Below are 47,687 nucleotides of genomic sequence, written 5' to 3'. Positions count from 1 at the left end.
CCCAAGGAGGCAACGATCATCCCCTCAATCTAATAAAACAATTATCTCCTATCAGACTGGAGATGTAAAGAAGTAGGTCTAAGGGTTTATAGGTATCCCTTGAACAACCTAAATACATTATACAAGGTGGCGGTCATCGGCCCGGATGCTACCCCGCCAGAGTCAAACGCAATGGCTGTAAATATCTTCGGAACGAAAAATGACAATACGATAGCCGCCACATATCCCGGTATCAGGAACCAGAGTATCGATATCCCCGTCAGTACCCTGACCATGGCAAGCCCCAGAGATACGGCCACTCCTATGGACAGGCTGTATCCCATCGCCCGGCCGGATATGGCGCCCGATGTCAGTTCCTCTACCTGCTCCATCAGCACATAGACAGCAGGCTCAGCCTTGACAATAAAGTATCCGATCACCATTCCTATCGGGATGATGATCCATCGGTATGGCAGACCTGCTATAATCTGACCGAGATAATTGCCGGCGGGCATAAATCCTATATTGACTCCTGTGAGAAACAGGAAGAGCCCGATATACGTAAAGACGATTCCTATTGATATCTTCAGCAGCGTCTTTTTCTTAAGATGAAGAGAAATAATCTGAAAAAACACAAAAAACAGGACGATAGGCAGCAGGGAGACCAGCATCTCTTTCATGTAATGCGGAAGCCCGGACGAAAACAGGCGCCACATCTCCACGGAATTGTCGGCATCAGGAATCGAGGTCTGCGTGTATGAATTACCGGTCGGATTATATATCATGCCGAGAATAAGCACTGCCAGAATGGGCCCTACGGAGCAGAGCGCAACGAGGCCAAAGCTGTCATTTTCCGCATGCTTGTCACTACGTACCGCTGAAAAGCCGATACCAAGCGCCATAATGAACGGTACGGTCATCGGCCCCGTCGTAACCCCGCCGGAGTCAAACGCGACTGCCAGGAAGTCATCCGGCACAAAATATGCCAGTACGAATACCGCAGGATACAGCACGATGAGCATATATGACAGCGGAATCCCAAACAGCATCCTCAGCACCGCCACCACCAGGAAGATGCCGACGCCTGCTGCTACCGCCACGATAAGCGTATAGTTCGGTATGGACGGTACCTGCTCCGCAAGCACCTGGAGGTCCGGTTCAGACACCGTAATGATAAACCCAAGGATAAAGCAGAGCAATACCACGATCCCCACCTTCTTCGTCTGGGTCATCCTCGTACCAATGCGCTCCCCCATCGGTGTCATGGCCATCTCCGCACCGAGCGTAAAGAACATCATCCCTAATATCAGAAGCACGGCCCCAATAATAAAAGCCATCAGGATGCTGGTAGGAATCGGCGCAATCGTAAAGCACAAAAAAAGCACGATCCCGATAATCGGCAATACAGCTCCCAATGACTCTTTTAATTTTTCATATAACTTTGTTTGGTGTACCCGCAATGTGCACCCTCGCCTTTCGTATTAGATTTAGTAGGTTTTAATTATAACACAAATCCACATTCCTGAAAAGTAAAGACATTATTAAGAAGCGCTTAAGAAACTTTCCATTTCTTTTAGGAATCCATCATACTTTAGACATAATTACCATTTATACTAAGAGTCAGATAGTTGAACAACACACAACTATCTCCCCCCTCATAAAGTAACGCGCCAGGCTTTCTGGAGCCGCACTTTACTCTCATTCCTTTAGATAACTATAACAACAACGAAACCCGCGGGCCGCAAGGCCGGCGGGTTTTCGCCGTCCACATTAGTTCTATTTCTTCCTGCGTATGCTGAACGCCAGTGTAATCAGGGGAATGAACGCAAGCAGGATGAGGAGAATATTTTTCCGTTTAACATCATTTTAATATACCCGTACGGCCCCTGTCCCTCAGCCATACCAATCGGAATGTGTGCGGCAAAACCTGATATGAGGCAGAGCGTTCCGGCAAGAGAGCATAGAAGCGCTCCTCTGTTCCGGCCATATGAAACTGACCTGGAAGTAAGAAAATACAGGGCAAGCAGCCCCAGTACAGCCGCCACAAGGAATATCTTATGGATTCTCCATGATGTGGCTGCCTTGCCTCCCTGCATATGCATTTCACGCAATCTATAAGCTCAATCCACTGGCTCCAGTATTGTGCATAGGTTCTACGGCCTTTATCTGTGACCGTATAATATTTTTTTGGTGCGCTTCTCCCTTCCCTGTCCTGCCACGCGGAACAGATATAACCCCCGTCTTCCAGCCGGTAAAGCACAGGATACAGCGTCCCTTCTTTCAAACGGAAGAATCACCTCCTCTGTGCTCCAACTCCTGAAGTATCTCGTAGCCATATGCGTCTTTCTCAACAATCAGTTTTATTACCGTCATGTCAAGACTGATTTCTTTTTATTCCCGGCTATTTTTCACTTTTCCAGCTTATGTTCTCCCCATCGCTGACGGCAGTGACCGTACCTAGCTGATCTGTCCGGTATATCTGTATATCTGCATCCTCCAGCCTGCTTATCACTTCCGCGTGCGGATGTCCGTATCGGTTATGCGTTCCACAGCTTATGACTGCCCATGTCGGATCTGTATCTTCCAGAAAGGCTTCCGATGTCGCCGTACTGCTCCCATGATGCCCGCATTTGAGCACATCACACTCCAGGCTGCTGCCAAAAGATTCAACCATAGCTTCTTCGGAAGGTATCTCTGCATCTCCGCACATGACGAACGATTTTTGTCCATGTGTCAGCTTGATTCCTACCGATGACGCATTCATATCATTCTCCTTTACCTCCTTCGGGCATAATATCTCAAAGGAAGCCTCTCCTAGCTCAAAGGTCTGTCCGACTTCCGGGTAGATGACCCCGATATCCATGGCCTCGATATCGTCCTCCACCTCTTCGTACGTCTTCGTGTCATTTGTGATATCCGGCATGATGACCTGCCCGACCTCCACACGCTCCATCACGTCGTCTGCCCCGCCTATATGGTCTGCGTCGGGATGTGTAAGTATCAGATAATCCAGCCTTTCGATTCCCTGCTCTTCCAGATATGCGGCCACCTTGCTTCCCTGCCCGTTATTGCCGGCATCAATCACCATACTGTGGCCAGATTCCTGGATAATCGTACAGTCGCCCTGGCCTACGTCCAGAAAGGTAACTTTCATCTCCCCCGCCACATCTTGCACGTCCCTGCCAGAAGTTCCCGTACCTGCAGCCGGTTGAGACAGGAAGGATACTGCCTGGCATCCCGACAGCAGCAGGGCCAGGCAGAGTACCAGACCGATATTCCTTACATTCTTCAATCTCTTTCCCCGTATCTGAGTACCCATGATAATCGCCCCTTCTTTTCAAACTATTTCTCACAGATTATCACAAGCGCACTTTTTTTTCAACTTACTTGAATATCACTCTTTTAAAACTGCACCCACCTGTGCTATAATAGGAATGCAGCAGTGGCCGAGTGGTCGAAGGCGTCAGTTTCGAAAGCTGAAGAGCCGAAAGGCTCCGGGGGTTCGAATCCCTTCTGCTGCGTTTTTTATTGCCGGTTCTGCCAACGCTTTTGTACTTTCTCTCTGGCTGTTACGTCTTTTCATGTCAGCAGGCTGCCAAAAATCTTTGTATTCTTTTCTTTACGTTTTTATCCGTATAGGCAATGCTCCTTCTCGGGAACATCTGGTTCATCTCATCGGCGACCTTTATATAAGAAAAATCTTCTATATAATAAAGACTGAACATAATACGCATCTCACTCTTTTCGATAGCTTCTATAAATCTTTCAACTTCCAGCGTCCTATCCAGAAACTCTACTTCACGGCATTCTAATAACAGCACCAGTTCCATCATCTTCTCCTGCTTCGCGCGAAACATTGATGGAGGGTATCCGGATACCCTTACACTGCCGCGGCCTCCATATCCTCTTGCCCCTTTCCCCTCATCGTATGCCGCGGATGCTTTTTTCATCTCATGCATCAGGCTGCTTATTCTGCGGCGCAGATCTTTTACCTCTGCTTTCATGGCCGCATATTCATTCAGAAGGTTGTTGTCCAATATCAATCATCCCCTTGCTTTTCATATATCCTTCAACCGTATAGCTTTCATAGGCCTTATGTACGAACTGTCTGGCGGCTGCCGCGTCTGGACGGCGGGCGGACAGTGCCCTGAGCCGGTCCTCCTTATCCATCCTGCATACAGTTCTGGTTCTTCTTTGTCTGTTCAATTTATCATCTCCTTTTTTTTGATTTTCAATCTGCTTTCTATTGTTTACAATTGGGTAGTAGGGTCGGGTAGAACAGGAGGCATTTATGGATAGAACGAGAGCTCTTTTACTGGACTTGGGGATACGCTCTACGATAAGAGGTTTTCATTTCCTGTTGTATGCCTTAAAGCTCTGCTTGCAAAATGAAGACTATCTTCTATCTGTCTACAAAGACCTGTATGTTGATGTAGCTATAAGGTTCGGCACTACCAGGGACAATGTAGAGCACTGTATCCGTACTGCCGTTTCCAGCTGCTGGTATAAAGGCAACCGGAATCTGCTCAACAGAATCACTGGATACGAGCTTAAGCACAAACCGGCAAACGGGGAATTCATCGACATCCTCTACAACTATTTAACACGGGAAGGAAGGCCTGCTTAGCAGGCTCTTCCCCATTCCCGGTTCATTTTTTATTTTTAAAATCTTTATATATACTTCATCTTGGCATCACAATTCTGTCACATTTCAGCTTTATATTAGTAAGCAAACAAGCGGCAGCGCTTTTCATATAGATTTTCTTTTTCATAACTTTTCCTTCTGCCAGAGCTGAACGCTCTGGCTTTTTGATTCCGTTTTTCTGTGCACGTTTTGTGCTCACTTATAAAGTACACGTTTTGTGCTCAATTGTCAAGCACATTTTGTGAGCTTTTTATTTGCTTTCAAGCACGATTCGTGTATAATACAGTTATATCAAGAAAGGAAGTGGACCGATGGCTGATTTTGCGAATGTATTGCGTCAGTTAAGAAACGAAAGAGGGCTATCACAGCAGGAACTTGCCCGATTGCTCGGCATATCCAAGAGTGCTGTCAATATGTATGAACGGGGAGAACGCCAGCCTAATTTTGAGACTTTGGAATTAATCGCTGATTTTTTTAATGTAGACACCGATTACCTGCTCGGCAGAACCAATACGGCCCGTATTGCATACCCGGATACGGTTGCCGCACATTTTGACACAGATGACCTGACAGAGGAAGAAAAGAAAGACGTAGAAAATTATATCGAATTTATCAGAGCCAAAAGAAGCCGAACGTAAGAAAAGTCCTGTTTATGATACAGCAGGCAGCTTATACTGGTAACAGGAGTTGATCAAATGAACAGATACGAAGAATAGTTAGGCGAAGCTGCAGCCGAGGGGATATCGATAGATGAGAACTATCCTTTTAGCGGAAAGACTTGTGGCCTGTATGTAGATAATAATATTGCACTCTCGTCAAGCCTGAACACGACAGAAGAAAAAGCCTGCGTCCTCGCCGAGGAACTTGGGCATCATCACACGTCCGTCGGCAACATCGTGGACCTTACGTCGTCCGGCAACCGGAAGCAGGAGCGGCAGGCACGGGTATGGGCATACAATAAGCAGATTGGCCTTAAGGGGCTTATCCGTGCCTATGAGCACAGATGCGCCGACCGGCATGAGACCGCCCGGTATCTGGAGGTTACGGAAGAATTCCTGCAGGAGGCGCTGGATTACTACTGCGGCAAATATGGCATCGGGACAATTGCAGACGGCTATTATATAATGTTTATCCCTAACCTGATGGTCGGCAAGATTGATTTTTCGCTGTAGACGACCCTTTTTCAGATTCTAAATTAATAATCGCTTAAGAATTTTTCGCTTTCTTTTATATTTTAAACATAATTTGGACACAATTTTACTATATACTAAAAGTCAGATAGTTGAACAACACACAACTATCTCCCCCCTCATAAAGTAAACGCACCGGGGAATGCTATTTCCCTGGTGTCGTACTTTACTCTCATTCCTTTAAATAACTATAACAACAACGGAACCCGTTAACCGGAAGGCTAACGGGTTCCGCCTTTTCATCTGTTATATTTCCTCACATCGTTCCGTCGGGTAGATTACTCCTTCTTTCATGACAAAAGCACAGTCGAGCAAGGCGTACGGGTCTGTCATCAAATCTCTCTTCCAGGCGGCAATATCTGCATACTTGCCTGGCTGCAGCGTTCCAATCTTATCCTCAAGCTGCAGGATTTCCGAATTGACCTTCGTAGCCGCGTGCAGCGTTCGGAACGTCCCCATGCCGCTTTCCATCCATGCCTTGAACTCATATCCGCTGTCATAGTTCTGGTGGGTCCCCACCATATCTGTCCCATATCCGAGCTTGCATTTGCAGTTCCTGATAACCTCACGCCCAGCCTGAAGCGCATCTTTATAATATTCCAGCTTTATTCTGTATTCTTCCTGCTTGGTCTGTATGAGCACCGGGTCGTAGTGGACCGCCTCCTCATATGGGCAGAATGTAGGCACGACATAGACGTCATTATCGATGATAAGCTGTGCCGTATCCTCATCCATCAGAGAACAATGCTCCATGCCGTCTATGCCAAAGCCTACCAGCTTCTTCATATGGTCTACGCTGTAGACATGAGCTGTCACCGTCTTGCCCCACTCATGGGCCGTGTTCATGACCGCCTGCAGCTCCTCGTCGTTCATCTGCAGCTGTGATGGATTGTCGTAAGGGGTAAAGAACCCGCCGGTCGCCATAATCTTAATAAAGTCAGCACCGTACTTAATCTCCTCACGGACAGCATTGACGAAGAAGTCCTTGCCGGCACCAAGCGTAGGACGCAGGTTCTGCAGTATCATGGACAGCTCCGGATTCCCGGCAAAGCCCTGAGACAGGTCTCCATGGCTCCCTGCGCCACACAGGAATCTCGGAGCCGCCACGATACGAGAGCCGGTTATGTAGCCTTTTTCAATCGCCCTTTTTACGTCCAATACCCCAAAGCCGTTGGACGTGATGCCGCCCGTATGGCGGATTGTCGTGAATCCGCGGGACAATGTCTTCTGGGCAGTACGGACGATCGCGATAGTCTTGGCTTCTTCGGACGTGGTATATACCTCTTCCCGAATCGTATGCCAGTCGATATAATCCATATGCATATGTGCATCTATCATACCGGGGGTGACCGTCGCGTCGGACAGATCCACAACCTCCGCCGATTCCGGACATATGATGCCCGGGCCTACCTCCTCGATCTTATCGTTCTTAACAAGAATCTTATATCCTTCTTTGAACTCATCATCCAGCCCGTCATACAGCTTACCACAAATAATATATGTAAGTCTATCCATAGTCTTCTCCTCTCTTACAGATGGCTCCTAGGCCTCTTTCTTTTCCTTATTCTTGCCGCTTCTGTAGTCCATCACGTAGATTACAACTGATATGGCAATTGCAATCAGCATGTAATATGCACTGTCTACCGCTGTAAAATAACAGAAGAACAGGCAGACGGCGAGGGGGGCGAGAAAATACAGAAACTGCTTCTTCCCTTTCAGTATCGTCTGCGCTACAAGCCCGCCGAACAGTGCCGGGACAACGTAGTCAAATGCAGGCTGGATCACCGGCGAACTGAGAACCGGCGCGAGCGGGGCCGCTATCACTACCCCCAGGGCCACTATGACCACCGTAGTGATATATAGAAGCTCCGCAGGCAATGACCGCCATCGAATGGCACTCGTCGGTGTTAGGCTTGATGCCTAAGGAATTGATCGTACCGATTGTGGCAGGCATCCTCAGGTTCGTCACATTCCCCGTAATGTATGACATATAAAGCGCCCCAGGCCCCATGACAGACATATAGCCTATCGTCTCCGCAGGCCAGTACGGAGCCATAAAAAGTAGCACCGCTATGAACCCCGGCCAGAGCAGCTTAAAATCAGGCCATAAGCCATACACCGCGCTGACCGCTATGGGAAATGCCGTCATCGCCACGAATAAAAATAAGCCATGACTCCGGCAAGGCATCCGCTCCCTATGGACAGGACGAGCTTCATATCAACCTTTTCCGCTTGCTCATATATCATCGAAATCGGCTTGATTGCCAGCGATGACCAGAGCACGCAGGCACTTCCTCCGATTGTCATGACCCATGCCGCGGCAACCCATCCGTCTACGCTGTACCCGTTTATCTGGAGCGTCTCTCCCACGCATTCAAGTGCCGTTGAAGCGGCATAAGTCTCGTAATAAGCAGAGCCGATGATAGACAGCCGCAGCCATGGAAGCGGCGTGCTGAGCAGGCTGAAGTCCCAGTTCAAGCGCATGCTTCCACGCCCTTTTCATAAAGATAAGGCGCTGAAGTATGACAGCCAGCAGCAGGACGCCTACCCATAAGAACATCCAGACTGCATTACAGATCTCTGTGTAAAGCATATTCCTTCCTCCAATCACTCTAAAGAACACATTTTTAGAAACCGCGGTTTGTTATAGTTATAATAATAACAATATATTATTATGATTGTCAATATAATTATCTTATTTATTGATTATTATTGTTTTATTTATCTGATTATATTTTTGTATAATGCTTTATTTACAGTTTTATCAGTGTTATTTTATATGGTTTTGGAGTCTGCTTTTACAGACCATAGTTTGTATTATCCATTCGGTTCTCAGGCTAGATACCCCAATCCTTACTAATCATCTGCAGCTTTACCATGTGAGGGTAGATATTGCCTGTGTTCATCAGATTTCCCGGCTTTCCCTGTTCGGCCACGGAACCATCTGAAAGCACAACCACTTTGTCCGCGCCGCTTACGGTACGCATGCGGTGGGCGATGACAAGTACGGTCTTATCCTTTATCAGCCTTGATAAAGCAGCCTGTATCAGTGTTTCGTTCTCCACGTCAAGGCTTGCCGTTGCTTCATCAAGCAATATGATGGGCGCATTTTTGAGGAAAGCGCGGGCGATTGAAATACGCTGCCTTTCGCCGCCAGACAGTTCACAACCGTTTTCCCCGATCATACTGTTGTAGCCATCCGGGAGCTTCACCGCAAATTCTTCACAATTTGCCAGCTTTGCCGCCGCGATCACTTCTCCATCAGTCGCATCCTTTCTGCCTATTCTGATACCTGTTTTGCCGTAAAGGACACGTCTTTTAATACGGTTTCCCCGGTGTTGTAGGCAAACCCTACATGGTCGAACACGATATCATAACCGTTATTCGTTACCCTGCTGCTGCCTGACTGAATAGGCTGGTCAAGGATTTCATTCATGCGGTTTATGTTTGTTTTTGTGGATATCACCGCAGCAAGATTTTGCAATGCACCCTCAAGCGGAACATACAATCTTGAAGCAGCAAGTAAAAACAGAAAGAACAGCGGAATATCAATCTCCCCGCGAGCAAGCAGCGTAGAACCCACAAGCGCAACCGTTGCTATTCCAAACTTTAATATCAGTGTCGAGGATACAACAAAGAGGGCAGTCCCAAGCTCTGTTATAATGTTCCGTTTTTCCACGTAATCAATTTTTTTGTCAAGCCCTGTCAGATAGCTTTTTTCCGCATTATTCGCCTTTAAGTCCTGTATACTTTCGATACACTCCTGCACACCGATTTCCAGCTCGACATTTGCCGCTACGGATTTACGATTGAAATATCCCTGTATGCGGGACGAGAAAAACGTGATTGCAAATGCAATCGGCAATACCCAGACTGCTGCCAGAGCCATGCGCCAATCATACGCAAAAAGACAGATGGCAATCAGCGTCGTCGAAATAAGAGAGCCCGCCAAAGCGGGTACATAATGGGAAAATGCCTGTTCAAGAGTAGCACAATCGCCCATAATGGAATTTGTCAAATCAGCAAGGTCTTTTTTTCCGAAAAAGGACAAGGGGATTCTGCGGAGCTGCTCTGCTAAGGATATACGCCTTACCCCGCTTTCCACATAAGTCGCTAAATAGGTAGCGTTATATTGAAACCATGTCGCGATAAATATAAGGCATAAGCAGCCTGAAACACCAGCCGCATAGAAAGCAATACGGCTTCCATTTACGCCCCCCTTCATGGTATCGATGATAAAGTTATAGAGAAGCCCGACAGGGAGCATAAAGGATATGTCCTGCAAAACGCAGGCAATACAGCCTTTTATCAAATCAACAGCCCCTTGCCTTGATAACGCAAAGCGTCTTTGCAATGTCTGAATCATGCTTTTGCCTCCTTTTCATTTTTCCCAATTTTCCATTCTGCCGCTTCGGAATAATTTTTCCACATTCGTGCAAATATGCCTTTTCGCTCTATCAGCCCGCTATGTGTACCGCTTTCAACAATCTCACCGTCTTGCAGCACATAAATGCAATCTGCGTCTGTAATGGACGATAGCCTGTGTGCAATCATAATCACCGTTTTCCCCTTTGAAAGAGAAGATAGCGCCCGCTGTATGCGCACCTCGTTGTCGGGGTCGGCAAATGCGGTCGCTTCATCAATAATCAAGATAGGCGCGTTCTTCAAAATCGCCCGGGCAATCGCTATGCGCTGCTGTTCCCCGCCAGACAAGTACACGCCTTCCCCGCCGACAACCGTATCTATGCCATCCGGTAATTTTTCGATAATATCCTGGCACTGTGCGGCTTGCAGAGCATGGGCGATTTCTTCGCGTGTCGCGTCAGGCTTTGCCATACGCACGTTTTCCAAAACGGATGCCTTGATAAGGCGGCTGTTCTGGAATACAAAAGACACCTTATTCATCAATGTCGCTTTCGGAATGTCACGTATGTCGATATTCCCTATCAGTATACGGCCTTTTTGCGGGTCGAAAAATCTTGTGATGATATTTGCAAGAGTCGTTTTGCCGCCGCCGGACGCGCCTACCAGTGCTACTACCTGCCCCGGCCGGACCCGCAGTGACACATCATTTAGTGCGTTATTCCCACCGTCACGGCCCAGGCCGCCCTCTCTGCCTCCATCGGTGTTATCCACCTTGTAGCTGTAGCTAACGTGTTCCAATGTAACCCCGTTGTCATTCGGTACATTGTTCACCTGGCTTTCAGATAGCGGCTTTTCGTTCAGCACTTCATCAATCCTGTTGACAGCGTCGCCTACAATCATTGCGTCCCCGCTCATGAACATGATTTTAGTGAGGGTCGTACCGATAACAGGCGTAATCACAATATAAAAGATAAGGTTCAGCAGCAGTTCATTTGTTACGCCGTCTCTCGTAAAAATAATGCCTCCTGCAATCAGAAAAGCGAATACGCCGTTGATTGCCGTTGTATAGAACATCATAGGCAGACGAAGCCCCTTCGTGTAGGCGATTACCCATTTTTCGTAATTGTCAATCGCGCCTCTGAAGCGTTTGAAAGAATAGATCGTCTGCCCGAAAGTCTTTACTACGGGTACGCCCCTTATATATTCAACGGCTTCATTTGACATATCGGAAAGCGCGTTCTGGTACTGCTCCATTCTCTGTGCCATGTCTTTTCCCGTCATCTTCATCATTATCAGAAATCCAAGCACAACGGGAACAAGGCTTAAAAGACCCAACCGCCAATCGAAAGCAAGCAGTAAAAAGAGCAGTCCTATGGGCGTGGCAATCGCCCCCGCCTTGTCGGGCAGCCTGTGTGCAAGATACGTTTCCGTGGCGGTACTGGAACTGTTTACGGTTCGCCGCAGCTTTCCGCTTCCATACTTTTCCGTCACTCCAATCGGCAGGGCAGCGATATGCCGCATAAGCTCCTTCCGGATATTAGCAGCAACCCGGAACGCAGCTATGTGCGAACACATCAAAGCGGCTATATACACAACGATAGAAATAACCGCAAACAATACGGCGGACCAGCCGTAGCGTGTAACATCCCCCACCCGTGAGAAGTCCGGGGACACTTCCAGTATGTCGTGAATGATACGCCATATATACCAAAATGGCACAAGAGCCAGCAGTGCGCTCATCACGGACAGTACCCAGGAAAGATAGGTCAATATCCTATACCCTCCGGCATAGCCCATCAATCTTGATGGATTAGACTGTTTTTTCATCTAAAAGAACCTCCTTGATAATTTTTTATGATATGAGGACAGAATTGCCGTCTTCAGATATCCTGGTCTAGCTAGTGTCGTTTTTCATAGTTAGTATTAACTAACTCTTGTTTAAAAATTATAGGGCCTATTGCCCCATAATTTTCATCCACCCGGCGGTGTAAAAAGCTCTCATTTCTTTTAGATAATGCTTCGCTTCTTCCAGCGGCATTTCATGTATGATCAACTCAAAAAAAGTATTAAACATTCCTGTAATCAAGATATGCTCCAGCCGTTCATCTATGGGTGGTGCGGGTCTGCCCAATTTTTCAAGCACCGCTAGATAATCATGTGTCCCCTTTGTCTCTAATTCCACCATTTCATCAATCAGTTTAGAAAACCGTGTTCCCTCTGAACAGCAGAGAATGAGCTTACATTCATTCAGATGTTCATAGGCGTACAAGAGCATCTCTTGCATACACTCGCCGGATGCAGAAGTCAGATTGTCTGGCTGTTCCTCCGGTGGAATGTCTGCAAATTCTTTCTGCGCCCTGCAAAAGCAGTCCAATAGAAAATTATAGTGTTCGCCAACTAGCGCTTCAAACAAATCCTCCTTGCTGCCATAGTAGCCATAGAACGCACCTGTTGTCACACCCGCCGTTTTGACAATGTTCCGCAAGGAGGCGGACTTAAAGCCTTTTTCAAGAAATTCATGCATAGCGGCTGAGAGGATTAGGTGCAATGTCGTCTGTTCTGTTTCAATCATTTGCTCACCCCTCGTTTATAACACTGTTATATAATATAGCAAAATATGGAATCTGTCAAGAGCCCACAGCCGGTAGACAGCTTGAATGGGGAAGATGGTTATCTGTCCGGTCTCATGAACTCTATATACAGATCAAAATCCCTTGTTCCATAATACCCTAGCGAAAAGCCCCCGTTTTGTACGCACCAGTCCATGATGATCCCACGCTCGAGGAGCAGCACATGGTGCGCCAGCTCTTCTACGGCCATGTCTCTGCGTATCTCCCCCTTCTCCTGGCCCTCCGCTATTATCCTGCGTACGAGCCGGTTATAATAACGGTCGGGGTTGAGAAAGCAATCCTGCTTCTTTTTTATGAGCTGCGACTGGTACAGCGCGGCCAGAAGCTCTGCGGAGACATTGCCCTCTATAAAGTATGAGACATACTGGCTCAGCTGCTTCAGCTGTACGAGGCTGTCCAGGCCCTTGTCTATATTTTCATAAAATTTCTCATATTCCCGGTCAAAGAATGAATACAGCGAATGCAGAAGCTCGTCCTTGGCCTTAAAGTAATAATAAAAGCCGCCTTTCGATGTATTTGCCTTTTTTATAATGTCATTTATAGTAGTCTCTTCATATCCTTTTTCATAAAACAGTTCCCATGCAGCAGCCTTTATCTCTTCTTTCAGGCCTGTCTTTTCTTTGTCTCTGTTCATTGGTACTACCTCCGTAATCCAGCTCTGTCTAAGAGATTCTAGTCTCAATGAGTATTATATCAGACTTTGGGGGGATTTTCAGCAGAACAATTTGTAGTGCACGGCCTTCTTTCTTTTTTTCTGAACCTGTGATAAAATATATTTGATTGCCGCACTAATCTGAAGGAGGCTGTTCCATGGATTCTCTTGATTACCAGATTCTTGAAAAACTAAAGAGCAATGCAAGGCAGCGTGCCTCCGAAATCAGCCGTGAAGTCCATCTGTCTGTCTCCACGGTCATCGACCGCATCCATAAGATGGAGGCGGCTGGCATCATCAAATCATATACGATCATCACAGATGACGCCAAGGTGGGGAATGATGTGACCGTACTTATAGAAGTGAGTATGGAGCACCCGCAGTTCAATGACACATTTATCGAGAATGTAACGGGCAACCCGTATGTGATAGCATGTTATTACCTTACCGGTGAATTTGACTTTCTGCTGAAAGTCACCTGCAAGTCGTCTGAACATCTGGAAGAGATACACAAGTGGGTCAAAAGCCAGGCAGGTGTCCGCCAGACAAGAACCCACTATGTGCTGAGCACGATTAAGAATATACATTCCTCCCTGCCCGGGAAAGAGGATGCTGTTTAAAAGCAGGAATTATCCCGCTTTTCTTTCTTCTCCCTTTTCTGCAGCTGATGCTGCCACGTCAAGGGCTTCTAAGATTTCTCTTTCTACCTTCCGTCCTTAAGAAACCTGAATTTTTTCGGATATCCACTCATATATGTCTTCATATACGAGTTCACGGTCTGTCTCGTTCAGGATTTCATGCCTATCCCCTTCATAGAGCTTCATTGCCACATCCTGTATGCCTGCCTCCCGGAACTGTTCATATACCTTCTGCACCCCTTTGCCGAAGTCACCCACCGGATCATCCGCTCCTGAAACAATCAAGACCGGAAGGTCCTTTTTGATGTTTGCCGTGCGCTCCTTCTTTGTCAGAACTTTCATCCCCTCAAACATCTGGTAGTATGCACTGACGGTAAATACGAAGCTACAGAGCGAATCACCGGCATACTCGGCACATTTCTTCTCGTCTGAGGTTATCCAGTCCTTCGGTGTATTCCCAGGCTCAAACCGCTTGTTGTAGCTTCCGAAGCTGAGGTTGTCCACCAGGGGGCTTCGGTGTTTCCATCCCTTGAATGCAGCGATGATTCTGCACAGTGTCTGCCCCATAGTGAGCAGGGCATTCCCCTTCCATCCGGTTCCCATGATAACCGCACCGGAGAGCCCCTGGCTGTATACGGTCAGATACTGCCGCAACAGGAAAGACCCCATACTGTGGCCGAGCAGGATATATGGCACGTCCGGGTGCTTTTCCTGTGTAATCTCCCTCAGCTTATGGATGTCTCCGATGATATATTTATTTCCTTTGGCCGCATCAAAATAACCGTGTTCCTCTTCTTTATTGACGGACTGCCCGTGACCGAGATGATCGTGTCCTGTCACGTATATCCCGTGTTCCGTCAGATAATCGGCAAATCCGCTGTATCTTTCGATATATTCCACCATCCCGTGGCATATCTGAACGACAGCTTCTATCTCCTGATCCGGTATCCATTCTGCCGCGTGGATCTGGGTCAGGCCGTCGCGCGACGGATAATAAAAATCTTTTTTCATTCGTACATCTCCTGTTATACATAGATCGCGCCTTTTACGTTTATAGCAGGCGGATTGAATGGTTAGAAACGCTGGCATACGTCCTCCCGGAGCATTTTAATTATGGAATCTGATTATGGAAAAGACCGCTGTATCAGCGGTCATCCATCTTAATATAATCCCGGTGCGGCGCCAGAGGCTTGTATGCCGGCCGTATGATCTTATCTACATTCTTGAGCTCTTCCAGCCTGTGGGCGCTCCATCCTACGATACGGGCAGCGGCAAATATCGGTGTATAGAGTGATGCCGGAAGGTCCAGCATGCTGTACACCAGTCCGCTGTAGAAGTCTACGTTGGCATTGACGCCTTTGTATATCTTGCGTTTTTCTCCGATAACGTCCGGAGCCATATGTTCTACCATCTCATAGAGGGCATATTCTTCCTCAAAGCCCTTTTCCTTGGCCAGCTGTTTTACAAACTTCTTGAAGATATCAGCTCTTGGGTCGGATACAGAATAGATCGCATGTCCCATACCATATATCAGGCCCTTCTGGTCAAAGGCTTTCTTATCCAGGAGATCGCACAGATACTGTCTTACCGCGTCCTCATCCTTCCAGTCGGTAAGCTTCTGCTTCATATCCTCAAACATCTGGGTTACCTTAATGTTGGCTCCACCGTGTTTCGGCCCCTTCAGTGAAGCCATGGCGGCTACGATTGTAGAATATGTATCCGTACCGGAAGATGTAACGACATGGGTCGTAAAGGTGGAGTTGTTACCGCCGCCGTGGTCCATATGGAGCACGAGTGCCATATCCAGTATCTTGGCCTCCAGCTTCGTGTATTTCCTGTCTTCCCTGAGCATCATAAGTATGTTTTCCGCCGTGGACAGCTCAGGTGACGGAGCATAGATAAATAAGTCCTCTCCGAGCCGGTAGTTATATGCATGGTATCCATATACCATAAGCATAGGGAACTGGCTGATCAGGTTCAGGCACTGGCGGAGGACATTTGGTATAGATGTGTCGTCTGCCTTTGCATCATAGGAGTACAGGCTCAGGATAGATCTGGAGAGGCTGTTCATCATATCCCGGCTTGGAGCCTTCATGATGACATCTCTTACGAAGTTCGGCGGAAGCGTCCTCCTCTCGACAAGCGTCTCATGGTACGCCGCCAGCTGCTTATCTGTCGGAAGCTCTCCAAAAAGCAACAGATAGGATATCTCCTCAAATCCATAATGCTTCGCTTCCAGGAACCCTTTGACTAATTCTTTGATATTGTAACCTCTGTAATATAGGTTGCCTGCACAGGGTACTTCTTCGCCATCAACGATTTTCTTGGCACATACGTCGGATATATTTGTCAGACCGGCAAGTACACCTTTGCCATTTACATCGCGGAGGCCCCGTTTAACTTCGTATTTGGTATACAGTTCCTTCTCAATCGTATTGTTGTCCTCACATAGTTGTGCCAGCTGCTGTATCTCCGGCGTGATTTCAAATAATGCATGTTCCACATTTTTAGTCATAGTCATCATCCTTTCTGTCCTTATTCATATTGTCAATCCGCCCTGGGCGGACGAAATATCCCATCCTCAAGTCCTTACGGACATATCCGGCTATATATCAGAAGATCCGGCATGTACACCTTCCGAAACGGCGGCCGTCATGGGGTATAGGTAGTTGCTTAGCCGTGCGAACTCCTCCAGCGTGAGCGACTCCCCACGGACACCCGGACCTTTCCCAAGCTTCTCTATCGCATTGGTTATCTCTTCCTTTGGGATGTCCAGTGTGCCGGAATTGTTCAGCCCGTTTGCGAGCGTCTTGCGCCTCTGGTTAAAAGATGCTCTTATGATATCAAACAGCAGCCTCTCGTCTTTTACTTCGACAGGTGGTTTCTCGTGTCTTGTAAGCCGTATGACGGCAGATCCGACCTTCGGCCTTGGCATGAAGCAGTTCGGCGGTACATTTGCTACTATATATGGCTCTGCGTAATACTGCACGGCCAGCGACAGTGCTCCATAGTCTTTGCTTCCGGGCCCTGTCTGCATCCTGTCTGCCACTTCCTTTTGGACCATGACCGTTATGCTTTCCACCGGAACATTATGCTCAAATAACCCCATTATAATGGGCGTGGTTATATAATACGGCAGATTTGCCACCACTTTAACCAGCCGGCCGGCATGTTCCTCACCGGCCAGCTTCTTTATATCCAGCTTCAGCACATCTTCGTTGATGACCGTTACATTGCCATAGTCTTTCAGCGTGTCCGAAAGAATGGGTATGAGGTTCTTGTCAATCTCAACGGCGACAACTTTCCCGGCCGCCTCTGCCAGATACTGGGTCATGGTTCCGATTCCGGGACCTATCTCCAATACCATATCGTCCTTTGTGATGCCTGCGGCCAGGATAATCTTATCCAAGACATGGGTGTCTATCAAGAAGTTCTGGCCAAACTTTTTCTGAAATGAAAAATCATATTTCTGCAGTATTTCTATGGTATTCTGCGGGTTTCCCAGCGTCGGTCTCATCATATATTACTTAACTCCTGAATAATGTGTTAATTTTTATTATACAACAAAATTGTCTGAAATTCCATACAATTCTATTGCATTGGCTTCTGTCTGTCGTACGACCGTGTCGTAATCTACATTTTTAATGCGTGCAATTTCCTTTGCCACATAGCTGATATACAGAGAATTATTCCTTTTTCCTCTGTATGGCTCCGGTGCGAGATAAGGGCAGTCCGTCTCCAGGACAATAGATGTAAGGGGTGTTACTTCCACTACTTCTTTGAGCTTCTTAGCGTTCTTGAATGTAACGACACCGCCGACGCCGATGTAAAAGCCCATCTTGACATACTCCCGGGCCAGCTCCCTGGAATACGAGAAGCAGTGAATCACTCCTTTGAGCCCCTGTGCGTGCTCCTTCATAACCTCCAGCGTATCTGCCGCTGCATCTCTGCTGTGTATCACTACCGGCAGATTATGCCGGCGGGCCAGCTCAAGCTGGCGGATGAACCACTTCCTCTGCAAATCGTGGGATTCATTGTCCCAGTAGTAATCGAGGCCAATCTCCCCCACGGCTACTACTTTCCTGTTATCAAGCAGCTCTTCCATCTTGCTAAAAGCCTTCTCGTCCAAGCCGCCCACATGATCAGGATGAATCCCTACGGCTGCATACATGAACGGATATCTGCCTGCCAGCTCCACAACCGTCCGGCAGGAATCACACGAGGCGCTGATATTCACGATAGTACCGACACCGCCCGTCTGCATCGAATGCAACAGCTCCTCCCGGTCTGCGTCAAACTGCTCATCATCATAGTGCGCATGCGTATCAAAAATCATAAAACCCTCCATAAATCCGGAAACGCAAGTAGTTGGGGACGGAGGTTTTTTCGATTTCCTCCGTCCCTAACTCATTTTAACGTGTCCCTTTTTATTTTTGCCCTGTCCCTTATAAGAGTTCGGCTCTTAATTGTTCCGGCGTTTTCTTGGAAAGTAATACCGGCGGTATATCAAATACAGTTTTTGCCCCGGTCTCTCCATTCTTTGAGAGCCGGTATGCCGCTCTTGCATAGCATACGAGAACGCTGGCCGTAAACTCTGGGTTTGAATCTAGCTTAAGGGAATACTCGATAATATGCTTGCTTCCCTCTGTTCCGGTCTCGCCGCTGCGGATTACAAACCCTCCGTGGGGCATCTTACCGTGATTTTCTTTCAACTCTTCCTCTGTGATAAAGGTAACGGTTGTCTCATAATCGTCAAAATAGTTCGGCATCGTCTTGATGGCCTGTTCGATTGCTTTAAGGTCAGCACCGTCCTCCGGAACAACATAGCACTCTCGCAGATGCTTTTCCCTTGTAGTAAGCTGTGGCTCTTCTCCGCTTCTGACTCTTTCCACAGCTTTTTCCACAGGCACTGTGTACTGAATCCCATTTTTAACACCTTCTACACGGCGGATTGCGTCAGAATGTCCCTGGCTGACACCTTTTCCCCAGAATGTGTATGTACTTCCCTGCGCAAGTATAGATTCCGCATATAACCGGTTAAGTGAAAACATCCCCGGGTCCCATCCTACGGATATAATTCCCACTTTTCCACCGTCTTTTGCCGCTTTATCCACATTTTCAAAATATTCCGGAATTCTGGCATGCGTATCAAAACTGTCAATCGTATTGAAGTTCTCCACGATTTCAGGGCCCATGACCGGCAGGTCCGTAGCGGAGCCCCCGCAGAGCACCATGACATCAATATCCTCTTTCATAGCAGCCATGTCATCGATATGCATCACAGCTGCAGTTTCCGTAGCAATGCTGATATCGGCCGGGCTCCTCCGGGTGAATACGGCTTTAAGCTCCATATCGTCATTACGGGCTACCGCAAGTTCAACACCCTTTCCAATGTTACCATAACCGACAATACCAATTCTAATCTTATCCATATAATCATTCTCCTCTCAATTGGGGACGGAGGTTTTCTCATTTTCCCCCGTCCCTTTTTGAATTGGGGACGGGGTATTTCTCATTTTCCTCCGTCCCCAATTAAATTTAACGTGTCCCTTTAGCAGATTTCTGCGCCTGCGGGCATTTCTTTTTCTGGTGTCATGAGTGCCAGGCGGCCTTCTGCATCTTCTGCGCACAGCAGCATTCCTTCTGACAGGACTCCGGCAAGTTTGGCCGGTTTCAGATTCACCAGCACCATTACCTTCTTGCCGATCATTTCTTCTGTTTTATAGTGTGCTTTTATACCTGATACAATCTGTTTTACCTCGCTTCCGACTCTTACTTTGGAGCAGAGGAGCTTCTTGGACTTTGGTACTTCTTCACACTCGAGTATCTCGCCTACCTGGAACTGCATCTTCCCGAAATCTTCAAATGTTATCTCCGGCTTCGACTCGATGTCTATGACATCTTCCGGGACCTCTGTTACCGGCGGGTGCAGTTCCTCTACCCGTTTCAGCACTTCTTCAAGATCCTGCCTTGCAAAGAGTATCTCCGGCTTCTCAGTCACTTTACCGTCACCAAGCTGGCTGAGAACCTTCACGGACGTCTCGGGCATGAAAGGCTCAAGCAGCACCGCACCGGCCTTGATGCTTTCCAGCAGGTTGTAGAGTACCGTCTCGAGCCGGTCCTTTTTCCCTTCATCCTTTGCAAGTGCCCACGGCATCGTCTCATCTATATACTTATTGCAGCGCTTGAACAGGTTAAATATCTCCGTAATTGCGTCCGCAACCCGCAGTTCTTCCATCTTGGCTTCCACTGCCTTCGGCGTGCCTTCGGCGACCGCCTTCAAATCCAGATCCACTTCCCCTGTCACATTTTTGTCCGTTACCACGCCCCCAAAGTATTTGTTCGTCATAGAGATGGTCCGGTTCACCAGATTGCCCAGCGTATTGGCAAGGTCTGAATTCATACGCTCTACCATCAGCTCCCATGAAATCACTCCGTCATTTTCAAACGGCATCTCATGTAGCACAAAGTAACGCACCGCATCTACACCGAAGAAGTCTACCAGTTCATCCGCATACAGCACATTCCCTTTTGACTTGCTCATCTTGCCGTCTCCCTGCAGCAGCCACGGATGTCCGAATATCTGCTTTGGAAGAGGCAGATCCAGCGCCATAAGGAAAATCGGCCAGTATATCGTATGGAAACGGATAATGTCCTTGCCGATGAGGTGCAGGTCAGCCGGCCAGTCCCTTTTGAACTGTTCCGTATTTTCGCCCCCGCAATCATAGCCGATTCCGGTAATATAGTTGGTCAGTGCATCCAGCCATACGTACACTACATGGCCCGGATCAAAATCCACCGGGATCCCCCACTTGAATGAAGTCCTGGAGACACACAGGTCCTGAAGCCCAGGCAGCAGAAAATTGTTCATCATCTCATTTTTACGGGATACCGGCTGTATGAACTCCGGATGCGTATTGATATGCTCGATCAGACGGTCTGCATACTTGCTCATCTTGAAGAAATAAGCCTCTTCCTTTGCCGGCTGCACTTCTCGTCCGCAGTCAGGGCATTTTCCGTCCACGAGCTGAGATTCTGTAAAAAAGGATTCGCACGGCGTGCAGTACATCCCCTCATAATGCCCCTTATATATGTCTCCCTGGTCGTACAGCTTTTTAAATATCTTCTGCACCTGCTTCTCATGATACTCGTCGGTCGTACGGATGAATTTGTCATATGAAGTATTCATCAGATTCCAGATGCCCTGGATATCTGCTGCAACGCCATCCACAAACTCTTTCGGCGTAACGCCGGCTTCTTCTGCCTTAAGCTCTATCTTCTGGCCGTGCTCATCCGTGCCGGTCTGGAAGAACACATCATATCCCTGGCTCCTCTTATATCTGGCTATCGCATCGGCCAGCACGATTTCGTACGTATTCCCTATATGGGGCTTTCCTGATGTATAGGCAATGGCTGTCGTAATATAATACTTTTGTTTTTCCATCTCTTGTCCTCCTGCAGTTGAAATAAAAAAAGTCTTCCCTAATCCTTCAATCAGAGAAGACGAGTTCACCCGTGATACCACTTCTATTTATCTCTGCCTCACGGCAAAGACCTCAGCAAGTGCCTCCCGGCACTCTCCCGCAGTAAAGGGCGGACCCATTGCAGCCTAGCATGGAACACATGCAGACGTCATCCGCCACCATATGCCCCCTGTTCGGTACACCACTCAGAAGCCATCTTCCGTCAGTCTTCATTCATCCCTCTCAGCATCCCCATGCGGCCCTGCATTATCATCCACCCGCCGCCAAGGTTCAGGATATCTCTGTATAATGTCAAAAGACGTACTCTCTTCGTCATCGCGTTTATTCTTATAATTAATTATTTTATTTCAACTCTTTATTAATATGGTAAAAATCGTAACATAAGGAAATTCAATTGTCAAGCCGTGGAAGCTGCGGAACATTCATACGATGGCCTGTTCCTGCATATTTATAGGTAAAACATCCAAGGAGCCTCCATGCGTAAAAAAATATCGCTTTTCCTGACCGTCACGCTCCTCTTCGCGCTTGCCGCTCTGGCGTCCTGCTCCAGAGGCAGCGGCAGTGCAGACGCAAAATTTGAAGCTTACACGAACAGCTTGTTCTGCCAGGAAGTTTCCTCCAACACGATTTCTCTCCACTATACATTAGAAAATCCAACCGATTATGGAATAAAAGAGGCCCCTGTCTCCTTTGGCAGCTGCACTACTGACACAGCCTCCATCAGTGCCTCTGCGGAAAATGCCCTGGCGTCGCTCCACGCCCATAACCGTGCACAGCTTTCAGATAAAAATAAGCTGACCTACGACGTGCTGGATGATTATCTCGGTATTTCCCTTGAAGAGGCGGGATATGCATTGTATGATGAACCACTGGCCCCGCTAACAGGCACGCAGGCACAGCTCCCGGTACTTCTCTCAGAATATCAATTTAAGAATACGGAGGATATAGATACCTACCTGACGCTTATGACAAAGCTGCCGGAATATTTTGAATCTATCATAGCCTTCGAGCAGGCCAAATCTGACAAGGGGCTGTTCATGGCATCTTATTCCGCAGATGACATTATCGATGAATGCAATGCATTTGTCAGTATGGGAAACGACAACTACCTCTACTCCTCCTTCACCGAGCGTCTGGACGCCATGAAGCTTGACAAGGCGGAGTATGACGATTATGTAAAACGCAACAATGAAAATGTCAAGGACTACATTTTTCCTTCTTATAAAAAACTGGCAGAGGCTTTGCAGGCCCTGCGCACGACAGGCAAGAACGACAACGGCCTGTGCTACCTTCCGGACGGCCGTGATTACTATGAGCTGGTCGTAAAACGGGAAACCGGTTCAAGCCGTTCGGTCAAGGAACTGAAGGAACTCACTCAGACGCAGATACTGGAAGACCTGACCGCGATGCAGCAGATACTCACATCCTCATCAAAAGAGACATTTTCTAATGCGGCACCGGCGCTTTCAGATACAGATCCTGTCTCTATCCTGTCAAGCCTGAAATCCAAGCTGAAAGGGAGTTTTCCTGATCCGCCTGACGTCTCTACTGAGATCAAATATGTACAGAAGTCCATGGAAGAGTATCTAAGCCCTGCCTTCTTCATGGTTCCGGCCATCGACAGCACTACGGACAATGTCATCTACATCAACCAGGGGCATATGCCGGATGACCTGTCGCTGTTCACGACGCTTGCGCATGAAGGATATCCCGGCCACCTGTACCAGACCGTATACTTCCAGAACCTGAAGCCTGATCCGATACGCAATCTGCTGAATTTCGGGGGCTACACGGAAGGTTGGGCCACTTATACCGAGATGCTCAGCTATTATTATGCACCGATACCCAAAGAGCAGGCCGCGCTGCTGCAGCGTAATACTTCCGTGATATTGGGGCTGTACGCCCTGGCCGACATTGGAATCCACTACGATGGCTGGAAGCTGATGGATACGGTATCCTTCTTCCGGCAGTACGGCATCGAAGATGCCAATACGATAGAAAGCATATATGACCTGATTATATCGGACCCCGCAAACTACCTGAAGTACTACATCGGTTATGTTGAATTTATGGAACTGAAAAAAGAAGCCATCGACAAATGGGGCGATGCCTTCACCCAGGAAAATTTCCACAAGAAAGTGCTTACCGCTGGCCCGGCCTCTTTCGACATACTCCGTACATACATTTTCCAATAATATATCCCCAAAATCATTTTGCAAAAGTACCGGGCCAGAGTAAGGCCGCCGCATAATAACTGCGGCGGCTTTTTATTGCATGGGGACACCGTAAAACAAATTAGGGACAGGGGAAAACGAGATGGGGACGGAGGTTTTTTAAAAAACCTCCGTCCCCATCTCGTTTTCCCCTATACCATCATCCCTGCCAGTACCACGCTGGCTACGAGGCCGGCAAAGGTGGCGAACATGGCGCCTGACAGCGTATATCTGGTCTTTGTCACCTTGGCAGTCATAAAGTAGACGCTCATCGTGTAGAATATCGTCTCTGTGCACGACATGCTGATGGAGGCGATCAGGCCGATATAGGAATCTGTCCCGTATTCTTTGAACGCATCCAGCAGCAGGCCCGTGGCCGCGGAGGATGAGAACATCTTGACTACGGTGAGCGGCACGAGCTCTCCAGGAAAACCTATGTATTCGGTGGCTTTGCCGATAATCCCGGACATGAAGCCGAGAAAGCCCGATGCCCGCAGTATCCCCACCGCCACCATGAGTCCAATCAGGGTAGGCATAATCTTGATGACGGTATAGAAGCCGCTCTTCGCCCCCTTTACAAACGTATCATAGACATTTACTTTCATCAGCACCCCATAGCTCACGATGCCAAAGATTACGAGCGGCACGATGAAGTCTGATACATACATGAATAACCGCATAAACCATTTCCTTATAACAGATGCTTATTATCAATATATGCCCTACCGCGCAGCTTTATGGTTAATTTCCTCCATTGAAAGGCAGATAAAAAAAGAATATACTTATATACAGTAAGAGATTTACAACAGGACGGTGGTAAGATGGACAGCAAGAATGATTTCGGGCAGGGCAGCGTGGCGGGGAACATTATGCGGCTCGCTATCCCCATGACACTGGCTCAGCTCATCAATGTACTATACAATGTAGTAGACCGGATATATATCGGACATATCCCGCACACATCAACACAGGCCCTCACCGGTATCGGGCTCACGCTCCCGGTCATTACGATTATTACCGCATTCGCCAATCTGTTCGGCATGGGAGGGGCCCCGCTGTTCTCTATGGCGCGGGGACGCGGGGACACTGAACGCGCCCGGAAGATTATGGCCAACTCGTTCTCCATGCTTATCATCTCCGGGGTGCTTCTCGCCGTCCTCTGCTATCTGTTCAAACGGCCCCTCCTTTATCTTTTCGGAGCCAGCGATGTCACCTTCCCTTACGCCGATGCATACCTGACACTCTACCTGTGCGGCACGTTGTTCGTAATGACAAGCCTCGGGATGAACAATTTCATCAACGCGCAGGGGTTCGGCATCACCGGCATGCTGACGGTTTCGATCGGCGCAGTACTGAATCTGATACTGGATCCAATTTTCATCTTCGTCTTCCATATGGGTGTGAGGGGTGCGGCATCGGCCACCGTTCTCTCCCAGTTCGTCTCCGCCGTCTGGGTCTTCCGCTTTCTCACCGGCCGGAAAGCGATACTGCGTATAGCAGGAACATATATGCGGCCGGAAGCAGCACTTGCAAAAGAAATCACAGGACTTGGGCTGTCAGGCTTTGTGATGGCTGTCACGAACGGATCCGTTCAGATCATGTGCAACGCAACACTACAGCGCTATGGGGGCGACCTCTATGTCGGCATCATGACGGTGATCAATTCCGTGCGGGAAATCGTCACCATGCCCGTCAACGGCCTGACAAGCGGTGCGCAGCCGGTTATGAGCTTTAATTACGGTGCGGAAAAATATGACCGTGTCCGCTCGGCTATCAGCTTTTCCACGATATGGGCCATCGTATTCTCCACAGCCGCATGGGCCATGATATTCTTTTTCCCCAACTTCTTCCTGCACCTGTTCAGCAGCGAATCTGAATTGATACAGGATGGGGTACCCGCAATGCGCATCTATTTCTTCGGCATCTTCATGATGGCGCTGCAGTTTGCGGGACAGTCGGTATTCGTGGCGCTCGGCAAATCCAGACAGGCGGTATTCTTCTCCCTGTTCCGAAAAGTCGTCATTGTCATTCCACTGACACTGTGGCTGACTGCCATATGCGGCTTAGGTACAGACGGCGTATTTCTGGCTGAACCCGTGTCCAACTTCATCGGAGGGACCGCCTGTTTTGTAACCATGATGCTGACCATCTGGCCTGCACTTCGCAGGCACCCAGAGTAATCTGACGGCCGCTGCCATCCAGGGTTCCCTTCCAGCCCCGAACACGCCCCGGCACTTTGTACATACCGACATAGCTATCAGAATACATCAGAAGGCAGGCTCCGCACACGTAAGCCTGCCTTCTTAACAATATTGTGCTATCTTAAATTACCCCATCTGCAAAAGCTTCGCCTTCAGCTCACTTTCCAGACGCATCATCTCCTGCTCCGCCTCCCGGCGTTTCTGGCGGCCGTTCTGCTGAATCTGCATCACTTCATCGAGGGTGGAGATGAGCGATTCGTTCGTCATCTTAAGCGTCTCCATATCCACGATGCCACGCTCCGATTCCTTCGCCGTCTCCACGGTAGCCATCTTAAGCTTCTGGGCATTCTTTCTCAACAGTTCGTTCGTCATATCCGTCACTTCCCGTTGCGCCGCCGCAGCCTGCGCGGAATGCTCCACGCCGAGGGCAAGCACCATCTGGCTCTTCCAGAGCGGTACCGTATTCACGATAGTGGACTGGATCTTCTCCACCATCAGCGTATCATTGCCCTGCACGAGACGGATCTGCGGCGCCGTCTGGATAGAAATCGTCCTCGTCAGCTCCAGATCATGTATCTTCTTCTCGAACCGGTTGCACATAGAGTCCAGATCCTTCGCTGCCTGGGCATCCTCGGGAAGGCCGCTCCTCTGGGCCTTCTCCATCAATTCGGGAAGCCTGCCGTCCCGTATATCCCGCAGCTTCTTCTTCCCCGCCAGAATATACATGGAAAGCTCTTTAAAATACGTAAGATTCACGTCATACATCTTATCCAGGATGGCAACATCTTTCAACAGCTGCACCTGATGATTTTCCAGCACCTTGCATATCTGGTTCACATTGTCCTCTGCCTTGTCATACTTCGCTTTCATCGCCGTGATCTTATTGGACGTCTTCTTAAATATATTGCCAAAGAATCCCTTATCCTCTTCCTCATCGAAGCTTTTGAGTTCCTTCACCACACCGGAAAGCAGTCCGCCTACTTCGCCCAGGTCCTTCGTCTTCACATTTTCGAGGGCATTTTCCGAGAAATCTGCCATCTTCTTCTGGGTCCCCACGCCGTACTGGAGGATTACGGAAGAGTTCGTCAGATCGATCTGATCTGCAAATGTATCCACTGCTTTCCTCTCTTCTTCCGTCAGGATGCTTTCGTCAAATATCTGTGCCTCTTCCTGCCTGGCAGGAGGGGCGCTCCGCTGCTCTTCCTGGAATGGGTCCAATGTCAAAGTGGGTGTCGTCTGAAACTGTTCAAATTCTTTCTCCATATTAATATCCTCCGCCCGGCTGTGCCGGTCTCATATATTCTCTCGCCTAAAAGTCGTCTTTCGTAAGTCCCTCCTGCGCCAGCATCGTCTTCAGTACAGATATGTCGGACGACACATCCCATGCCGTATCCTGGAACAGGCTGTCCAGCAGCTTTTCAAACGCTGCGTTCAGCGTATCAAGCGTCTTTTCAATCTCCTGTTTGGAAGACAGTATGTTCTCCCCTTGTACCGGCTGAGCGTCCAACTCCTCATATGCCTCCAGAAGCTTGACCGTAGTGGGCAGATAGTATTCCATGAGCCTGCGTATCTCCGGCACGCAGCCCGGATTCTGTTCCACACGGTCGAAAATCCGGTCCACGAGCGTCTCCATGCGGGATATCTTGGCCGATATCTCTACGCCCGGAATGGCGTCGTTGCATTCGTGGATCTTCTTTATATATGCATCGCCCGTGCGGATGATCCCCCTAATCTGCGGATCCATGCTCTCAGCCATCTCTTCCTGCTGCGCTTTTCTTTCCTGCTCCTGCCGCTTCTGCGCCTCCGTATGTTCCATCAGCTCTTCGTATTGGCGGTATGCATGGTGCGTCACCATGAGGCACGTCCGCTGCCTGTCCAGGTGTCCTTGTCTGAACCACCCTTTCTCAATCATCTTTTCCAGATCCTTTACTACGAACTTGGGCGGCTTCTTCACCCGTTCCGCCAGCGCCTTGACATCCCCGTATTCCCTGCCTTCCATTCCCTTTATGTAGGCGTTGAAGCGCTTGACCTTACCGAGTACGTGATGCCCTGCTCCGGCCAGAACCGCTCCGGCCCCGAGCAGGATGACACCAAAACCGAACAAAAGCTGGAATAGGAAATCAAAGCTGCCGATTGCAAGTTCTCTTATCATATAGACAGGCAGGCCGATCAGAAGAAGGCCGCCGAGCATATATCCCGCAGCAGCCATGATGACACCACCGGCCTTCGCGCCTCCTGTCCTGGCGTACAGCTCAGGCATCTGCCTTCCGGACGCGTCGAACCCATACCCGTTCTGTCCCTGGTACTGCCCGGGATAAGGGCGGCTCCGGTACGTCCTTGCGCCCCGTGCCTGCCTGCTTTGACGGGCCATGTCCTTCATACTTTTGTCCACCGCGTCACCGGCGCTTCGCACCCCTTTTCCAATGCCGTCCACCGCATGGTATATCGTATCATTGATTGTCTGATTCAATCTATCAAAATTTCTCGTATCCACCGCATCCTGCACCGTCCTGCGGATATCTTCCCCAAATCTTTCCCAATCCCAGTTCGCCATCATATCCTCCTGGTTATCACTACTATCGAATCAGCTGCCTCTATATAGGGCTGCCTCCTATTTTACATATGTCATTTAAAGTATAATGGAAACATGGTGAAAATGCAATGCTCACACATTACCATCTGCTATCCCTTGGCTCCCAGGCTGCGGGCCCTTTTCAGCTCCCTCTTTTTCTCGGAGGCATCCACACAGATGGTGCATGCCGCATCCCCCGTAATATTGACCGTAGTCCTCGCCATATCGAGTATACGGTCCACGCCGGCCACAAGCGCAATCCCTTCCAGCGGAAGCCCCACGCTCTGCAGCACCATGGCCAGCATGATGACACCGGAACCGGGGACGCCAGCAGTACCGATGGACGCCAGCGTGGCGGTCAGTATAATCGTAATCTGCTGTGATATGGTGAGGTTCATGCCAAATATCTGTGCGATAAAGATGACGCTGACCCCCTGGTAGATTGCAGTTCCATCCATATTAATCGTAGCGCCGAGCGGCAGCACGAAGCTTGAAACCTCTTTTCTGGCGCCCAGCTTCTGTGTACATTCCATATTGAAAGGCAGCGTCCCAACACTGCTGGCACTGGAAAATGCAAATATCATAGCCTCGCCCATACCCTTGAAGAAAGTAAGCGGGTTCATCTTAGCCATCGCCCTGACGAGGCTGGAATAGACACATACCATATGCACGGCACAGACAAGATACACGACCCCTATCAGTTTCATCAGCGGCAGAAGGATAGACATGCCGTTTGTCGCTATGACCGGTGCGATCAGGCCGAACACTCCGATAGGGGACAGTTTGATGATGACCCCCATCACTTTGATGCATACTTCCGAAAGGCTTTCCACCACCGCTCCGGCCAGCCTGCCCTTCTCTCCCGCCAATATGATGCCAAATCCGAAGAACAGGGCAATCACGATTATCTGCAGCATGGTGGCCTTAGCCAAAGGCTGGATGGCATTGGACGGAAATATGTTCACTATCGTGTCTATGAATGACGGCGTCTCCGCCACTCCCTCGAATGCCTACAGCGATTCCGAGGACAGATTATATCCGCTGCCCACGCTGAGTACATTGGCTATCACAAGCCCTAACGTTACCGCAAATGCTGTCGTGCACATATAGAACAGGACCGTCTTGCCGCCGATAGAGCCTACCTTCCTGATATCCTGGAGTGATATCACCCCCTGCATGATAGATAACAGTACGACCGGCACCACTACCATCTTCACTAGATTCAAGAATATCGTTCCAAACGGTTTTATATATGTCTCCGCAATATCACTGTTCTTCTGCAGCAGCAGGCCCGCAATGACGCCAAGTACAAGTGCTGCCAGTATCCATACGGTCAGCGATACCTTTTTCTTTTCCTTCTTCGTATCCAAATCTGTTCCTCCTCATTCCATAAACTGGTCTATCGTAAATAGATTATATTTTCTGGATATCTTGATATCCTCCTTCGTCAGCAGAAGGGAAGATACCAGCTCATCGTCTTCCTTTAGTATTGTCGAAGACAGCATCACCTTAATCGCCACAGGCATCATAGTTTTGTATGACAGGCCTGTAAGCATGCCTGTCCTCCTGCTTGTCCGGTTCAGGCTGTTGATGCAGCATATCCACGCCTGCTCCGTAGGGTTGTTCTGGTTCTGCAGGTTATAATTTTCCACGAATTCATATCTTCGGCTGTAACCGGTGTAGAATGTCTTGCAGTTTCCGCAGCTTTCCTCATCCTGGACATCATAGAAAAGCTGTATCCCTATCTGCTCCGAGCCGGGAATCTGGTATCTCTCCATAACACTTTTCAGTATGCGCCTGCTCCTTCCGTCATAGGAATACATATGCTGCCTGTCCAGGAATTCCCCTGGCTCCAGCCTGGCGTGCAGCTCCTCATCCTGTACCGCCAGCAGGTACGCAGGCGATATCTGGAATACGTCCGCAATCTCCTTAAGCGTTGCCACATCGAGAGATATGAGGCCCTTCTCATACTTTGACATGGTTGACTTGCTTTTATGTATCTCCTTTGCCAGCCCTTCGAGCGTCAGTTTATATGCGAGCCGGTACTTCTTGATGTTTTTTCCTACATGCTCATCAATTGCCATAATGCCTCCGTTTACTATAAATCACCTTTTCCATGAAAAACTCCCGATAGGACGATTCTCATATGTATTTCCAGGCAATTTATGATTTAAGTTTACCATAAATAGATAAACACATCAAAAGTTTCCTGTCAAGACACTTTGTCCGATTTGCCCCGTTTAATATTTAACGATAGAATAAAGCCAATACAGATGGAAATCCAGAAGGTGTGCAGAATGAATAAAACAGACACAAAGAATATATCTATCATAGGATTTGCAATATTTGCCATGTTCTTTGGGGCAGGAAACCTGATATTCCCGCCCTATCTCGGCCTGCTAAGCGGAACGGGCTGGTTCTTAAGCTTTCTCTGCTTCATCATCATGGATATCGGGCTCAGCCTGCTTGCACTGCTTGTCGTGACAAGAACAGGCAAGGGGACGGAGGGCATCACGGAGAAGCTCGGAAAGCTCCCTTCTATATTAATATTATCACTGAACGCGGTATGCCTTGGACCTCTCATTGCCATTCCAAGAACTGCCGCTACTGCGTATGAATTTTCCATCGCTCCGTTCTTTCCGGCGTTTGATACAAAGATATTTTCACTCCTTTTTTTCCTCGCTGTGGTGCTGTTCTGTCTGAGTCAGTCCAAGGTCATCGATATCATCGGAACCGTATTCGCGCCACTGATTCTCGCTGCCCTTTTATTCCTCATCGTAAAAGGCATCGTATCACCGCTTGGTGCCATAGAGCTTCAGGCCGCAGCCTCCTCGGCTGTCCGGGACGGAATCAACGCCGGCTGCCTGACACCTGCTATCGGGCTCCTATCCTCCTTTGCTTCTTTCTTCGAGAAGCAGACGAAAGGCAAAGTAAGTTACCGTACATTAGTGTTTGGATTCGCAGGCATCAGCTATGTAATCTCTAATTTTGGTATAACCAGGATACTGGCACTGGCTTCCCCGATACTGAATATTCTATACCCAGTGCTGGTTCTTCTGGTTATCATGGGATTGATGGAAAAATGGCTCCCGAACGCAGCCGTCTACCGGTCTGCCGCGTCAGGAACCATTGTCGTAAGCACCTTGTCAGCTATATCGGAATATCTGCCTGTTCCCGTCCATATCGCGGGTCTTCCGCTATATGAATATGGGTTCCAGTGGGTCCTTCCTGCTGCCATATGCGGGCTTATGGGCTACCTCTTTACAAGAGAAAGGACGTCCGCGCAACGGCGTATCATCGGCAACATCGCCGCCAGGACTTAATTCCTCATATATTCCTTCGTCACTCTAACGACCTGGCCGCTCAGCAGTATAAGGGCGGTCAGGTTCGGCACTGCCATGAATCCGTTGAACGTATCGGCAATCTCCCACACAAGTCCCGGGGCAATCACGCATCCCGGAAGCAGCACCACAATATATATCACCTTATACAAAGTCGCAGATTTTTCCCCGAACAGATAGGCAAATGTCCGTTCTCCAAAGTAAGCCCACCCTATGATCGTAGCAAAAGCGAAGAATATCATGGACAGCGCCAGAAACTTGTCGCCGCCCGGTATGACCGTGGCAAACGCTCTTCCACACAGCGTCGTGCCGTCTACATTCTCCGCCCCTCTTGCTATATTGGCAAGGAAGCCCTGCTGGTCGTACACTCCGGAAGTAAGGATGACGAGCGCCGTGACCGTACAGAATACGATTGTATCGATGAATACCTCCACAATCGCCCACATCCCCTGCACCGGAGCAGAGTCTATATCTGAAGCGGCGTGGGCCATGACAGACGATCCCAGACCCGCCTCATTGGAAAATACGCCTCTGGAGATTCCCGTCTTCATCGCCTGCCGCATCCCGTATCCGAGTACCCCTCCGCCGACGCTCTGCACTTTGAAGGCCTCTGTAAAAATGAGCTGGAATGCCTTCGGAATCTCGGAAGCATTTGCAGCCAGCACGATCACTCCCCCTGCAATATAAAAGAAAGATATGAGCGGTATGAGCCGCTCCGTCACTGTCGCTATGCGGCGGACACCTCCGAACAGCACCATGCCTACCAGCACCATGGCAGCCAGACCGGTGACAAAGGTGGGGACATAGAATGCTTCCTTCAGCCCTCCGGCCATCGCGTTGGCCTGTGTCATATTGCCCATGCCAAGCGAGGCAAGGATGCAGAACACGGCGAACAGGACGGCCAGCCACTTGCAGCCGAGCCCACGCTCCATATAGACCATAGCACCGCCCACCCATCTGCCGCTTCTGTTCTTATAGCGGTAGAGGATGCCCAGGACGTTTTCTGCATACATGGTCATCATTCCTACCACCGCAGATATCCACATCCAGAATATAGCACCGGGACCACCCGCAATGAGTGCCGTGGCGACCCCTGTTATGTTGCCCGTGCCGAGCGTGGCTGCCAGAGCCGTGCAGAATGCCTGGAACTGGGACATGGACTGTTCGTCATCCGTACGCCTTACCTTCCTGTTGCGAAAGAGCTGGCCGAGCGTCATGCCGAGCCAGACACGACACTTCCTGAACTGGAAGAAGCCGGTGCGCACCGTAAAAAGAAAGCCCACCGCAAGAAAGATGATGAGCATGCCGCGGCCCCAGATAAAGTCACGAAGAACATCGTTGACTTGTTTGATATATTCCGTCATCGTCATAGACTTCTCACTTTCTGTCCATCAGCTTCGCATATATGACTCCTGCCAGCGTGCTTATGCTTGTGGCTACGATAGCCGCCCCTACGATCGCGGCAGGGTTGACGCTCCCATACTGGCTCCGGTATGCGATGATATTGACCGGTATCAGCTGTAAGGACGAGATATTGATAATCAGGAACGTACACATCTCATTGCTTGCGGTACGGCCTTTTGACGCGCCTCCAAGCAGCCTCTTCTTATCCTGGTATTCCGGGTTGCCCCGCTCGCGTTCCAGTTCCGCCAGGCCATCCATAGCCTTTAATCCCGCAGGGGTGGCCGCCCAGCCAAGCCCGAGGATATTCGCAATCATATTGGTCGTGATATGCTCCGCAGCCGAATGGTCCGGCGGAAGCCTCGGAAAGAGAAACCGGATGATGGGGCGCATTTTCTTCGATACGCTCTTGATTATTCCAGCCTTTGTGGCGATTTCCATAAGCCCCACCCAGAAGGACATGACTCCCATCATAGTGATGCAGAGTGTAATCGCCTCCTTGGAAGAGTCTATGGCTGCATTCGTCACGTCTGGCATCCTTCCGGTACAGGCGGCAAATATGATGCCTACAAGTATCATTCCTGCCCATAGATAATTCAGCATGTAATCATTCCATTTATGTAATATCTCTACATCCTATGCCGGGCCGGGATATTATATGTTCTGGACGAGACACATCGGCATCCGGCAGATACGTGCACGAAGGAGAGCCAGACGCCCTGTCATCGTCTGGCTCTCCTTATCTGGCTCTTCTTCATGCCCCACTTACCGGGCGTCCATACCTACATCTACATTGCCTTCCCTCAGGACGCCGACCAGCCTGCCCATCCTCTTATACCGCGTATGAGAATTGATATGCCAGTCATCTATCGTACCGTTCAGCGCCTTGATATATATGTCATCGTGCCTCTTATATACTCTCCCCATATACAGATAGCCTCCCCGCATAATAATCCATATCTCTCCGTTCTTCGGGTCATAATCGTCATCATAACGGAACCCGAGCAGGCTGCCTTCCGGAAACTTCGGAGTGAGCACCGGTGTACTCAGATATACGCAGAAAGTACAGTACCGGCTTATCTCGTTGCTGCTCACCATTATATTCCTCTCTATCCTGCTGTCATACTGTGCCAGGCCCTGAACTATATTCGTAAATTCAAAACATTTTATCTTAATCTTATCATGGGAAGTGTTGTGAATCATCTGGTCATATTCTGTGTCTATCGTATATTTTATATATTTCTTCATAGGAGCCGGCAGCTTTTTAAACCGATATACATAATCCGAGATGTCATACGGCACATCAGGTTCCCTGTCCGTGAACTCGTCCAGGGAACAGTCCAGCACCCCTGCTACCTTCTCCATAGCGGAAAAGCCGGGATTCTCCGTCGCACCGCTCCCGATCTTCGTCAGCGTACTGTAAGGAACCCCGCTCAGCCATGCCAGATCTTCAAATGTAAATCCTCTTTTTTGCATGATATATTTTATTCTTTCGTTTTTCAAATTTCTCCACCTTTCCATTTTTGGAAACTTTCTACCCTATGTCAATATTGATTTATTATAGCATATTTCCTATAATCAGACTTATTGTTATTATTTTTTTAAGCATAATGTTCAAAAAAGAGAGGTAAATGCCATGACTAACAATATTTATACTTCCACACCGGTAGATATCCAGCTTAACCGCCGGCTGACTCTTCTGCTGAACCGGCTTGAGATTTCTCCCAAGCTGAAAGGATATCTATATCTGAGAAGCGCTTTGTCACTCTGCATCAATGATACAGGTTATCTTTCAGGAATCACGAAAAATCTATACCCTTCTCTCGCCGCCGCGTACAGCACAAGCCCCTCCGCCGTGGAGCGGGCCATACGCAACTCTATCGATATACTGTGGCATTCACACGCCAAAAGGACTTATCAGGAACTGACCAACTGTTACTGCGACGTGAGGCCGACGAACGCACAGTTCATCGCTCTTCTGACGCATACCATCCTTTTTTTGTGAATAATTTCTCACAATTCCGGTTTTGCCTTTCATTTTTTTTGGCTTTTTTGTACAATTATTGACTTTTTTAGACAGATTATATATACTTAGTTTAGTTCAATTATCAACAATTGACGAAATTTCTTCAGAAAACGCGCAAAATTGAAAGGAGGAAGAGAGTATGTGGGGACATATTTTCGATCTGAGCAATCCTCTTGTAGGAGAGGAAAACACATGGGTGCTCTGGGCTATCTGTGCCACAGGCGCCGCTGCTGCCATTTATCTGGAACAGAGGTATAAATGGGCGGCAAAAATGACGGGAGCTATCATCGCTCTTATCTTCGCTATCATATTATCCAATTTGGGTATCATTCCTATGAACGCACCAACCTGGGACGTCGTATGGGGATTCGTGGTGCCGCTTTCGATTCCGCTGCTGTTGCTGCAGTGTGACATGAGGAAGATAGGTAAGGATTCCGGGCGAATCCTGATAATCTTCCTGATTGGCTCCGTAGGCACGGCGTGCGGTTCTCTGCTTGCCTATGCAGCACTCAACAAATTCATTCCGGAGCTGGCAGGGCTCGCGGGAGTATTCACCGGAACCTATATCGGTGGTACTGTCAACTTCGCGGCACTGGGCGCGGCATTTGACGTATCCGGCGAGATGATATCCGCAGCAACCGTTGCCGACAACCTGCTGATGGTATTATACTTCTTCCTGCTGATTGCGATGCCGTCCATCGGCTTCTTCCGCAAGCACTTCAAACATCCGTACGTAGATGAAGTAGAGGCGGCAGGAAGCAACCTGAAAGACAACGAGACAAACGCATCTGCATTCTGGGGAAGAAAAGAGATCTCCTTAAGAGACATCGCCCTCGCAGTAGCCACGGCATTTGTTATCGTTGCATTATCCAACATTATAGCCACCGGACTTGGAAGCGTCATCCCGACATCTAACGCATTCCTGCAGATCCTGAACACGCTGTTTGGCAACATGTATCTGTGGATTACGACGATTGCCATGCTCTGCGCTACATTCGCGCCTGGATTCTTCGGCAATATCAAAGGCACGCAGGAGCTTGGTACTTTCCTGATTTACCTGTTCTTCTTCGTAATCGGTGTTCCGGCATCTGTACCGCTTATCATCCGCAACTCCCCGCTGCTGCTCGTATTCGCTGCCATCGTCGTTGCGGTCAATATGACATTCAGCCTTGTGGCAGGTAAGCTTCTGAAGTTCAACCTGGAGGATATCATCCTTGCCTCCAACGCCAACATCGGCGGACCTACGACAGCTGTCGCCATGGCAGTATCCAAGGGCTGGACGAAGCTCGTCGGACCGATTGTACTTATCGGTACATTAGGATATGTCCTCGGTACATACTTCGGTCTTGTAGTAGGAAGCATACTCGGCTTATAAGAGCCGCATACATCTGAAAGGAAAGGGGATTGTAAGATATGAATTTTGATGCACATTCTGATATCTGGACTGACGTGACACACCATTATCTTGACGGGGAATCTGACATTTTCCGCAAATACCACTATGAACGTCTTAAAAAAGGACAGATTGAGGGCGGAATATTTGTAATCTGGAATGATCCACCTTTCGATAAGGAGCCGCTGAAGCGCACACGCCAGATGATGGAGGCGATTGCACACGAAGAGCCTGACTGTGCGGATATATTAAAGGTGGCACGTTCTTACGATGATATGATGAAAGCCCGGGATGAAGGCAGGATGTATGCCTTCATCGGGCTGGAAGGATTAAAAAGTATCGGTGAAGACCTGGATCTGATTGATGAATTCTATCGGTTCGGAGCCAGACACGCCGGCCTTACATGGAACGAAGAGAATCCGCTGGCAACGGGAGCGCTGGGGAATCCTGAACGCGGACTGACGGATACGGGCCGGAGGGCAGTAAAGAAGATCCAGGATCTTGGAATGATTCTGGACGTATCGCATCTGAACGATGCATCCTTCTGGAATCTGCTAGACGCGGCGGGCGGACCTGTCGTGGCTACCCATTCCAACTGCAGGGCTCTGTGTAACCAGCGCCGGAACCTCACCGATGAACAGTTGAAGGAACTGGCGAAGACAGGAGGTATCGTCGGCCTGAATTCCTTTAACGAATTCGTGCATGACGTGGAATCAGAACAGACGGTCGAGAACCTTGTGAAGCATCTCGTCCGTATGGTGGAACTGATGGGAATCGACCACGTCGGCTTCGGTTTTGATTTCTCCGAATTCTGCTGCGCGGACACGCTGAGCTCGTTCAGCAGCCAGGAGAACCCCTATACGATCGGTCTGGAAGACGCCTCCAAAGTTCCAAATGTCATTGAGGAAATGAAACGTGTCGGATTCCATAGTGAGGAGATTGAAAAGATTTCCTTCAAGAACTGGCATCGTATTATTCGAGAGGTCATCAGATAACAGATAGAATCACGAAAGGCACAGCCGATGCGGCTGTGCCTTTCTGCTACTTTATGGAACCCGGGTCTACTTTTTTCTGCCTCAGCTTCAGGTACACGATTTCACGGAACAGGGCATATACGACAGATACGATAGGAATGAATATGAGCATGCCCACGATACCCATCAGGCTTCCTCCTATGCTGACCGCTGCCAGCACCCATATGGACGGCAGGCCGACCGAATTTCCGACTACATGCGGATAGATGAGGTTCCCTTCAATCTGCTGCAGCACGAGGAAAAGGACTACGAATACAAGCGCTTTGACCGGATCTAACATAAATATGAGGAACGCGCCTACCGCACACCCGATGAAAGCGCCGAAGATAGGTATCAGCGCCGTAAAGGCTATCACAATACCGACCAGCAGCGCATAGGGAAGGCGGAACAGCCCCATCGTTACGACGAACATGCTTCCAAGTATAATCGCTTCCACGCACTGTCCGGTCAGAAAGCTGGAAAATGTACTGTAGGTCAGTGAGAATACTTCCAGCGCAGCCTCTGCCCTTCCTCTTCTTACAAAGGCGAACAGTACCTTCTTCGCCTGAACGCTCAGTTTTTTCTTCTGCAGCAGCACATAGCAGGCAAACACAAATGCGATGAAGAATGTCGTTATTCCGCTCACGATACTCTTGGCCGCCGTGATGGTAGAGTCGAGGACGCTTCCGGCGCCGTTCCGGAAGAAATCAATCCCCGCGTCCATAATCTTGTTCCAGTCGAACTCCAGATTGTTCACCCAGGCCATCACTTCCTTATTGTTGTGGAAGAGGCCATTGGCCCACGCCTGCACCCTCGGGATAAATGCCTGTATGCTGTCGCCCAGATTCGCAAAAGTCCTTCCTAGCTGCGGTATCAATATGAACATTACGACAGCTATGACTCCAAAGACTAGCAGCAGCACGATGAGCATGCTGACCGGCCGCGCCGCTTTGGCGCGCACTTTGCTCTTCTGTGCCTTTTCACTGCCGAACAGATGGCGTTCCACAAAGTTCATCGGCACATTCAGCACAAACGCTATCGCTCCTCCAAGGATGAACGGGAACATGATATGGAATACGAATCCGAGAATATCGAATACTTTGTTATATTCCCATAGGCATAACACGATGATAGCTGTAAATATGATCAGCCCTCTTATCTTTTTTACACTCTCTCTGTCAAAATCCATCTTAACTCCTTATCTTTTTCATCAATTGTATCACAGGCAGATTCAAAAGCGCCAGCCCATATACGGTCAGCAGCTGTCCCAGATTCAGCGTAACCACTTTAAAGATGCCGTGGAGCCCTGGTATCGTCAGCACGCCTGTGATAAGCAGCAGGCCGATGGCAAATGCGCCTATGAGGTATATATTGTTGAAAAACCTGTTCGTGAACAGTACCGGCCTCTTCGACTTACAGTTAAACCCGTGCACAAGCCTTCCCGTACAGAGGGTTCCAAAGGCCATCGTACTTGCAAGCACGCTGTCCCCGCTTACATAACCGATATAAAAAGCGGCCATCGTCATGATACCGATGCACAGTCCCTCCGTTCCGATACTGAGCAGATACTTTCCCGTAAGTATAGATTCATCCATCGGGCGGGGCTTCTCCTGCATCACGTTCTGCGTGTGCGGCTCAAGACCGAGCGCGATAGCCGGAAGGCTGTCCGTCAGCAGGTTGATGAACAGGAGATGGACCGGAGCAAACGGCACCGGAAGCCCTGCCACAGAAGAATACAGTACAGCCAGAATAGCGCCGAAATTCCCCGACAGCAGGAACTGTATGGAGTTCTTGATATTCTGGTAGATGTTTCTCCCATTTTCTACCGCTTTGATAATGGTGGCAAAGTTGTCGTCCGTGAGTACCATAGACGCCGCATCCTTGGATACCTCCGAACCCGTTATACCCATGGCCACTCCGATATCCGCCTGTTTGAGCGCAGGAGCGTCATTCACTCCATCTCCCGTCATAGCGACTATGTTGCCCTTTTCCTGCCATGCCCGGACAATCCTTATCTTGTGTTCGGGAGAGACTCTCGCATACACAGAGATTTTCTCCACGAAATCTTGAAGCTCTTCGTCGGACATGTCTTCGATTACCGCGCCTTCGCAGGCCTCGGAATCATCTCTCAGTATGCCGATCTTCCTCGCGATCGCCGCTGCCGTGACTTTGTGGTCTCCCGTAATCATAACTGGTTTGATGCCCGCTGCCTTGCACTCTGACACTGCGGCTTTCGACTCCTCCCTCGGCGGATCCATCATTGATATGAGGCCGAGGAAGATAAGGCCGTCTTCGTCCTCCAGCGTAAGGGCACGCGCACCTTCTATCTCCTTATATGCAAAAGCCAGCACCCGTAGGCCATCCCTTGAGAACTCCATGTTCTGCCTCTCGATTTCCAGCCTGTCGTCCTCCGTGATATCCCGTACCGTCTCACCTGTCCTTATACTGCTCATACGTCCAAGCAGGACATCGACGGCTCCTTTGACGACGATTATCTCCGCTCCGTCTATCCGGTGCTGTGTAGACATCAGTTTCCGGTCGCTGTCGAACGGTATCTCAGACTGCCGTGGATACATCTTCCTTATCTCAGACGCGTCGGTGCCTAGCCTGCTGCCCACATTGATAAGCGCGGTCTCCGTCGGGTCTCCGATTTCCTGGCCGTCCGCGTTCACGGAATCATTGCATAGCATGCTGAATATAAGCAGCTTCTCCTCGTTACAGGCAGACAGATCTATATCTTTCGCCGGTATACGCCTGCCGTCCACATAATAATCTTCCACTGTCATCTTATTCTGCGTCAGCGTTCCTGTCTTGTCCGAGCATATGACAGACACGCTGCCAAGACCCTCTACCGCCTGGAGCTTGCGGATAATGGCATGTTCCTTGGCCATCTTCTGGGTACCGAAAGACAGTACAATCGTAACGATGGAGCTCAATGCCTCCGGAATTGCAGCCACCGCAAGCGCCACCGCGAACAGGAACGCGTCCGCAGCAGAACCGCCCCGCACCACATTTACTGCAAATAAGATGCCGCAGAATACGAGGATGATGATTGACAGCTTCTTCCCAAAATCATCCAGATTCATCTGAAGCGGCGTCTTTTTCTCTGATGTCGTCTTTAATAGCCTGGCAATCCTGCCGACCTCCGTATCCATCCCGATCGAGGTAACTTCAAAGGTACCCCTCCCATAAGTTACGAAGCTTCCGGAAAAGACCCGGTTCGTCTGGTCGCCGAGCGCTGCCCCGGCCGGAGCTTCTTCCAGTGATTTCTCCACGGACAGGCTCTCCCCGGTAAGGGCGCTTTCATCCGCCTTGAGGCTGGCTACGTCAAGAAGCCGGCCGTCAGCGGGAACACGGTCCCCTGCTTCCAGTATCACTTCGTCACCTACCGTGACCTCCCTGGACGGTATCTGGACCATCACCCCGTCCCTTATGACCTTCGCCTCGGGCGCGGACAGCTGCTTCAGACTCTTCAGAGACTGTTCTGCCTTCACCGTCTGCACGGTTCCCAGTATGGCATTGATGGTTATAACCACGAAGATGACCACGGCACTTTCCGCATCCCCTAAAAAGCCGGAAACGATGGCTGCGATTATAAGTATGATGACGAGAAAATCCTCAAACTGTTCCAGAAATATCCTCACCGTGCTCTTCCTCTTGCCTTCCGCCAGCTCATTATAGCCGTATTTCTCCTGGTTTATTTTTGCCTGTTCACTTGTCAGCATATGTTTTCCTTTCTTTCCTGCAATGAGACTCTCTTTTCTATTATTTCCATCTAAATAAAAAAGAGACCTTTATTGCATAATTTAATATGCAATAAAAGTCTCACCATTTCATTACGATACGGATGATCGCTCATCGTACTGACGACATCGTAAACGCGGGCTTCTGCCGGCGCCAGTTACTCCCTTTTATTAGTTTTTAATATACCGAATATGACTATAAAAGTCAATACTAATAGCCATTATATTATCATCTGTCAAATACAAAATATCTGCCTGCAATATAATTCAATATGATGACTGCAATATTGGTCAGTATCTTCATGACCGTGCCCTGCAGCGACAGCATATCTACAAGCAGATACATGAGTACCACTTCCAGCACGCCGGTCAGCGCCCTGCACCCGAAGAAGCGGGCTGCCTCCGAAGCAACGGTCAGGCCTTTCCAGTCCCTGCTTTGGAACACAAAAGGCTTGTTGGTAAGAAATGCAAATACGACCGCTATACACCACGCGGCTATCGTACTGTACACGTTTGGAACCTTCAGTATCTGGTAGCAGACATAATATGCCACCACATTGACAACTGTAGTCAATATGCCAAATATCATATATGCAGTAATTCTTTTATATTTTACCATGCAGCCTCCTCTTCCTTCTTATAATGTCTGCTCCAAGTATGCCTAGGGCTGCCAGTGTTCCTGCTATGCCTGCTGTTCTGCCTTTGGCCTGGTATACGAGTCTGACCTCGTGTATACCTTCTTCAAGTGGCGCACCGATAAAAGCGGTATTGACTTTGTGTATCTTCTCCTGCCTGCCGTCCACATACAGCCTGAAATTCTCGTCATAAGGAATGGATGTAACCAGCCATCCCCCTTTGCCGGACCTGGCGGTTCCTTCCAGCACATCTCCTGCTCCTGCAACATCAAGGCTGACGGGGCTGCCGTACAGGTCGCGCGTCTCCTTCTCGTCCGCTCTGCCAATCCATCCACGGACATTGCTGATCTCGTAATCGCCTGACCCATATTCAACCGGAACCTCATTCTCACCGGCAGAAAGAAGAGAGGTATAGTGGAACGTCGTATTGGCATTATAATACGCCGCGTTATCTGCACTCAGCTTGTTCTGCTCCCCATTTACCGCAACCGTCACATCCTTGGAGGCCTTATTGTTCTTTACATCAAATTCCAGAAACAGATAAGCATCTTCTTCGCCGTCATTATCAACAGTCAATATACCGGACGATGCACTTCCCTTGATTCTGGATGCACTCATATGTACATCCACCTCTGCAGCACGTTCTTTTATCTCATCCGCCGCCTCTTTCGTATCCGCCACTGCGGTACTGAGCATAGCAAGCTGTCTTTCCGGCCAGGATAAGGTTAAGAAATCCTCTTCCGTCATAATCTGGTCTGTCACATAAGCGGAAGGCGCCACATCGTTATTTTCATATATATTGACGTCCCCGTACTGGTTTATCTTCTCGTAGCCGTCCGGTGCCCGGCTGCCCACAATATACCGGACGCCCATAATCTTCAGGAATACCGGGTTATCTACCGTATCGGCCATCAGGCTGTTCCTGCTTGGCTTGCTCAGATGCAGGACTTTGCTGCGGAAGCTGATGTAGTAAGGATTGCTGATAGAAGAATATACGGTGGTCAGGTTCTGTCCACACACCCACACCTTATTCTGGTTCGCCTTGTTCGCACTGTATCCGCCCCGTGTCTCAGTGCGGTATGAACCTCCACCCTGCACAGATTCGACAGCTTTCCCGATATCCGGGCTGTCAATTCTGTCCATCTCTGCCTTTGTGACCAGCTCCTCCTTCAGCACTGCCACCTGGCCTACGCACAGCATCGCCATCACCGCAAGCATGGCTGTGGATACGGCCTTTTTCCAGCAGAACATGCTGATGGCGATTGCTGCCGCACAAACTGCAAAGTCAATATAGATAAAATACTGCTCCTGCCGTACATAAGTATTGGTCAGCAGGGAGACCGTAAGCAGCACACCTGCCAGCACGCAGCCTCCCACAGCCTCACGCGCCCTGAGCAGGCGGCTGCCGATTCTGTAAAAGAACGAGGCGGCGAGCCAGCACATAAGCGGCAGAAACGGAATAAAGGCTTTATCTCTCAGATAGAGCGCTCCGTTCAGTAGCCAGTCAAATACCGGGAACAGCAGCAAGAGAAACAATGTGGCTGCCATAAACTTCTCTCTGCATCTTCTGTAAAAGATACTTGTACATAATAGGATGAGTGCAGCGACAGAGAGACCCATCCCATAACCGCTGTATAAGAGCTTATGAAGCCGTATATCAGGAACAAGCAGCTCTTTCAAAGATTGGGCAGCGTGTCCGGTTCGCCCGGCCGACATCGCAAAATATACAGGTACAAGATAGAACAGAGAAAGAAGGCAGCCAAGAAGGGCCGGGTAATACCTGTACCAGAACCACTTGATCATGCCCCACACAGATGTCCCTTTCTCGTGCCTGTATCCACATGCTCCATAGATGAACAGAGCTGCCAGCCCTCCCACAGCAAAGTAAAAGCTTGTCAGTATCATACATAATACAGATACCGTCAACAGGCCATATTTCCCATTCTCGCAATACCGGTCGTAACCGATCAGCGCCAGCAGAAGAAACGGCATATAATTCACAAACATCAGCTGCATCGATGAATGGTAGGTAACAGAAGCAGCCAGCACAAGCATAACGGAAGCATAAAAGCTTTCCCGCCTTCTGAAATGGCCTCTTCCGAGCCAATAATAGCACAGGATACCGTCCGCAATATGTTCCAGGACCGCTACAGCCTGAATATATGTGGCCATTTTTATAAAAGGCAACATGTATGACAGAAGATATAGCGGATTAAAGAGCCCGTAGTATGCAAAGTTATAGATGTTCTGCCCTCCTCCAAGCTCTGCTGCAAACTGTGGGAACAAAGTGCCTGTCTCATAAAACAGCTTACGGAAATAGTCGGGGAATACGATATGCTGCCCGAGCCAGTCTATCTCAGAGCCTGCCAGATATCCGTTTCTTGTCTTCAGGATATACAGGATGAGCGGAATGATTATAAGAATCGAGAGATATAAAATATCTTCCCTGTTTTTTGTTGCCTTTGCCTTCAGTTTTTGCATCCTCTTCATCACTTGATTCCCTCAATAAATAGATTGGCCTGTTTTTTATCTCCGTGTAAGCCCTTGCAAGATACTGTCCCGAGATTCCAATGCAGAGCAGCTGAATCCCGCCTATCAGGAAGATGACGCACATCATGGCCGGCCATCCTGCTACGGGGTCATGCCAGAACAGGTTCTTGACGACGAGAAATACGATCATGCAGAATGCTGCCCCGCAGAACAATATCCCCCCATAAGAAGCCATTGACAGAGGTACTGTCGAAAAGCCGAGGATCCCGTCGATGGAGTATTTGAACAGCTTCCAAAGAGACCACTTCGTATCCCCTGCCGCACGTTCCACATTGTGGTATTCCAGCCATTTCGTCCTGAATCCGACCCATCCGAACAAGCCCTTGGAAAATCGGTTGCATTCGCTCAGCGAGAGTATGGCATCAGCCATCTTCCGATTCATCATGCGGAAATCCCTGGCACCCTCCACTATCTGAACCTCAGAGAGCTTATTGATACATTTATAGAAAGATGCCGACAGGAATGACCGGATCCTGGCTTCGCCCTCACGGTCTCCTCTTCTCGTCGCTACACAATCATACTCGCCTTCCTGTAATATGCCGAGCATTTTTGGTATATAGTCAGGAGGATCCTGCAGGTCTGCATCCATTACGACCACATACTCGCCCCCTGCTGCTTTGAGGCCTGCATAAAGGGCGGACTCTTTTCCAAAATTTCTGGAAAAGGATAGATAGCGGTAATCTTTATCCTGCTCATGATATCCCTTTAAAAGCTTAAGCGTATCGTCTGTAGAACCATCATCTACAAATATGATCTCCACGGCTGTAGGCTCCATCTTCTTTATTACTTCCTGCATGGCCTGTACATAAAGAGGCAGTACATCCTGCTCATTATAACAGGGGACAACCACGCTGACCGCAGGTTTTTTATCTCCGTACATTATAAAACCTCCTTCTAAATGACTGAATGCTTTTGCTTGGTTCAATAGTAATTATATATATAGTATCTATCAATTTCCGAAAGAAAATCTTAAGTTTAGGTAAAGATTACGTTTTATGAGAGTCGCGCTATACTATCTGGCTGAGTGTCTTTCTTATCTCTTCCGCTGATTCTATCAGCTTCTGCCGCTCTTTTGCATCCAGTTCTATCTCCAGCACCTGTTCTGCCCCATTCTGTCCGACGACTGTCGGAATGCTGAGGCACAACCCCTGAAGGCCATACTGGCCCGACAGGAAGACAGATATAGGGAGCACCGCATGGCTGTCACGGATGATGCACTCTGCAATCCTGGCAACGGCAATCCCTATGCCATAATACGTAGCCCCTTTCCTCTCTATAATCTCATAGGCACTGTCACGTACATCCTGATATATGGCTTCCCACACGTGCTCCTCTGAGGTGCTTCCGCGCAGCTCGCTGAAGTGCCCTATATCAATGCCGGAAATATTCGCCGTACTCCAGACCGCAAGTTCACTGTCACCGTGTTCACCGATGATAAACGCGTGCACGCTTCTGCTATCAACCTTAAGATGCTCGCCAAGCAGATATTTGAGCCTTGCCGTATCAAGAACCGTTCCGGATCCTATTACCCTTTCTTTTGGAAAGCCTGATTCTTTTAGTGCTACGCACGTGAGTATATCGACAGGATTAGATACGATTAAAAGGATACCCTCGCACTTGGCAGCCTTGATATCATGGATTATTGAACGCAAAATCTTTGTATTTTTCTGTACGAGATCCAGCCTTGTCTCTCCCGGTTTCTGATTGGCGCCCGCAGTTATGATAACAAGCGCTGCATCTTTTATATCATCATAATCTCCCGCATAGATATCCATAGCATGGACAAAGGGGAGGCCGTGGTTGATATCCATCGCTTCACCTTCGGCCTTCTTCGTATCTGCATCAATCAGCACCATCTCTGAAAATGTCCCTCTCTGCAATAATGTATACGCAATTGTAGAGCCGACAAATCCACATCCGATTATTGCGGTTTTCTGTATATTGACCATAAGCTACCTCCTTCTTTTATAAGTACTGATAGTATCCCCATGTAACAGAGCTCCCATACAGGCAAAAAAAACGCAAACCCGTATAAATACTGAGTTTGCGTTCTCTCATTCCCATGAGCGTGCGGGGATTCGAACCCCGGACAACTTGATTAAAAGTCAAGTGCTCTACCACCTGAGCTACACGCCCATATGCAATTATAATAGTAAAGAAAATGCCCAGAGCCGGAATCGAACCAGCGACACGAGGATTTTCAGTCCTCTGCTCTACCGACTGAGCTATCTGGGCAAATGGGCAATATTATGTGAAACTTTCGCGTGCGACTTCGAAAACTACGTTTTCTCAGTCACGGCGTTACCGCCTATACTCTCAAAAGTATTTGTCCTTTCAAGCAAGCTTGAAATTACAATTACTTTCGTTCGTGCACGCTCTGAACTACAACGTGCAAATTGCGGGGGCAGGATTTGAACCTACGACCTTCGGGTTATGAGCCCGACGAGCTTCCAGACTGCTCCACCCCGCGCTATTAACTAATATTTGTTATTGAAGCCGTTGACCGGACTTGAACCGGTAACCTGCTGATTACAAATCAGCTGCTCTGCCAATTGAGCCACAACGGCAAGTCTGATAACGGATGAAACGGATCCAAACTGATTTTGATTAGCAAACCGCTGATTCTTTTCCAGTGGATGGAGAAGGATTCGAACCTTCGAAGGCGTTGCCAACAGATTTACAGTCTGCCCCCTTTGGCCACTCGGGAATCCATCCATTTCATATGGGACCTATAGGGCTCGAACCTATGACCCTCTGCTTGTAAGGCAGATGCTCTCCCAGCTGAGCTAAGATCCCATATAGCGACCCAGAAGAGACTCGAACTCTCGACCTCCGCCGTGACAGGGCGGCGCTCTAACCAACTGAGCCACTGGGCCTCGCTAACTGAAGATATGTACCTTCAAAACTGCACACAAGAAATACCTGCATCCATTACCTATCCACCATCATATCTGGTCATGCCCTCGACCGATTAGTAGCAGTCAGCTCCATGCATTGCTGCACTTCCACCTCTGCC

At 48.9% G+C, this 47,687-nt stretch carries 41 protein-coding genes, 8 tRNA genes and 3 pseudogenes; 11 read left to right on the top strand and 41 right to left on the bottom strand.

What is annotated here, in order from left to right; all coding sequences use genetic code 11:
- Positions 1–86: 86 nt before the first annotated feature.
- The 4 genes and pseudogenes from E1963_RS17165 to E1963_RS17155 form a co-directional block, all read right to left on the bottom strand.
- Complete coding sequence (locus E1963_RS17165; protein WP_243117785.1) at positions 87–1,439, bottom strand: DUF1538 domain-containing protein; 1,353 nt, start codon at positions 1,437–1,439, stop codon at positions 87–89.
- A gap of 351 nt (positions 1,440–1,790) precedes the next feature.
- Entirely contained in the window at positions 1,791–2,075 is a 285-nt protein-coding gene (locus tag E1963_RS20845; protein ID WP_243117784.1) for a hypothetical protein, read from the bottom strand.
- 107 nt (positions 2,076–2,182) lie between these two features.
- Positions 2,183–2,239 (bottom strand): annotated as a pseudogene (locus E1963_RS23155) (hypothetical protein); the annotation flags it as partial.
- 141 nt (positions 2,240–2,380) lie between these two features.
- Complete coding sequence (locus tag E1963_RS17155) at positions 2,381–3,298, bottom strand: ComEC/Rec2 family competence protein (protein WP_132280658.1); 918 nt, start codon at positions 3,296–3,298, stop codon at positions 2,381–2,383.
- A 117-nt stretch (positions 3,299–3,415) separates the two neighbouring features.
- On the opposite strand from E1963_RS17155, the gene E1963_RS17150 reads away from it, so the two are divergent.
- Positions 3,416–3,500: transfer RNA gene (locus tag E1963_RS17150), tRNA-Ser, on the top strand.
- Positions 3,501–3,563: 63 nt separating this feature from the next.
- On the opposite strand, the gene E1963_RS17145 is transcribed toward E1963_RS17150, so the two are convergent.
- Together E1963_RS17145 and E1963_RS17140 are read right to left on the bottom strand one after the other, a co-directional pair.
- Positions 3,564–4,016, bottom strand: a complete 453-nt coding sequence (locus tag E1963_RS17145) for a hypothetical protein (protein ID WP_132280655.1) — start codon at positions 4,014–4,016, stop codon at positions 3,564–3,566.
- Positions 3,994–4,185 (bottom strand): hypothetical protein, encoded by a 192-nt coding sequence (locus E1963_RS17140; RefSeq protein ID WP_132280652.1) that lies wholly within the window; start codon positions 4,183–4,185, stop codon positions 3,994–3,996. Before E1963_RS17140 ends, E1963_RS17145 begins: the two co-directional genes overlap by 23 nt.
- 85 nt (positions 4,186–4,270) lie before the next feature.
- On the opposite strand from E1963_RS17140, the gene E1963_RS17135 reads away from it, so the two are divergent.
- From E1963_RS17135 to E1963_RS17125, 3 genes are all read left to right on the top strand, one after another.
- Positions 4,271–4,606: a sporulation initiation factor Spo0A C-terminal domain-containing protein gene (locus E1963_RS17135; RefSeq protein ID WP_132280649.1), complete on the top strand. Its 336-nt coding sequence runs from the start codon at positions 4,271–4,273 to the stop codon at positions 4,604–4,606.
- 329 nt (positions 4,607–4,935) lie between these two features.
- Positions 4,936–5,262 carry a helix-turn-helix domain-containing protein gene (locus E1963_RS17130; RefSeq protein WP_132280646.1) on the top strand — a complete coding sequence of 109 codons (327 nt, stop codon included), beginning with the start codon at positions 4,936–4,938 and terminating at the stop codon, positions 5,260–5,262.
- 102 nt (positions 5,263–5,364) lie between these two features.
- The gene (locus tag E1963_RS17125; protein WP_243117787.1) at positions 5,365–5,796 is read left to right on the top strand and encodes an ImmA/IrrE family metallo-endopeptidase; all 432 of its coding nucleotides are present in this window, start codon (positions 5,365–5,367) and stop codon (positions 5,794–5,796) included.
- Between the two features lie 264 nt (positions 5,797–6,060).
- Here the strand turns inward: E1963_RS17125 and E1963_RS17120 are convergent, their stop codons facing one another.
- From E1963_RS17120 to E1963_RS17090, 7 genes and pseudogenes are all read right to left on the bottom strand, one after another.
- A complete protein-coding gene (locus E1963_RS17120; RefSeq protein WP_132280643.1) occupies positions 6,061–7,329 on the bottom strand; it encodes an amidohydrolase family protein in 1,269 nt (422 codons plus the stop codon).
- Between the two features lie 27 nt (positions 7,330–7,356).
- Entirely contained in the window at positions 7,357–7,692 is a 336-nt protein-coding gene (locus E1963_RS20840) for a hypothetical protein (protein ID WP_243117783.1), read from the bottom strand.
- A 267-nt stretch (positions 7,693–7,959) separates the two neighbouring features.
- A complete protein-coding gene (locus E1963_RS17110) occupies positions 7,960–8,298 on the bottom strand; it encodes a DUF5058 family protein (protein WP_330570878.1) in 339 nt (112 codons plus the stop codon).
- A gap of 353 nt (positions 8,299–8,651) precedes the next feature.
- Positions 8,652–10,180, bottom strand: a pseudogene (locus E1963_RS17105) (ABC transporter ATP-binding protein).
- A complete protein-coding gene (locus E1963_RS17100; protein WP_132280640.1) occupies positions 10,177–12,006 on the bottom strand; it encodes an ABC transporter ATP-binding protein in 1,830 nt (609 codons plus the stop codon). Before E1963_RS17100 ends, E1963_RS17105 begins: the two are co-directional and overlap by 4 nt.
- 127 nt (positions 12,007–12,133) lie before the next feature.
- Positions 12,134–12,751 (bottom strand): TetR/AcrR family transcriptional regulator, encoded by a 618-nt coding sequence (locus E1963_RS17095; RefSeq protein ID WP_132280637.1) that lies wholly within the window; start codon positions 12,749–12,751, stop codon positions 12,134–12,136.
- Positions 12,752–12,849: 98 nt separating this feature from the next.
- The gene (locus E1963_RS17090; RefSeq protein WP_132280634.1) at positions 12,850–13,443 is read right to left on the bottom strand and encodes a TetR/AcrR family transcriptional regulator; all 594 of its coding nucleotides are present in this window, start codon (positions 13,441–13,443) and stop codon (positions 12,850–12,852) included.
- Positions 13,444–13,619: 176 nt separating this feature from the next.
- On the opposite strand from E1963_RS17090, the gene E1963_RS17085 reads away from it, so the two are divergent.
- The gene (locus E1963_RS17085) at positions 13,620–14,081 is read left to right on the top strand and encodes an Lrp/AsnC family transcriptional regulator (RefSeq protein ID WP_132280631.1); all 462 of its coding nucleotides are present in this window, start codon (positions 13,620–13,622) and stop codon (positions 14,079–14,081) included.
- Positions 14,082–14,177: 96 nt separating this feature from the next.
- Here E1963_RS17085 and E1963_RS17080 read toward each other — a convergent pair whose 3' ends face one another.
- The 7 genes from E1963_RS17080 to E1963_RS19820 form a co-directional block, all read right to left on the bottom strand.
- Positions 14,178–15,110, bottom strand: coding sequence for an alpha/beta fold hydrolase (locus E1963_RS17080; protein WP_132280628.1), 933 nt, complete (start codon positions 15,108–15,110; stop codon positions 14,178–14,180).
- Positions 15,111–15,243: 133 nt separating this feature from the next.
- Complete coding sequence (locus tag E1963_RS17075; RefSeq protein ID WP_132280625.1) at positions 15,244–16,614, bottom strand: citrate/2-methylcitrate synthase; 1,371 nt, start codon at positions 16,612–16,614, stop codon at positions 15,244–15,246.
- 90 nt (positions 16,615–16,704) lie between these two features.
- Positions 16,705–17,619: a 16S rRNA (adenine(1518)-N(6)/adenine(1519)-N(6))-dimethyltransferase RsmA gene (gene rsmA / locus E1963_RS17070; RefSeq protein ID WP_132280622.1), complete on the bottom strand. Its 915-nt coding sequence runs from the start codon at positions 17,617–17,619 to the stop codon at positions 16,705–16,707.
- A gap of 36 nt (positions 17,620–17,655) precedes the next feature.
- Complete coding sequence (locus E1963_RS17065) at positions 17,656–18,435, bottom strand: TatD family hydrolase (RefSeq protein ID WP_132280619.1); 780 nt, start codon at positions 18,433–18,435, stop codon at positions 17,656–17,658.
- Between the two features lie 109 nt (positions 18,436–18,544).
- Positions 18,545–19,531, bottom strand: a complete 987-nt coding sequence (locus tag E1963_RS17060) for a diaminopimelate dehydrogenase (RefSeq protein ID WP_132280616.1) — start codon at positions 19,529–19,531, stop codon at positions 18,545–18,547.
- Between the two features lie 119 nt (positions 19,532–19,650).
- Positions 19,651–21,543: a methionine--tRNA ligase gene (gene metG / locus E1963_RS17055; RefSeq protein WP_132280613.1), complete on the bottom strand. Its 1,893-nt coding sequence runs from the start codon at positions 21,541–21,543 to the stop codon at positions 19,651–19,653.
- 112 nt (positions 21,544–21,655) lie between these two features.
- Positions 21,656–21,796 carry a hypothetical protein gene (locus E1963_RS19820; protein ID WP_167482235.1) on the bottom strand — a complete coding sequence of 47 codons (141 nt, stop codon included), beginning with the start codon at positions 21,794–21,796 and terminating at the stop codon, positions 21,656–21,658.
- Positions 21,797–22,059: 263 nt separating this feature from the next.
- Here E1963_RS19820 and E1963_RS17050 point away from each other — a divergent pair, with 263 nt between their 5' ends.
- Entirely contained in the window at positions 22,060–23,778 is a 1,719-nt protein-coding gene (locus E1963_RS17050; RefSeq protein WP_132280610.1) for a DUF885 domain-containing protein, read from the top strand.
- 170 nt (positions 23,779–23,948) lie between these two features.
- Here E1963_RS17050 and E1963_RS17045 read toward each other — a convergent pair whose 3' ends face one another.
- Positions 23,949–24,476, bottom strand: a complete 528-nt coding sequence (locus E1963_RS17045; RefSeq protein ID WP_132280607.1) for a spore maturation protein — start codon at positions 24,474–24,476, stop codon at positions 23,949–23,951.
- A gap of 141 nt (positions 24,477–24,617) precedes the next feature.
- Between E1963_RS17045 and E1963_RS17040 the strand changes: the two genes are divergently transcribed.
- Positions 24,618–25,976, top strand: coding sequence for an MATE family efflux transporter (locus E1963_RS17040; protein WP_132280604.1), 1,359 nt, complete (start codon positions 24,618–24,620; stop codon positions 25,974–25,976).
- Positions 25,977–26,123: 147 nt separating this feature from the next.
- On the opposite strand, the gene E1963_RS17035 is transcribed toward E1963_RS17040, so the two are convergent.
- The 4 genes and pseudogenes from E1963_RS17035 to E1963_RS17020 all read right to left on the bottom strand — a co-directional run bounded on the left by E1963_RS17035 (position 26,124) and on the right by E1963_RS17020 (position 30,653).
- Positions 26,124–27,260: a toxic anion resistance protein gene (locus E1963_RS17035; RefSeq protein ID WP_132280601.1), complete on the bottom strand. Its 1,137-nt coding sequence runs from the start codon at positions 27,258–27,260 to the stop codon at positions 26,124–26,126.
- 46 nt (positions 27,261–27,306) lie between these two features.
- Entirely contained in the window at positions 27,307–28,551 is a 1,245-nt protein-coding gene (locus tag E1963_RS17030; protein WP_201272059.1) for a 5-bromo-4-chloroindolyl phosphate hydrolysis family protein, read from the bottom strand.
- A 128-nt stretch (positions 28,552–28,679) separates the two neighbouring features.
- A pseudogene (locus E1963_RS17025) lies at positions 28,680–29,939 on the bottom strand (dicarboxylate/amino acid:cation symporter).
- Between the two features lie 12 nt (positions 29,940–29,951).
- Complete coding sequence (locus E1963_RS17020; protein ID WP_132280596.1) at positions 29,952–30,653, bottom strand: helix-turn-helix domain-containing protein; 702 nt, start codon at positions 30,651–30,653, stop codon at positions 29,952–29,954.
- A gap of 213 nt (positions 30,654–30,866) precedes the next feature.
- Between E1963_RS17020 and E1963_RS17015 the strand changes: the two genes are divergently transcribed.
- Positions 30,867–31,892, top strand: coding sequence for a branched-chain amino acid transport system II carrier protein (locus E1963_RS17015; protein WP_167482234.1), 1,026 nt, complete (start codon positions 30,867–30,869; stop codon positions 31,890–31,892).
- Here E1963_RS17015 and E1963_RS17010 read toward each other — a convergent pair.
- The 3 genes from E1963_RS17010 to E1963_RS17000 all read right to left on the bottom strand — a co-directional run bounded on the left by E1963_RS17010 (position 31,889) and on the right by E1963_RS17000 (position 34,814).
- Positions 31,889–33,274, bottom strand: a complete 1,386-nt coding sequence (locus E1963_RS17010) for an alanine/glycine:cation symporter family protein (RefSeq protein WP_132280590.1) — start codon at positions 33,272–33,274, stop codon at positions 31,889–31,891. The genes E1963_RS17015 and E1963_RS17010 overlap by 4 nt on opposite strands.
- Before the next feature lie 13 nt (positions 33,275–33,287).
- Entirely contained in the window at positions 33,288–33,914 is a 627-nt protein-coding gene (locus E1963_RS17005) for a nucleoside recognition domain-containing protein (RefSeq protein WP_132280587.1), read from the bottom strand.
- 162 nt (positions 33,915–34,076) lie between these two features.
- Entirely contained in the window at positions 34,077–34,814 is a 738-nt protein-coding gene (locus tag E1963_RS17000) for a helix-turn-helix domain-containing protein (RefSeq protein WP_243117782.1), read from the bottom strand.
- Between the two features lie 133 nt (positions 34,815–34,947).
- On the opposite strand from E1963_RS17000, the gene E1963_RS16995 reads away from it, so the two are divergent.
- The 3 genes from E1963_RS16995 (at position 34,948) to E1963_RS16985 (ending at position 37,725) form a co-directional block, all read left to right on the top strand.
- Positions 34,948–35,316, top strand: a complete 369-nt coding sequence (locus E1963_RS16995; protein WP_066571342.1) for a sporulation initiation factor Spo0A C-terminal domain-containing protein — start codon at positions 34,948–34,950, stop codon at positions 35,314–35,316.
- Positions 35,317–35,476: 160 nt separating this feature from the next.
- Positions 35,477–36,712: a DUF819 family protein gene (locus tag E1963_RS16990; protein WP_132280581.1), complete on the top strand. Its 1,236-nt coding sequence runs from the start codon at positions 35,477–35,479 to the stop codon at positions 36,710–36,712.
- A 38-nt stretch (positions 36,713–36,750) separates the two neighbouring features.
- Positions 36,751–37,725 carry a dipeptidase gene (locus E1963_RS16985; protein WP_132280578.1) on the top strand — a complete coding sequence of 325 codons (975 nt, stop codon included), beginning with the start codon at positions 36,751–36,753 and terminating at the stop codon, positions 37,723–37,725.
- A gap of 46 nt (positions 37,726–37,771) precedes the next feature.
- Here E1963_RS16985 and E1963_RS16980 read toward each other — a convergent pair whose 3' ends face one another.
- From E1963_RS16980 to E1963_RS16920, 13 genes are all read right to left on the bottom strand, one after another.
- Entirely contained in the window at positions 37,772–38,932 is a 1,161-nt protein-coding gene (locus E1963_RS16980) for an AI-2E family transporter (protein WP_132280575.1), read from the bottom strand.
- A gap of 1 nt (position 38,933) precedes the next feature.
- Positions 38,934–41,468: a cation-translocating P-type ATPase gene (locus tag E1963_RS16975; RefSeq protein ID WP_132280572.1), complete on the bottom strand. Its 2,535-nt coding sequence runs from the start codon at positions 41,466–41,468 to the stop codon at positions 38,934–38,936.
- Between the two features lie 247 nt (positions 41,469–41,715).
- On the bottom strand, positions 41,716–42,105 hold the full coding sequence (locus tag E1963_RS16970; RefSeq protein ID WP_132280569.1) for a GtrA family protein: 390 nt from the start codon (positions 42,103–42,105) through the stop codon (positions 41,716–41,718).
- Positions 42,092–44,491, bottom strand: coding sequence for a YfhO family protein (locus tag E1963_RS20835; protein ID WP_243117786.1), 2,400 nt, complete (start codon positions 44,489–44,491; stop codon positions 42,092–42,094). Before E1963_RS20835 ends, E1963_RS16970 begins: the two co-directional genes overlap by 14 nt.
- Complete coding sequence (locus E1963_RS16960) at positions 44,478–45,551, bottom strand: glycosyltransferase family 2 protein (RefSeq protein ID WP_132280562.1); 1,074 nt, start codon at positions 45,549–45,551, stop codon at positions 44,478–44,480. Before E1963_RS16960 ends, E1963_RS20835 begins: the two co-directional genes overlap by 14 nt.
- A gap of 127 nt (positions 45,552–45,678) precedes the next feature.
- Positions 45,679–46,620 (bottom strand): L-lactate dehydrogenase, encoded by a 942-nt coding sequence (locus E1963_RS16955; protein WP_132280559.1) that lies wholly within the window; start codon positions 46,618–46,620, stop codon positions 45,679–45,681.
- Between the two features lie 114 nt (positions 46,621–46,734).
- Positions 46,735–46,807, bottom strand: a tRNA-Lys gene (locus E1963_RS16950).
- 26 nt (positions 46,808–46,833) lie between these two features.
- Positions 46,834–46,906 (bottom strand) — tRNA-Phe (locus E1963_RS16945).
- A gap of 161 nt (positions 46,907–47,067) precedes the next feature.
- Positions 47,068–47,141: transfer RNA gene (locus E1963_RS16940), tRNA-Met, on the bottom strand.
- Positions 47,142–47,165: 24 nt separating this feature from the next.
- Positions 47,166–47,238 (bottom strand) — tRNA-Thr (locus E1963_RS16935).
- Positions 47,239–47,304: 66 nt separating this feature from the next.
- A tRNA-Tyr gene (locus tag E1963_RS16930) sits at positions 47,305–47,386 on the bottom strand.
- 8 nt (positions 47,387–47,394) lie between these two features.
- Positions 47,395–47,467 (bottom strand) — tRNA-Val (locus E1963_RS16925).
- 6 nt (positions 47,468–47,473) lie between these two features.
- Positions 47,474–47,547 (bottom strand) — tRNA-Asp (locus E1963_RS16920).
- Positions 47,548–47,687: the final 140 nt, after the last annotated feature.

Source organism: Extibacter muris (genome assembly GCF_004345005.1).
Taxonomy (GTDB): Bacteria; Bacillota; Clostridia; order Lachnospirales; family Lachnospiraceae; genus Extibacter; species Extibacter muris.
This window is presented reverse-complemented; position numbering and strand designations above follow the sequence as displayed.

Bases quoted from the DNA above. Each gene is read 5' to 3' on its own strand.
- E1963_RS20845 (WP_243117784.1), bottom strand. From the start codon at position 2,075: ATGCAGGGAGGCAAGGCAGCCACATCATGGAGAATCCATAAGATATTC.
- E1963_RS17155 (WP_132280658.1), bottom strand. From the start codon at position 3,298: ATGGGTACTCAGATACGGGGAAAGAGATTGAAGAATGTAAGGAATATC.
- E1963_RS17135 (WP_132280649.1), top strand. From the start codon at position 4,271: ATGGATAGAACGAGAGCTCTTTTACTGGACTTGGGGATACGCTCTACG.
- E1963_RS17130 (WP_132280646.1), top strand. From the start codon at position 4,936: ATGGCTGATTTTGCGAATGTATTGCGTCAGTTAAGAAACGAAAGAGGG.
- E1963_RS17120 (WP_132280643.1), bottom strand. From the start codon at position 7,329: ATGGATAGACTTACATATATTATTTGTGGTAAGCTGTATGACGGGCTG.
- E1963_RS17110 (WP_330570878.1), bottom strand. From the start codon at position 8,298: ATGCGCTTGAACTGGGACTTCAGCCTGCTCAGCACGCCGCTTCCATGG.
- E1963_RS17100 (WP_132280640.1), bottom strand. From the start codon at position 12,006: ATGAAAAAACAGTCTAATCCATCAAGATTGATGGGCTATGCCGGAGGG.
- E1963_RS17095 (WP_132280637.1), bottom strand. From the start codon at position 12,751: ATGATTGAAACAGAACAGACGACATTGCACCTAATCCTCTCAGCCGCT.
- E1963_RS17090 (WP_132280634.1), bottom strand. From the start codon at position 13,443: ATGAACAGAGACAAAGAAAAGACAGGCCTGAAAGAAGAGATAAAGGCT.
- E1963_RS17085 (WP_132280631.1), top strand. From the start codon at position 13,620: ATGGATTCTCTTGATTACCAGATTCTTGAAAAACTAAAGAGCAATGCA.
- E1963_RS17080 (WP_132280628.1), bottom strand. From the start codon at position 15,110: ATGAAAAAAGATTTTTATTATCCGTCGCGCGACGGCCTGACCCAGATC.
- E1963_RS17075 (WP_132280625.1), bottom strand. From the start codon at position 16,614: ATGACTAAAAATGTGGAACATGCATTATTTGAAATCACGCCGGAGATA.
- rsmA (WP_132280622.1), bottom strand. From the start codon at position 17,619: ATGATGAGACCGACGCTGGGAAACCCGCAGAATACCATAGAAATACTG.
- E1963_RS17065 (WP_132280619.1), bottom strand. From the start codon at position 18,435: ATGATTTTTGATACGCATGCGCACTATGATGATGAGCAGTTTGACGCA.
- E1963_RS17060 (WP_132280616.1), bottom strand. From the start codon at position 19,531: ATGGATAAGATTAGAATTGGTATTGTCGGTTATGGTAACATTGGAAAG.
- metG (WP_132280613.1), bottom strand. From the start codon at position 21,543: ATGGAAAAACAAAAGTATTATATTACGACAGCCATTGCCTATACATCA.
- E1963_RS19820 (WP_167482235.1), bottom strand. From the start codon at position 21,796: ATGAAGACTGACGGAAGATGGCTTCTGAGTGGTGTACCGAACAGGGGG.
- E1963_RS17050 (WP_132280610.1), top strand. From the start codon at position 22,060: ATGCGTAAAAAAATATCGCTTTTCCTGACCGTCACGCTCCTCTTCGCG.
- E1963_RS17045 (WP_132280607.1), bottom strand. From the start codon at position 24,476: ATGCGGTTATTCATGTATGTATCAGACTTCATCGTGCCGCTCGTAATC.
- E1963_RS17040 (WP_132280604.1), top strand. From the start codon at position 24,618: ATGGACAGCAAGAATGATTTCGGGCAGGGCAGCGTGGCGGGGAACATT.
- E1963_RS17035 (WP_132280601.1), bottom strand. From the start codon at position 27,260: ATGGAGAAAGAATTTGAACAGTTTCAGACGACACCCACTTTGACATTG.
- E1963_RS17030 (WP_201272059.1), bottom strand. From the start codon at position 28,551: ATGGCGAACTGGGATTGGGAAAGATTTGGGGAAGATATCCGCAGGACG.
- E1963_RS17020 (WP_132280596.1), bottom strand. From the start codon at position 30,653: ATGGCAATTGATGAGCATGTAGGAAAAAACATCAAGAAGTACCGGCTC.
- E1963_RS17015 (WP_167482234.1), top strand. From the start codon at position 30,867: ATGAATAAAACAGACACAAAGAATATATCTATCATAGGATTTGCAATA.
- E1963_RS17010 (WP_132280590.1), bottom strand. From the start codon at position 33,274: ATGACGGAATATATCAAACAAGTCAACGATGTTCTTCGTGACTTTATC.
- E1963_RS17005 (WP_132280587.1), bottom strand. From the start codon at position 33,914: ATGCTGAATTATCTATGGGCAGGAATGATACTTGTAGGCATCATATTT.
- E1963_RS16995 (WP_066571342.1), top strand. From the start codon at position 34,948: ATGACTAACAATATTTATACTTCCACACCGGTAGATATCCAGCTTAAC.
- E1963_RS16990 (WP_132280581.1), top strand. From the start codon at position 35,477: ATGTGGGGACATATTTTCGATCTGAGCAATCCTCTTGTAGGAGAGGAA.
- E1963_RS16985 (WP_132280578.1), top strand. From the start codon at position 36,751: ATGAATTTTGATGCACATTCTGATATCTGGACTGACGTGACACACCAT.
- E1963_RS16980 (WP_132280575.1), bottom strand. From the start codon at position 38,932: ATGGATTTTGACAGAGAGAGTGTAAAAAAGATAAGAGGGCTGATCATA.
- E1963_RS16975 (WP_132280572.1), bottom strand. From the start codon at position 41,468: ATGCTGACAAGTGAACAGGCAAAAATAAACCAGGAGAAATACGGCTAT.
- E1963_RS16970 (WP_132280569.1), bottom strand. From the start codon at position 42,105: ATGGTAAAATATAAAAGAATTACTGCATATATGATATTTGGCATATTG.
- E1963_RS16960 (WP_132280562.1), bottom strand. From the start codon at position 45,551: ATGTACGGAGATAAAAAACCTGCGGTCAGCGTGGTTGTCCCCTGTTAT.
- E1963_RS16955 (WP_132280559.1), bottom strand. From the start codon at position 46,620: ATGGTCAATATACAGAAAACCGCAATAATCGGATGTGGATTTGTCGGC.